This window comes from Streptomyces sp. NPDC090798 (assembly GCF_044768965.1).
Taxonomy (GTDB): Bacteria; Actinomycetota; Actinomycetes; order Streptomycetales; family Streptomycetaceae; genus Streptomyces.
The window spans coordinates 398419-455882 of record NZ_JBIVXA010000003.1 but is presented as its reverse complement, the minus strand read 5'-3'; the positions used below and the strand labels follow the sequence as shown (position 1 = coordinate 455882).

Below are 57464 nucleotides of genomic sequence, written 5' to 3'. Positions count from 1 at the left end.
CATCGCCGTTGATGCCCACGGCGGCCGCGATGCGCAGCTTGCCCCCGGCGTCGGTGGCCGGGGTGTAGAGCGTGGCGCGCAGGGCGCCCTTGCGGGTGAGGATGCCGGCGAGCTTGCCCTCGGCGTCCACGGCCGGGGCGTAGCGGCGGTTGGCACCGTCCAGCTTGTTGAACGCCTCGCGCGGCTCGATGTCGGCGTCGAGGAGCAGCAGGTCCCGGGACATGACCTCGGCCAGCTGCGTGAACCGGTCCACGCCGGTGAGGTCGGCGTCGGTGACCACGCCGACCGGGCGGCCGTCCTCGTCGACGACGACGCCCGCGTTGTGGGCGCGCTTGGGCAGTAGCGCCAGCGCGTCGGCGACGGTCTGGTGGGGCGCCAGGACGATGGGGGTGTCGAGCACCAGGTGGCGTCCCTTGACCCAGGTGACGACCTCGGTGACGACCTCGATCGGAATGTCCTGCGGGATGACCACGAGGCCACCGCGGCGGGCGACGGTCTCGGCCATCCGGCGGCCCGCGATCGCGGTCATGTTGGCGACGACCAGGGGGATCGTGGTGCCCGTGCCGTCCGGGGCGCTGAGGTCCACGCCCTGCCGGGAGCCGACCGCGGAGCGGCTGGGGACCATGAAGACGTCGTCGTACGTCAGGTCGTACGGAGGCTGGATGTCGTTGAGGAAACGCACGTGCTGCACATCCCAGTCGATCAGAGGTGGCCCCCGGACAGGTCAGCCAGGGGGAAGAGCACGTACTTCATTGTCCCACGGCGACCTGAATGTGATGCCCGGACAGATCATCCAGGCTGGTCAGGGGGCAGCTGGTCGGATCCTCCAAGGGAGAGGACGACCGACAGCGTGGCGTCGTGCTCCTGGTAGTGCCCGGTGGCCGATTCCAGCACCTCCTGGGCGATCTCCCACTCGTCGGGGCGGGTCTTGGCGTAGTGCCGCCAGCCGCTCACCAGGATGACGCGGCCCGGGCTGGCGGGTCCCCAGTCGGGGTCGCCCAGGCAGTCCGCGAGGGCGTCCCAGTTCCGGCCGAACCATTCGGGCAGGTCGAGGGCGCGGACGCAGCGTTCCATGAAGGCCGCCTTGTCGCAGACTCCGGTGAGGTCGAGCACGCTGACCTGCCATCCGACCGCACGCGCCGCGCGGAACACCTCCGCCAACGGGCCGTCCGTCATCTCAGCACCGCCCTGAACGACTTGTAGTGATCATCGGTGTAGTAGATCTCACCGCCCTGCCCGGTGACAATGCGACGGGCTCCCCGATCGTGTGCGCCGGGCGTTTTGACCGTGTACTCGTGGTAGTAGCCGCGCTGGTGCTTGGGCAGCAGGCTCTCGAAGTTCCCGAAGACGACGCCGTCCCTGGCGTACGGGAAGGGGCCGCCCTTGTCGATGAGGGCGAGCGTCGTGCGGGCCTCGGCGGGAAGCCCGGCCGCGTCGACCGTCGCCATCCCGTGGGCCCAGGACGGAAGCGCCGAACGGGCCGCCGACGGGGCTCCCGTTACCGCACCCGCCCCGGTACCGGCCGACTCCGTCGACGAGCAGCCCGTCAGGAGCACGCCGAAACACAGAAACAGCCCCACGAGCGCCCGGGGCACCCACCGCACCACGACCATGCCGCCGATGCTGCCACGCCCTCCTCCGCGCGGCGCGCCGATACCCCCGAGCGCCCCCTGACGGGTCACGGCCCGTCCGGGTCCGCCCGGTTCAGAGCGGGGCGGGGGGTCGGGCCGGCCGTCATCAGGTAGTCCGCGGCGGACGTGTCCGTCACCAGGCTGGTGACGAGCCCGGACCGCAGCACCGCGTCGATGGCGGCGGCCTTGCGCTGTCCGCCCGCGATCGCCACGACCTCGGGGATGCGCCGCAGCCGGTCGGCCTCCACGGTGATGCACCGCTCGCCCAGGTCACGGCCGACCCGCCGCCCCTCGGTGTCGAAGAGGTGCGCGGACATCTCGGCGGCGACACCGAGAGTCGCGTAGTGGTTGCGCTCCTCGTCGCTGAGCATGTCGTGCACCGTCGAGATGCCGGGCTCCCAGGAGCCGATCGACACGCAGGCGACCGTGACCTTGTCGAAGTACTCGAAGGCGCGGGCGATCCCGGTCTGGCTGCGCAGTGCGGCCGCGGTGGCCGCGTCGGGCAGCAGCATCGGCGCGTAGATGGGGTGGGCGTCGCCACCCGACACCTGCGCGGCACGCCGTACCGCCTCCACCGACCCGCGCTCCGCCGTCCCGGCGTCGTACACGCCCGTCAGCTGCACCACCGTGCACGGCGGCAGCCGGTCGAGCGCGGCCGCCATGTGGATGGTGGAGCGGCCCCAGGCCAGGCCCAGCACATCGCCCTCGTTGACCAGCTCACCGAGCAGGTCGGCGGCGACTTCGCCGAGGTTCTCGGGGTCGGGGGACTCCTCGGCATCCGCCGGGGACTCGACCACGACGGCGTGCCGCAGACCGTAGCGGGCGCGCAGCGCGTCGGAGCGCTCCGCGTCCAGCTCGGCGGGCACCCTGATCTCGATCCGCACGAGATCCCGTTCGAGGGCGGTCTCCAGGACCCGGGCCACCTTGAAGCGGCTGACGCCGAACTCCTCGGCGATCTGGATCTTGGATTTGCCCTCGAGGTAGAAGCGGCGGGCCATGGCCGCCGCCTGCACCAGCTCAGCGGGTCCCATCCGCATGGCTGACCGGCCCGCCGACATACCCGACACGGCGATCTCCTCACTGCTGTTCACACTCTGGATTCGCCGTTCATCCTTGCAGATCCGGCGTACTTGATCAGCCCTGATGGGCGGCGTTCACGTTCCCTTTGGTCAGTGGTCGCACGCCCACGCCGCATGGGCCGTCGCGCCCTGAGCCTGGGTGCGCAATGCACGTACCGCCTGGGCCGGATCAGCGGCCCCGTACACGGCTGAACCGGCGACGAAGACGTCCGCGCCCGCCTCCGCGCACCGCTCGATGGTGGACGCCGACACACCGCCGTCGACCTGAAGCCAGAGCTCGAGGCCGTGCTTGCCGATCAACTCACGGGTACGGCGGATCTTCGGCAGCATGATGTCCAGGAACGCCTGGCCACCGAAACCGGGCTCGACCGTCATGATCAGCAGCATGTCGAGCTCGGGAAGCAGGTCCTCGTACGGCTCGATGGGGGTCGCGGGCTTGAGCGCCATGGAGGCGCGGGCGCCCTTGGCCCGGATCTCGCGGGCGAGGCGCACCGGCGCGGCGGCCGCCTCGACGTGGAAGGTGACGGAACCGGCACCCGCCTCCACGTACTGGGGCGCCCACCGGTCGGGGTCCTCGATCATCAGATGGCAGTCCAGCGGCGTGCCCGTCGCACGGGCCAGGGACTCCACGACCGGCACACCGAGCGTGAGGTTCGGAACGAAATGGTTGTCCATGACGTCGACATGGAGCCAGTCCGCGCCCTCCACCGCCTGTGCCTCCTCGGCAAGACGGGCGAAGTCCGCGGACAGAATGCTGGGGTTGATCTGCACGGCCATGCCCCAAGCCTGCCATGCCCCGGGCCGGTTGCTCTCCTCGGTCCGGCTCCTGGACCAGACCTGAGACATACCGGCGCTGCGATGCCGATGCCCCGACCGGCTCCGGACGCGGCTACCGGGCGGCCCGCCGCACAGTCCGGGGCCGCCCGGTTCCTCAGCCGCGGGCGAAGGCCAGCAGGTCGGCGTCGAAGACGTCCTTGAACGGGGCGACCATCGACAGGCCGTGCGGGGCACCCGGGTACACCTTCAGCGTGGCGTCCTTGACGATTTTCGAGGACTTCTCCGCGGCCGCGACGATGGGCACGATCTGGTCGTCGTCGCCGTGCGCGATCAGGGTGGGGACGTCGAACCGCTTCAGGTCCTCGGTGAGGTCGGTCTCGGAGAACGCCTTGACGCAGTCGTACGAGCCCTTGATCCCCACCTGCAGGGACCACAGCCAGAACGCGTCCCGCGTGCCCTGGGACACCTGCGACCCGGGCCGGTTGGCACCGTAGAAGGGCACGCTGAGGTCCTCGTAGAACTGCGAGCGGTCGGTCGCGACGCCCTTGCGGATCTCGTCGAAGACCCCCAACGGCAGCCCTTCGGGGTTCGCCTCCGTCTTGAGCATCAGCGGGGGGATCGCGCCGAGGAGGACGGCCTTGGCGACCCGTCCGGTGCCGTGGCGGCCGATGTAGCGCGTCACCTCACCGCCACCGGTGGAGTGGCCGACCAGGATCACGTCGCGCAGATCGAGCGCCTCGATCAACTGCGCCAGGTCGTCCGCGTAGGTGTCCAGGTCGTTCCCGTTCCACGGCTGACCCGAGCGTCCGTGGCCGCGACGGTCGTGCGCGATCGCACGGAAGCCGTTTTCGGCCATCATGCGGACCTGGGGGTCCCAGGCGTCGGCATTCAGCGGCCAGCCATGGCTGAACACGACCGGCTGCCCCGTACCCCAGTCCTTGTAATAGATTTCCGTGTCGTCCTTCGTGGAAATGAAAGGCATGGCATATTTCTTTCGATCGAGTTACGCGCGAGATCCCTGATCGGCTGAAATGCATGACGGGAATTTCACGCTACCCGACACGCCGCTTGTCCGCGCGGTACGCCTCCAGCAGGCGGAGCCACACCTCACTCGCGGTGGGGTAGCTGGGCACGACATGCCACAGCACGGAAAGCGGCACTCTCGCGACAATGGCCGTCGTGGCGGAGTGGACGAGTTCCGCGACGCCCGAGCCGACGAACGTCGCGCCCACCACCGTGTCGGTACCCCGGTCGATGACCAGTTTGGCGCGCCCGAGGTAGTCCTCGCGCATCACATACGTGCCGGCGAGCGCTGCCATGTCGTACTCGACCGTGGCCACGTCGAGTCCCGCCGCGCGCGCCTCCCGCTCGGTCATGCCGGCCGATCCGACCTCCGGGTCGGTGAAGGTCACCTGCGGGTTGCCCCGATGTCCGTCGGCGGAGCCCGGCGCCCCGCTCCCCGCTCCGGCCGCCGGCCCTTCCGCGGCACGGGCGGCGATCGCCTCACCGGCGATCCGCGCCTGGTACTTGCCCATGTGGGTCAGCAGCGCACGTCCGCAGACGTCGCCGACCGCGTACAGCCAACGCCCGTCCACCGCCCGCACGGCCTGCTCGTCGTCGACCTCCAGAAAGCCGCCGTCGGGGCATCCCACCGACGACAGGCCGATGTCCTGGGTGCGGGGCGTACGGCCGGTGGCCAGCACCAGTTCGTCGGCGACGAGCGTGCTCCCGTCGTCCAGCCGGACGGTGACCTCGCCGCCGTGCGGCAGCCCGACTCCCGTGTCACGGGGATCGTCGCGCCGCACCTCGGTGACCGACCTGCCGGGAAGCAGCCGCACCCCCGCGGCCGTCAACTGGTCCCCCACCATGCGCCCGGCGAAGGGTTCCGCCCGGGCCAGCAGGCCGGTGCGCCGGTACACGACGCTCAACTCCTCGACGCCCAGCGCCCTCAGCCAGGTCGCCGCCTCGCACGCGACCACCCCACCGCCCAGCACGACGACCCGGCGTGGCACCTCGCGCAGATTGGTGACGTCGCGGGACGTCCACGGGCGTGCCTCGCTCATGCCGGGGATCGTCGGCACCGTGGTGCAGGAGCCCGTGTCGATCACCACCGCGTGCCGTGCGGTCAGCACACGGGTGCCGCCGGCCGCCGTCTCCACCGCCACCGAGCGCTCGCCGGCGAGCCGCCCGTACCCACGTACGACATCGATCCCGACGCCGAGCGCCCAGTCGATCTGCGAGGAGTCGTCCAGGCCGTTCACGACGGTGTCCCGGCGGGCCAGTACCGCCCGCACGTCAAGCTCGCGTCCGCTCAACAGCGAGGACACACCCGGCACATGCCGTCCACTGCCCAGCACCTCGGCCGGGCGCAACAGGGCCTTGCTGGGCATGCAGGCCCAGTACGAGCACTCGCCGCCCAGCAACTCCGCCTCGACCAGCACCGCGTCCAGACCGGAGAACTGCGTGGCGTACTGAGCCGCGTTCTCCCCGGCCGCGGCGCCGCCCAGGACGATGACGTCCCATTCGGAACGATCGGGATCCACACGCGCTGCCATCATTCACGCCCTCAAATACGAGAATGGTGAACTCGGAGGATTCGGCGATGGCTCTCGTATTGCGCTCGGACGAGGGTTACCACTCCTCGTCCTACTCCGCTTCGGCCATTTCTCCGAATACGAGAAAGGGTACGCCTACGGGCTGTTCTTGGCGCTGGGAGAGGTCACCCCGTCCGGCGGATCAGCGCCAGATACATGGCGTCCGTGCCGTGCAGATGCGGCCACAGCTGTACGTCGGGACCGTCGCCCAGCGCCGGTACGCCGGGCAGCAGCGGGCGGGCGTCGAGGAGTTCGGCGGAGCCGCTCTCGTAGTGCTTGAGGACGTCGTCCACGACCGCGCGGGTCTCGGCCAGGTGCGGCGAGCAGGTCGCGTACCCGACGACGCCGCCGACCCGTACGGAGTCCAGCGCCGTGCGCAACAGCCCGCGCTGGAGGGGCGCGAAGCCGTCCAGGTCCTCGGGACGGCGCCGCCAGCGGGCCTCGGGACGGCGGCGCAGGGCGCCAAGACCCGTGCAGGGCACGTCCATGAGCACCCGGTCGAAGGTGCCGGGCAGCCACGGCGGACGGGTGCCGTCGGCGGCGATGACCTGGTAGGGGCCGGGATTGCCGGCGAGCGCCTTCGCCACCAGGCCCGCCCGGTGCGGCTGCTTCTCCGAGGCGAGCAGCGCGGCGCCGCGCTCGGCGGCCAGTCCGGCGAGCAGGGCGGCCTTGCCGCCGGGGCCCGCGCAGCCGTCCAGCCACGCCTTGTCGGGACCGTCGAGCGGCGCGTTCGCGAGGGCGAGCGCCACCAGCTGGCTGCCCTCGTCCTGGACGCCCGCACGCCCCTCCCGTACGGCGTCGATGGCACCGGGCTCGCCGCCCTCGCTGAGCCGCACGGCGTACGGCGACCAGCGCCCCGGCAGCGCGGACTCCTCCCCGAGGACGCCGAGGAGTTCGTCGGCGGTGGAACGCCCGGGCCTGGCCACGAGCGTCACCTCGGGCCGCTCGTTGTCGGCCTCGAGCAGGTCCTCGATACCGGCACGGCCGCCGCCCAGCGAGTCCCACAGCGCCGAGACGACCCAGCGCGGGTGCGAGTGCACGACGGCGAGGTGGTCCTCGGGGTCCTCGTCGTAGGGCGGCGCGACCTGCTCCAGCCAGGCGTCGAGATCCTGCCGGGCGACCTTGCGCAGCACGGCGTTGACGAACTTGGCACGCCCGTCGCCGAGGACGACGCGGGCGAGTTCGACGGAGGCGGACACGGCGGCGTGCGTCGGGATGCGCGTCCCGAGCAGCTGGTGCACGCCGAGGCTGAGCACGTCGAGCACGGGCGGATCGACTTCTCGCAGCGGCCGGTCCACACAGGCCGCGATGACGGCGTCGTACGTCCCCTGCCGGCGCAGCGTCCCGTAGACCAGCTCGGTGGCCAGCGCCGCGTCCCGCCCGTCGAACTTCTCCGGTCCCTCCTTCTCGCGCGCCTTCCGCAGCAGCGGCGGCAGGACGAGGTTCGCGTACGCGTCGCGCTCGTCCACGGCCCGCAGCGCCTCGAAGGCGAGCATGCGGACCGGGTCCTTCTGGGGGCGGCGGTAGGGCTTGCCGGGCTTGCGCGGCCCACGGGACTGCTCAGTCACGAAAAAGGTGCTCCGGATCCTGGATGGTTCGACCCCTCCAGCCTACTTCCGGACGGACACGGTGGCCTCGCTGGTGCAGAGGCGGTGGGCCCTCTCCTGGTTGGACAGGCCCCGGGCGGTCAGCTTCAGCACCTCGACCTCACGGGAGGCCGGCACGCCCAGGTCGGGTGGCGCGGCGTCCCGCGCGGGCCCGTGCTGCCGGGCGAAGGCCTCTATCAGGCGGCGGGTGGTGCCGGGCCCGAAGAGGGCGTCGCCGGACCCCGCGTCTCCGGCATGATCCGCCGGACAGGTCCCGGCTCCGGATTCCAGACGGTGCGTCAATCTCCGTCGCTACCACTGGAGTTGTGCGAGCTGACGGCTACCGCGCACGGTGGGGCGGGAGGTGCGTCAGGCCCCGAGCCGCTCCCCGGAGGCGATGCGCACCCCGCGCGCCCAGTCGGCCGCGCGCATCGGCTTCTTGCCCTGGGCCTGGACCCAGAGCAGTTCCACGGCGTACGAGCCGGTCCCGACGTACACGTTGTTCTTGCCCACGGACAGTTCGCCCGGGGCGAGGTCGGTGCGCTCGGGCACGGGCGTGGCGTGGATGAGCTTGAGCCGCTCGCCGCGGAAAGCGGTCCAGGCGCCGGGCGCGGGCGTGCACCCGCGCACCATCCGGTCGACGCGCAGCGCCGGTGCGGACCAGTCGACGTGGGCGTTCTCGACGGTGATCTTCGGTGCCAGGGTGATGCCGTCGGCAGGCTGCGGTACGGCCTTCAGGGTGCCGTCCTCGATGCCGTCCATGGTCGCGACGAGCAGGCCCGCACCGGCGAAGGCGAGCCGGGTGAGCAGGTCCCCACTGGTGTCGGTGCGCCGGATCTCCTCGGTGACGGTCCCGTACACCGGCCCCGAGTCGAGCCCCTCCTCGATGAGGAAGGTGGAGGCACCGGTGATCTCGTCCCCCGCCATGATCGCGTGCTGCACAGGGGCGGCGCCGCGCCAGGCGGGCAGCAGGGAGAAGTGCAGATTGACCCAGCCGTGGGCGGGCACCTCGAGGGCGACCCGCGGCAGCAGCGCCCCGTACGCCACCACGGGACAGGCGTCGGGCCCGATCTCCCTCAGCCGGGCCAGAAAGTCCTCGTCCCGCGGCTTGACCGGCTTCAGCACCTCGATACCGGCCTCCTCCGCCCGTTCGGCGACCGGACTCGCGACAAGCCGCCGTCCGCGGCCGGCGGGCGCGTCGGGCCGCGTGACCACGGCGGCCACCTCGTGCCGCCCGGAGGCGATCAAGGCGTCCAGTGCGGGAACGGCGACCTCGGGGGTACCTGCGAAGACGAGCTTCATGGGTGGCGGTTGGCCTCTCGGGCGGGAACGCTTCAGGGCCCTGCACACCCGCCGGTGCGGACGGGGTACGGGGCAGCGCACCAGTCTATGCGGCTCGGCGGCTCGGCGACCCGGGGGTTCGACGGGCGACACCTCGAACACACGAATACGCGAACACGCGAACAGACGCCGAAGGCCGAGGTGTGACCCCGGCGCACCGGGGGCGTACGCCCCCGGACGCGCCCTGTGCATATGCCCTTACGCCCCCGCAGCGTGACCACTCACCCGCAAACGCGTTGGTCAAGAGAGAGTTGACCACAACGGGCCGCGATCGCGGCCCGATCCTTTTCAACGCCGGTTCGAGAGGCTTGTTCATGGCCGACCACGCAACCCACGACGCCCAGGCTCGGGCCAGCCTGCACTTGCTGGTGCGGGACATCGAGCGGGTCCGCCGGCAGGTGGACGCACTGCGCACGCTCACCGCCCAACTGGGCAACGTCTACCGCCCGCGCCGCTCCGGCCCCTCCGCGGGCTTCGTCGTCTACGGACGTGCCCCCGCCCCGACCGTCCGCCTCGCGCAGGAGCTGCGGGACAGCGTCGAGACCCTGGTCACGGCCGCCGTGGACTTCGACCGCTCCCTGGGCTTCTCCTGGGACGCGGTGGGCTCCGCCCTCGGGGTCACCAAGCAGGCGGTGCACCGCCGTTACGGCGCCCGCCGCGCCGCCGCGCAGGCCGCCGCCGAGGCCGAGCGCTCCACGGAGACCTCGGGCACCCGCACGGTCGCCGTCAACACGGGAATCCCCACGGTGCCGACGGTCCCCGCCGCCCGCTCCATGCCGACCCAGCCGACCGCGGGCAGCCCCACCCTCCGCGACGAGGTCAGGTCCACGGCGTTCCCGGGCCCCCGCAACGGCTGACCCCACCTCTCGCCTGCCTCCCGGCACCGTCGAAGCCGGGAGGCGGCCCAGGTCGGGGCGGCCCGGACCGAGGGCCCGGCCCGGCACCCCGGACCGAAGCACGACCCCGTCCCCCACCCCCACCCCCGCGCCGTCCGCCCTCCGCACCCTCACTGACGTTCGTCACCCGATGTCCGGCGGATCGATCCGAATCCGTACGGGCTCACTTCCGCCCCGCGCCATCCGCGCCGCCTGGGCGGCCTTGAGCGCGGCCGCCAGCGCCGCCCCGCTCCCCGGCGGCACCCGGACGAGCGCCCGCTCCCACTGCTCCCCCGGCGGCGGCGCCCCCACCCGCCGCGGTCCCCCGGCCTGCGTGACGGGCAGCGGCACCGGCCCCAGCACCTCCGCATCGCCCGGAAGCTCGACCACGGCGAGAAACCCGGCGAGCGCCTCCGCCGTACCGGACACGGCCGCCATCCGGGACACCGGCGGAAACCCCAGCTCGGCCCGCTCGGCGAGCTCCCGCACCGCGTGTCCGACGGGATCCCACCGTACGAGCGCCTGCACGGGCCGCAGGGTCGGCTCCGCGACGACCACGACCGTGCCCCCCGCCCCCTGCCCACGCACCAGCGCCGCCGCGCCGATCCACCGTCGCAGCGCGTCCTCGCCGGCCCGCAGATCGGGCCGCGACAGCATCGTCCAGCCGTCGAGCAGCAACGCGGCCGCGTACCCGCCCTCGGCGACGGGCTCGGCCCCCGGCGTGCTCACGACGAGCGCGGGCGCCCCCGGCACCGTGTCGAGCACCTGCTCGCGCCCCGACGTCCGCACGGGCACGGCCGGAAACGCCCGCCCCAGCTCCTCCGCGGTCCGCCGCGCACCCACGACCTGGGCCCGCAGCCGGAACCCGCCGCACTCGGGACAGTGCCAGGCCGCCTCGTCGCGCCCGCACCACGTGCACAGCAGCGCCCCGGCGTCCCGCGCCTCCAGCGGTCCCGCGCAGTGCCGGCAGCGAGCCGGAGCACGGCACTGCGCACAGGCCATCCGCGGTACGTACCCACGCCGCGGCACCTGCACCAGTACGGGCCCGTGCCGCAGGCCGTCCCTCACCACCTGCCAGGCGAGGGTCGGCAACCGGGCGGCCCGCGCAGCCTCGTCCCGCGCGAGATCCCCGTCCCCCACGGTCCGCACGAGCGGCGCGCTCGACCGCACCTGCTCCCGCTCGGCGACCAGCGGCAGCGCCCACCCGCTCTCGACCAGCTGCGCGGCCTCGACCGTGCAGCCCCAACTCCCCAACAGGAACGCGCACTTGTCTTGGGCGGCTCGCAACAGCAGCACTTCCCGGGCATGCGGCTGCGGCGCGTGCTGCTCGCTGTGGCTGTCGTCGCCGTCGTCCCAGATGACGACGAGTCCCAGATCCCGTACGGGCGCGAACATGGCGGCCCGGGTCCCCACGACGGCCCGTACGGACCCACGCCGCACGGCCAGCCACTCCCGGTAGCGCTTCTCGGGCCCGGCATCGGCCGTGAGCACCGCGTGCTGCCCCTCCCCCAGCACGCAGGACAGCGCGGCATCCACCCGCGTGACAGCCCGGCCGTCCGGCACGACGACGAGCGCACCCCGCCCCGAGGCGAGCGTCGCGCCCACGGCTCTGGCGATCTCCTCGGCCCAGCCGGGCCCCGGCAACGCGTTCCACACGGCCCGCGGTGTCCCGCCCGCGGCGAGCGACTCGAGAAAGGACGCCCCCCGCCCGTATCGCGTCCAGGAACCGGTCTCGGGCATGCCGGGCGGAGGGAGCGGCGCGGGCGAGGGCTTCTGCTCGGCCCGCGCGTTGCGCGGCGGGACCGCGAGTTGCAGCACGTCGGCGAGGCTCCCCGCGTACCGGTCGGCGACGGCCCGCGCGAGTCCCAGCAGCTCGGGCCCGAGCACCGGCTCGGGCGACACGACCTGTGCGAGCGCGGCGAGCGGCCCGGAGTAGTCGGACGCGGCGAGGCGCTCGACGAGGAACCCGTCGATCAGCCCCCCGCCCTCACGACGGCCCTCCCGCACCCGATGCCGCCCGGCCCCGAACCGCACCCGAACCCGCACGCCCGGCTGCGCCTCGGCGTCCAGCTCCTCGGGCACGGCGTAGTCGAAATACCGGTCGAGGTGCAGCACACCCTTGTCGACCAGGACACGCGCGACAGGCAGCTGCTCGGCGAGCTTCGCCCCCCGCCACGTGCGCGGCTTCGCCTTGGGCGCCCTGGCCTGCCGCACCCCTTCCCGAATCAACGCAAGCTGCTCGGGCGGCGCGCCCTCCGCGCCACCCTCACCCCACCCGTTCGCGCTGCTCACAGCAACATTCCTACCAGACCCCACTGACACCGCCGCGCGCCCGAGATCAGGCCGGTCACGGATCACGAACGCCCCGAGGGCGCTTCTGCCATGGACCACTCGGCCATACCGGTCCAAGGACCGGCAGCAGGATTCGAACCTGCGAGGGAATCACCCGGAAGTACCCGCGACCATCGCACCGGACGCCACGACGTCAGTTCTCCCGAGTTCCAAGCGGCAGCGGACCATGATCCAGATTCACCGCGCGCCCTGGGCGCACTCCACCGAAGTAACCGCGGCCATCGCACCGGGAGACCTCAACCCTACGAACCCCGACCCCACCCGGACCACCGATTTACCCACCGACGCGACCGGCCCTCCAGGGGACTCCCGCCGGGAAAACAGTGAGGCCCGGCGTCCCCGAAGGGGTACCGGGCCTCACCGTACGGGCGTTGCTTACAGACCGACGGCCTTGCGCAGGGCCTCCACGCGGTCCGTGCGCTCCCACGTGAAGTCGGGCAGCTCGCGGCCGAAGTGACCGTAGGCGGCCGTCTGGGAGTAGATCGGACGCAGCAGGTCGAGGTCGCGGATGATGGCCGCCGGGCGGAGGTCGAAGACCTCGGCGATGGCGGTCTCGATCTTCTCGGCGTCCACCTTGGCGGTGCCGAAGGTCTCGACGAAGAGGCCGACGGGCTCGGCCTTGCCGATGGCGTAGGCGACCTGGACCTCGCAGCGGGAGGCGAGGCCCGCGGCGACGACGTTCTTGGCGACCCAGCGCATGGCGTAGGCGGCGGAGCGGTCGACCTTGGACGGGTCCTTGCCGGAGAAGGCGCCGCCACCGTGGCGGGCCATGCCGCCGTACGTGTCGATGATGATCTTGCGGCCGGTGAGGCCGGCGTCGCCCATCGGGCCGCCGATCTCGAAGCGGCCGGTCGGGTTCACCAGGAGGCGGTAGCCCTCGGTCTCCAGCTTGATGCCGTCGTCGAGGAGGGCCTTGAGCTCCGGCTCGACCACGAATTCGCGGATGTCGGGGGCGAGGAGGGAGTCGAGGTCGATGTCCGAGGCGTGCTGCGAGGAGACGACGACCGTGTCCAGGCGGACCGCCTTGTCGCCGTCGTACTCGATGGTGACCTGGGTCTTGCCGTCGGGACGGAGGTAGGGGATCGTCCCGTTCTTGCGGACCTCGGAGAGGCGGCGCGACAGGCGGTGCGCGAGGTGGATCGGGAGCGGCATCAGCTCCGGGGTCTCGTCCGTCGCGTACCCGAACATCAGGCCCTGGTCGCCCGCGCCCTGCTTGTCGAGCTCGTCCTCGTCGCCCTCGACCCGGTTCTCGTACGCCGTGTCGACACCCTGCGCGATGTCGGGCGACTGCGAGCCGATCGACACGGAGACACCACAGGAAGCTCCGTCGAAGCCCTTCTTCGACGAGTCGTAACCGATCTCCAGGATCTTGTCGCGGACCAGCTGGGCGATCGGCGCGTACGCCTTGGTCGTGACCTCGCCGGCCACGTGCACCAGGCCGGTCGTGATCAGCGTCTCCACGGCGACCCGGGACGTCGGGTCCTCGCGCAGAAGCGCATCGAGAATGGTGTCGCTGATCTGGTCAGCGATCTTGTCGGGGTGGCCCTCGGTCACGGACTCCGAGGTGAACAGGCGACGGGACACAACGCTCCCTGTGGTTGCAGCGGCTGCTGGCTGATCATTGTTGGACGGGACGAGAGCTGCGCTCGACGTCGTCCGAGAACAGTTTATCGGTCGCACTCGCCCACAGGCCCCCCTGTCTCGCTTCTCGGAAGCGCTGTGACCTGCGGCACGGGCATTCTGCGCCATGACGATCGGTCTCCACCAGGGTCGTCACGGGCGATTTCGCGCTGATGGACGCGGCTGTTGGGGTTAACGGGACGTTCACACCAGGCGGCGTGTCACCAGGTCCCACACCATCTCGGCCAGAGCCTCCTTGGGCCCGTACGGCACCGGGGTCTCACTGCCGTCGGCCCCCAGCACCACGGCCTCGTTCTCCTCGGCACCGAAGGTCTTGCGCTCCCCCACCTCGTTCACGACGAGAAGGTCGCACCCCTTGCGCACCAGTTTCGTACGACCGTTGGCGAGGACGTCGTCCGTCTCGGCGGCGAAACCGACGACCACCTGGCCGGGGCGGGGACGGTCCGCCGAGATCTCCGCGAGGATGTCCGGATTGCGGACCAGAACGATCGGCTCCGGTTCCCGGTCGTCCTTCTTCTTGATCTTCCCGGCCGCGTAGGCGGCCGGGCGGAAGTCCGCCACCGCCGCCGCCATCACCACGGCGTCGGCGTCCGAGGCCGCCTTGAGAACCGCCTCGCGCAGTTGCACGGCCGTCCCGACCTGCACCACGTCCACGCCCGCCGGGTCCGGCAGTCCGGTGTTCGCGGCGATCAGCGTGACCCGGGCGCCCCGGGCGGCCGCCGTGCGCGCCAGGGCGTACCCCTGCTTGCCGGAGGAGCGGTTGCCGAGGAAGCGGACCGGGTCGAGGGGCTCTCGGGTGCCGCCGGCGCTGACGACGACGTGGCGGCCGGCGAGATCGGGCTCGGTCACGCCGCGGGCGAGCACCCGGCGGCAGACCTCGAAGATCTCCGCGGGATCGGGCAGCCGCCCCTTGCCGGTGTCGACACCGGTCAGGCGCCCCACCGCGGGCTCGATGACGACGGCGCCGCGGCGGCGCAGCGTCGCCACGTTCTCCTGGGTGGCCGGGTGCTCCCACATCTCGGTGTGCATGGCGGGCGCGAAGACGACCGGGCAGCGGGCGGTGAGCAGGGTGTTGGTGAGGAGGTCGTCGGCCAGGCCGTGGGCGGCCTTGGCGAGCATGTCGGCCGTCGCGGGCGCCACCACCACCAGGTCCGCGTGCTGCCCGATGCGGACGTGCGGGACCTCGTGGACGTCCGACCAGACCTCGGTGGAGACGGGGTGGCCGGAGAGCGCGGACCAGGTGGCGGCGCCGACGAAGTGCAGCGCGGAGTCGGTGGGGACGACACGAACGTCGTGGCCCGACTCCGTCAGCCTGCGCAGCAGCTCACAGGCCTTGTACGCGGCGATGCCACCGCTGACCCCCAGCACGACCTTGGGCTTGTCCACCGTCTCTCCCCGAGCTCGGAAACGTACGACTCCATGACACACCACAGGCCCGGCGGTCGCGCCGCCGGGCCTGGGATGAGCGATTGAACGACTACTGCGCGGGGCCCTCGACGGCCTCGGACGTCAGCAGACCCGCGTTGATCTCGCGCAGGGCGATCGACAGCGGCTTCTCGTGGACGTGGGTGTCGACGAGCGGACCGACGTACTCGAGGAGGCCCTCGCCGAGCTGCGAGTAGTACGCGTTGATCTGACGGGCGCGCTTGGCCGCGTAGATCACGAGGCTGTACTTCGAGTCGGTGGCCTCGAGGAGCTCGTCGATCGGAGGGTTGATGATGCCCTCGGGAGCAGTAATGGAAGAGGACACGCTCTGCCTTCCGAAAGGTGGAAATGACCTAAAAGTGACCTGAAAGATCAAACAACTTCTACCAAGGCTAGCAGCTCACGCGCCACGTCCTCGACGGAGGTGTTGACCAGGGTGACATCGAACTCCGGCTCGGCCGCGAGTTCGATCTTGGCCGCTTCCAGGCGGCGCTCGATCACCTCGGGCGGTTCGGTGCCCCGTCCGGTGAGCCTGCGCACCAGCTCGTCCCAGGAGGGCGGAGCCAGGAACACGAGCAGGGCCTCCGACATGGACTCGCGGACCTGCCGTGCGCCCTGGAGGTCGATCTCCAGGAGAACGGGCACACCCGACTCCAGGTGCTCCAGGACGGCGGCACGCGGCGTCCCGTAGCGGTTGCCGGCGAATTCGGCCCACTCCAGCAGCTCGCCGTTGGCGATCAGCTTGTCCATCTCCTCGTCGGAGACGAAGAAGTAGTGGACTCCGTGCTTCTCACCGGGGCGCGGCTTACGGGTCGTCGCCGACACCGAGAGCCAGACCTCGGGGTGTTCCTTGCGCATATGGGCGACGACCGTGCTCTTGCCGACCCCAGAGGGGCCGGAGAGCACGGTCAGCCGCGGACGTTCACTCATGCAGCGATTATTCCAGCAATCCCGGTGTGCCCAGGACTCAGGCGCCGGAACCGCCGAACTCACGCTCCAGGGAAGCGATCTGGTTCGAGCCGAGGCCGCGTACGCGGCGGCTCTCGGAGATACCGAGTCGCTCCATGATCTGCTTGGCGCGGACCTTGCCCACGCCCGGCAGGGACTCCAGGAGAGCGGAGACCTTCATCTTGCCGATGACATCGTTCTCCTGACCCTGCTTGATGACCTCGTGAAGGGAGGCGCCGGAGTGCTTGAGTCGATTCTTGACCTCGGCCCGCTCCCGGCGAGCCGCGGCGGCCTTTTCGAGCGCGGCTGCGCGCTGTTCAGGGGTAAGGGGCGGAAGAGCCACGCCTACGTCACCTCGGATGTCGAACTGTCGGATACGGACCGGTGAGGAACCTAGTCGCCCCACACCTGGGGAGCTACGAGCAACACGCTTGCCCATTCGCTCTCGACGGAGACTAGCGGGCAAGTGCGCCGGAGTCAGCGAGAACAGCGGAAAAGTCCTGGTCAGCCTCCCTGGAGACGGACATTTGCGACATAGTGCCCCGGATTTGAGGATGTATTCAGACTCGAACCGCTCCGGAGCCACTCATCGAAGAACCGCCGACCGCCCCTCGAAGAGCTCAGGCAGCGCCCACAGCAGCCCTGATCTCCTCCGCGAAGCGCTCCGCGGACGCACGCAGCGCGACCACGTCGGGACCGTGACGAAGAACACCCCGGCTCACGTTCGGCACGACATTGCGCACCGCCGTCCCGAAGACGCCCGCCAGATCGGCCGCCGTGGCTCCCTGGGCGCCGATGCCGGGCGCCAGGAGCGGTCCGTTGATGTCCAGGTCGTAGGAGGAGAGATCGCCCAGCGTGGCGCCGACGACCGCGCCGAAGGACCCCAGGGGCGTCTCTCCCGCGTTCTCGGCGGCGAGGTGGGCCAGCATGGTCGCTCCGACGTCACGGCCGTCCCCGCGGACGGCGTGCTGCACCTCGCCGCCCTCCGGGTTGGAGGTGAGCGCGAGGACGAAGAGCCCGGCGCCGCTCTCGCGCGCCAGCTCCACCGCCGGCTTCAGCGAGCCGTAGCCCAGGTACGGCGACACGGTCAGCGCGTCCGAGAAGAGCGGCGCGTCCTTGCGCAGGAAGGTCTCCGCGTACGCGGCCATGGTCGAGCCGATGTCGCCGCGCTTGGCGTCCATCACGACCAGCGCCCCGGCCGCCCGCGCCTGCTCGACCGACTTCTCCAGGACGGCGATGCCGCGCGACCCGAACCGCTCGAAGAACGCGCTCTGCGGCTTGAGGACCGCGACCCGCTCGGCCAGCGCCTCGACGACGGTGCGGCTGAACCGCTCCAGGCCCGCGATGTCGTCGTTCAGGCCCCAGTCGGTGAGCAGGGCGGCGTGCGGGTCGATGCCGACGCACAGCGGGCCGCGCTCGTCCATGGCACGGCGAAGACGCGCGCCAAAGGGTTCCAGGCTCATGCGGACTTCCTCACATCGGCGCCGACCGCGTCGGCGAGGGTGGCGTACGGGCTGGTACGGAGGCGGGCGGCGAGCCCCTTGTGGATCGCCCGGCCCCAGAAGGGGCCCTCGTAGATGAACGCGCTGTAGCCCTGGACCAGGGTCGCGCCGGCCAGGATGCGCTGCCAGGCGTCCTCGGCGTTCTCGATGCCGCCGACGCCCACCAGGGTGATCCGGTCGCCCACGCGCGCGTAGAGGCGGCGCAGCACTTCCAGGGAGCGTGCCTTCAGCGGCGCGCCCGAGAGTCCGCCGGTCTCCTTGACGAGCGAGGGTGCGGACTTCAGACCGAGTCCCTCGCGCGCGATGGTGGTGTTCGTGGCGATGATCCCGTCCAGGCCGAGTTCGACGGCGAGGTCGGCGACGGCGTCGACGTCCTCGTCGGCGAGGTCGGGCGCGATCTTGACGAGCAGCGGCACGCGGCGGCCGGTGACCGCGCGGCCGGCGGCCTCGCGGACGGCGCTCAGCAGCGGCCGCAGTGCCTCGGTGGCCTGCAGGTTGCGCAGGCCGGGCGTGTTCGGCGAGCTCACGTTCACCACGAGGTAGTCCGCGTGCCGGGCGAGCCGTTCGGTCGACTTCACGTAGTCGCCGACGGCCTCCTCCTCGGGGACGACCTTGGTCTTGCCGATGTTGACGCCCACGACGGTCCTGAAGACGGGCGTACGGGCCTCCAGGCGCTCGCTGACGGCCGCGGAGCCCTCGTTGTTGAATCCCATGCGGTTGATCAGCGCCCGGTCCGGCACGAGGCGGAACAGCCGCTTCTTGGGGTTGCCCGGCTGCGGCTCCCCCGTGACCGTGCCGATCTCGATGTGGTCGAAGCCGAGCATCGACATCCCGTCGATCGCGACGGCGTTCTTGTCGAAGCCCGCCGCGAGCCCGAACGGACCGTGCATCCGCAGGCCGAACGCCTCGGTCCGCAGTTCCTTGTGACGGGGCGCGAGCGCGGCGGCGACGAACGTGCGCAGCACGGGGATACGGGCGGCGAGCCGGATCCAGCGGAAGGCGAGGTGGTGGGCCTGCTCGGGGTCCATCCGCTTGAAGACCAGCCGGAAGAAAAGCTTGTACATGTCTCAGTGTCCTCTGAAGCCTCATGAAGAGGGGGACACCGTTTCCGGTGTCCCCCTCAGAGCTGCTAGTCGCGGGCCGCTGTCAGATGTTCGGCGTGTTCCTGGAGTGAGCGGACGCCCACGTCGCCGTGGTTGAGCGCGTCGATGCCCTGGACGGCGGCGGCGAGTGCCTGGACGGTCGTCAGGCACGGCACCGAGCGTGCCACCGCGGCCGTACGGATCTCGTAGCCGTCGAGGCGGCCACCGGTGCCGTACGGCGTGTTGACGATGAGGTCGACCTCGCCGTCGTGGATCAGCTGGACGATGGTCCGCTCGCCGTTCGGTCCTGCGCCCTCGGACTGCTTGCGCACGACCGTCGCGTTGATGCCGTTGCGCTTGAGCACCTCGGCCGTGCCGGAGGTGGCCAGCAGCTCGAAGCCGTGCGCGACCAGTTCGCGCGCCGGGAAGATCATCGAGCGCTTGTCGCGGTTGGCGACCGAGATGAAGGCGCGGCCCTTGGTCGGCAGCGGACCGTAGGCGCCCGCCTGGGACTTGGCGTACGCCGTGCCGAAGACGGAGTCGATGCCCATGACCTCACCGGTGGAGCGCATCTCCGGGCCGAGGACGGTGTCGACGCCGCGCCCGTGGATGTCGCGGAAGCGCGACCACGGCATGACGGCCTCCTTCACGGAGATCGGCGCGTCGAGCGGCAGCTCGCCGCCGTCACCGTGCGCGGGGAGCAGCCCCTCCGCCCGCAGCTCGGCGACGGTCGCGCCCAGCGAGATCCGGGCGGCGGCCTTCGCCAGCGGCACCGCGGTCGCCTTCGAGGTGAAGGGGACCGTGCGCGAGGCGCGCGGGTTGGCTTCGAGGACGTACAGGATGTCGCCCGCCATCGCGAACTGGATGTTGATCAGGCCGCGCACCCCGACGCCCTTGGCGATGGCCTCCGTCGAGGCCCGCAGGCGCTTGATGTCGAAGCCGCCCAGCGTGATCGGCGGCAGCGCGCACGCCGAGTCGCCGGAGTGGATGCCGGCCTCCTCGATGTGCTCCATGACGCCGCCGAGGTACAGCTCCTCGCCGTCGTACAGCGCGTCCACGTCGATCTCGATCGCGTCGTCGAGGAAGCGGTCGACGAGGACCGGCCGGGAGGGGCTGATCTCGGTCGACTCGGCGATGTAGGACGACAGCCGGGTCTCGTCGTACACGATCTCCATGCCGCGCCCGCCGAGGACGTAGGAGGGCCGTACGAGGACCGGGTAGCCGATCTCGTCCGCGATGGCCTTGGCCTCGGCGAAGGTGGTGGCGGTGCCGTGCTTGGGGGCCGGGAGACCGGCCTCCGCGAGGACGCGTCCGAAGGCGCCGCGGTCCTCGGCGGCGTGGATCGCCTCGGGGGGCGTACCGACGACCGGCACGCCGTTGTCCTTGAGCGCCTGGGCCAGGCCCAGCGGGGTCTGGCCGCCGAGCTGGACGATGACACCGGCGATCGGGCCGGCCAGCGACTCCGCGTGGACGATCTCCAGCACGTCCTCGAGCGTCAGCGGCTCGAAGTACAGGCGGTCGGAGGTGTCGTAGTCCGTGGAGACGGTCTCGGGGTTGCAGTTGACCATCACGGTCTCGTAGCCCGCGTCGCCGAGCGCGAAGGAGGCGTGGACACAGGAGTAGTCGAACTCGATGCCCTGGCCGATGCGGTTCGGGCCGGAACCCAGGATGATCACCGCGGGCTTCTCACGCGGCGCGACCTCGCTCTCCTCGTCGTACGAGGAGTAGAAGTACGGCGTCTTCGCCGCGAACTCGGCGGCGCAGGTGTCGACCGTCTTGTACACCGGGCGCACGCCCAGCGCGTGCCGCACCTCGCGCACGACGTCCTCGCGCAGCCCGCGGATCTCGGCGATCTGGGCGTCGGAGAAGCCGTGCCGCTTGGCCTCGGCGAGCAGCTCGGGGTCGAGCTTGTCGGCGGCGGCCAGCTCGTCCGCGATCTCCTTGATCAGGAAGAGCTGGTCGACGAACCACGGGTCGATCTTCGTCGACTCGAAGACCTCCTCGGGCGTGGCGCCCGCGCGGATGGCCTGCATGACGGAGTTGATGCGGCCGTCGGTGGGCCGCACGGCCTCTTCCAGGAGAAGAGCCTTGTCACCGGGCTCGCCGACGAACGTGAACTGGCTGCCCTTCTTCTCCAGCGACCGCAGCGCCTTCTGCAGCGCCTCGGTGAAGTTGCGGCCGATCGCCATGGCCTCGCCGACCGACTTCATGGTGGTCGTCAGGGTGGAGTCGGCGGACGGGAACTTCTCGAAGGCGAAGCGCGGGGCCTTCACGACCACGTAGTCGAGCGTCGGCTCGAAGGAGGCCGGGGTCTTCTCCGTGATGTCGTTCGGGATCTCGTCGAGCGTGTAGCCGACGGCGAGCTTGGCCGCGATCTTGGCGATCGGGAAGCCGGTCGCCTTCGACGCGAGCGCCGAGGAGCGGGAGACACGCGGGTTCATCTCGATGACGATGATGCGGCCGTCGACGGGGTTGACCGCGAACTGGATGTTGCAGCCGCCGGTGTCGACGCCGACCTCGCGGATGATCGCGATGCCGATGTCGCGCAGTCGCTGGTACTCGCGGTCGGTCAGCGTCATCGCCGGGGCGACGGTGATCGAGTCACCGGTGTGCACGCCCATGGGGTCGAAGTTCTCGATGGAGCAGACGACCACGACGTTGTCGTTCTTGTCGCGCATCAGCTCCAGCTCGTACTCCTTCCAGCCGAGGATGGACTCCTCCAGGAGCACCTCGGTGGTCGGGGAGAGCGTGAGGCCCTGACCGGCGATCCGGCGCAGCTCCTCCTCGTCGTGGGCGAAGCCGGAGCCGGCGCCCCCCATGGTGAAGGAGGGCCGGACGACGACGGGGTAGCCGCCGAGCGTCTCGACGCCCGCGAGCACGTCGTCCATGGAGTGGCAGATCACGGACCGGGCGGACTCGCCGTGCCCGATCTTCGCGCGGACGGCCTCGACGACGCCCTTGAAGAGGTCGCGGTCCTCGCCCTTGTTGATCGCCTCGACGTTGGCGCCGATCAGCTCGACGCCGTACTTCTCCAGCACACCCTGCTCGTGCATGGAGATCGCGGTGTTGAGGGCCGTCTGGCCGCCGAGCGTCGGCAGCAGGACGTCCGGACGCTCCTTGGCGATGATCTTCTCGACGAACTCGGGGGTGATCGGCTCGACGTAGGTGGCGTCGGCGATCTCCGGGTCGGTCATGATCGTCGCCGGGTTGGAGTTGACCAGGATGACCCTCAGGCCCTCGGCGCGCAGGATGCGGCACGCCTGGGTGCCGGAGTAGTCGAACTCGGCGGCCTGGCCGATGACGATCGGGCCGGAGCCGATGACCAGGACGGACTGGATATCGGTGCGCTTAGGCACGCTGGCCCTCCATCAGGGATACGAAGCGGTCGAACAGGTAGGCGGCGTCGTGCGGGCCGGCTGCCGCTTCGGGGTGGTACTGGACGCTGAAGGCCGGCTGGTCGAGGAGGTGCAGCCCCTCGACGACCTGGTCGTTCAGGCAGACGTGGGAGACCTCGGCGCGGCCGTAGGGGGTCTCGGAGACCTTGTCCAGCGGCGCGTCGACGGCGAAGCCGTGGTTGTGCGCGGTGACCTCGACCTTGCCGGTCGTACGGTCCTGCACCGGCTGGTTGATGCCGCGGTGGCCGTACTTCAGCTTGTAGGTGCCGAAGCCGAGGGCGCGGCCCAGGATCTGGTTGCCGAAGCAGATGCCGAAGAGCGGGGTCCTGCGGGCGAGTACCTCCCGCATGACGGCGACGGGACCGTCGGCGGTGGCCGGGTCACCGGGGCCGTTGGAGAAGAAGACCCCGTCGGGGTTCACGGCGTACACGTCCTCGGCCGTGGCCGTGGCGGGCAGCACGTGCACCTCGATGCCGCGCTCGGCCATACGGTGCGGGGTCATGCCCTTGATGCCCAGGTCGACGGCGGCGACGGTGAACTTCTTCTCGCCGATGGCGGGGACGACGTACGTCTCCTTGGTGGCGACCTCGGCGGCGAGGTTCGCGCCCTTCATCTCGGGCGCCTGTCGCACCTCGGCGAGCATGGTGCCCTCGTCGGGCAGGGCGTTGCCGGAGAAGATGCCGACGCGCATGGCCCCGCGCTCACGCAGGTGGCGGGTGAGGGCGCGGGTGTCGATACCGCTGATGCCGACGACACCCTGGCTGCGCAGTTCCTCGTCCAGCGAACGCCGGGCGCGCCAGTTGGAGGGCACGCGCGCGGGGTCGCGTACGACGTATCCGGAGACCCAGATCCGCTTCGACTCGGGGTCCTCGTCGTTGACGCCGGTGTTGCCGACGTGCGGGGCGGTCATGACGACGACCTGGCGGTGGTACGACGGGTCGGTGAGGGTCTCCTGGTAGCCGGTCATCCCGGTGGAGAACACGGCCTCGCCGAAGGTCACCCCCACGGCCCCGTAGGCGCGGCCACGGAAGGTCCGGCCGTCCTCCAGGACGAGTACGGCGGGAGCTGCCTTGTGCCGCTGCGAGGCGGCTCCCTGGATGGAGGTCGTCATCGTGCGCCTTCCGTCTTGGTGCTCTTGTTGATCATGTGGTTCAGGGTGTCGACCCACTCGGTGTGCTCGGCCGCCCGGTCCGAGCGGAACCCGGAGTCGATCAGCTTGTCGCCGTGCGCCCAGGTGACGACGAGCAGACCGCCCTCACTGAGGACCTTCCCGGCGATGCCCTTGCCGAGCAGGGCCTCGCGCAGTGCCTCGGCCGGGATGAAGAAGTCGGTGGCCCCGGGGCGTACGACGTCCAGTCCCGCCTCCGTCAGCGTGAGCTCGACCCGGCTGCGGGTGCCCAGGCCGTGCGCCACGATGCGGTCCAGCCACTGCCCGGCGGTCGTGGACCCGTGGTAGCGGCCACTCATGCTCAGTTTCGCCGGGCCGGGGTCTTCCGGCGCGGTGGGCAGCTCCGGCAGGTCGCCCTGAAGGGTGCCGCGCCACTTCCAGCCCTCGCGCATCAGCCAGTAGACGAGGGCGACGAACAGGACGAGGCCGACGAGCCAGCCGATCCGGGCGGCCCAGTCGGTCACTTCGGCCGACTTCTGTTCGGCAGCCACGGAGGCGGCCATCGGGATGAGAGATGTCACGCGAGCTTCCCGTCGACGAGGGTGGCCTTGCCCCGCAGCCAGGTGTGCGTGACCCGGCCCGGCAGCTCACGGCCCTCGTAGGGGGTGTTGCGGCTGCGCGAGGCGAAGCCCGCGGGGTCCACGGCCCCACGGTATGCCGTGTCGACGAGCGTGAGGTTGGCGGGCTCACCTGCCGAGACGGGACGGCCGTGGCCCGCGGCCTGCCCGATCCGGGCGGGCTTGAAGGACATGCGGTCGGCGACGCCGGCCCAGTCCAGCAGTCCGGTCTCCACCATCGTCTGCTGGACGACGGAGAGCGCGGTCTCGAGCCCCACCATGCCCATGGCGGCGGCGGCCCACTCGCAGTCCTTGTCCTCGTGCGGGTGCGGCGCGTGGTCGGTGGCGACGATGTCGATCGTGCCGTCGGCGAGCGCCTCGCGCAGCGCCGTCACGTCGCGCTCGGTGCGCAGCGGCGGGTTGACCTTGTAGACCGGGTTGTACGAGCGGACCAGCTCGTCGGTGAGGAGGAGGTGGTGCGGGGTGACCTCGGCGGTGACGTCGATGCCGCGGGACTTGGCCCAGCGCACGATCTCGACGCTGCCGGCGGTCGACAGGTGGCAGATGTGGACGCGCGAGCCGACGTGCTCGGCGAGCAGGACATCCCGGGCGATGATCGATTCTTCGGCCACCGCGGGCCAGCCTCCGAGCCCCAGCTCGGCGGAGACGACGCCCTCGTTCATCTGGGCGCCCTCGGTGAGGCGGGGCTCCTGCGCGTGCTGCGCGACCACACCGCCGAAGGCCTTCACGTACTCCAGGGCCCGGCGCATGATCACCGCGTCGTCCACGCACTTGCCGTCGTCCGAGAAGACCGTGACGCCGGCCGCGGACTCGTGCATCGCGCCCAGCTCGGCGAGCTTCTTGCCCTCCAGGCCGACCGTGACGGCGCCGATGGGCTGCACGTCGCAGTAGCCGTGCTCCTGGCCGAGCCGGTAGACCTGCTCGACGACACCGGCGGTGTCGGCGACCGGGAAGGTGTTGGCCATGGCGAACACGGCGGTGTAGCCGCCGCTCGCTGCCGCGCGCGTACCGGTCAGGACGGTCTCGGAGTCCTCACGACCGGGCTCCCGCAGATGGGTGTGCAGGTCGACGAGGCCCGGCAGGAGGACCTTGCCGTCGGCCTCGACGACCTCGGCGCCTTCGTCCGAGAGGCCGGTACCGACCGCCTCGATGACGGCGCCGTCGATCAGCACGTCCTGCGGCTCGCCCCCGAGCACCTTCGCACCACGGATCAGGATCTTGCTCATGCTTCTTACTTCTCCTCGGTACGGGTGTGGGTGACGGCGGGCTCGTTGCCGCCCAGCAGCAGGTAGAGCACAGCCATGCGGATCGATACCCCGTTCGCGACCTGCTCGACGACGGTGCAGCGGTCGGAGTCGGCGACCTCGGCGGTGATCTCCATGCCGCGGACCATCGGGCCGGGGTGCATCACGATGGCGTGCTCGGGCATCTTCGCCATGCGGTCGCCGTCGAGGCCGTAGCGCCGCGAGTACTCGCGCTCGGTCGGGAAGAACGCCGCGTTCATCCGCTCGCGCTGGACGCGCAGCATCATCACCGCGTCGGACTTGGAGAGGGTGCTGTCGAGGTCGTAGGAGATCTCGCAGGGCCAGGACTCCACGCCGACCGGTACCAGGGTCGGCGGGGCGACGAGGGTGACCTCGGCGCCGAGGGTGTGCAGCAGGTCGACGTTGGAGCGGGCGACCCGGCTGTGCAGGATGTCGCCGACGATCGTGATCCGCTTGCCGGACAGGTCCTGGCCGATCCCGGCGTCACGGCCGACCAGGCGCCGGCGCATGGTGAAGGCGTCGAGCAGGGCCTGTGTGGGGTGCTGGTGGGTGCCGTCACCCGCGTTGATGACGGCGGCGTCGATCCAGCCGGAGGTGGCGAGCCGGTACGGGGCTCCGGAGGCGCCGTGCCGGATGACGACGGCGTCGACGCCCATGGCTTCGAGGGTCTGGGCGGTGTCCTTCAGGGACTCTCCCTTGGACACCGAGGAACCCTTCGCGGTGAAGTTGATGACGTCCGCGGAGAGACGCTTCTCGGCGGCCTCGAAGGAGATCCGGGTACGGGTCGAGTCCTCGAAGAAGAGATTGACGACGGTGCGGCCGCGCAGGGTCGGCAGCTTCTTGATCGGCCGGTCGGCGACCCGGGCCATCTCCTCGGCGGTGTCGAGGATCAGGACGGCGTCGTCGCGGGTGAGGTCGGCGGCCGAGATGAGATGACGCTGCATCTGTCAGGCTCCGTAAGGCAGTTCAGGAGAATTCGGGCAGGCGGGCGCGCGCGGAGCGCACTCGGGGGCGTACGGCGGTGACGTACTCCGGAGTGCTACTGCTGTGCGTCCGGGGAGGTCCGCTTCGCACCGAGCAGCACGGTGTCGCGACCGTCCTCCTCGGCGAGCTGGACCTTGACCGTCTCCCGCAACGACGTGGGGAGGTTCTTGCCGACGTAGTCGGCGCGGATGGGCAGTTCACGGTGGCCGCGGTCGACGAGGACCGCGAGCTGCACGGCGCGCGGGCGGCCGATGTCGTTCAGCGCGTCGAGCGCGGCGCGGATGGTGCGGCCGGAGAAGAGCACGTCGTCGACGAGGACGACCAGGCGGCCGTCGATGCCGTCGCCGGGGATCTCGGTGCGGGCCAGCGCACGCGGCGGGTGCATGCGCAGGTCGTCGCGGTACATGGTGATGTCGAGCGAACCGACCGGGATCTTGCGATCGGTGATCTCTTCGAGCTTGTCGGCCAGTCTGCGGGCCAGGAAGACGCCCCGGGTCGGAATGCCGAGGAGCACCACGTCGTCGGCGCCCTTGGCGCGTTCGACGATCTCGTGGGCGATGCGGGTCAGCACCCGCGCGATGTCGGGGGCTTCCAGAACGGGCCGTGCGTCGGCTTCGTACTGCTGCTTGTCCTGCTCGGTGTCCATACGAAACGGACCTCCTTCTCCGCCTCACGGGACGGATCATTAAAGGACGTCGGATTTGCGCCATCCACGGTACCAGCCCGCCAACGCGCCTGATCACCACCCTGCGGGCCACCGCCGGTGACTCCCGCGTGAAGGTCGGTCCGGACCATTCGGCTTGACGGGGGAGAGTAACGCTGCGTAACCTCACAGTGAGTCACCAGCCGCGCGGCGGAGCCGCACGTTGATACAGCGTCCGGGGAGCTATATGTCCAGCGAATACGCCAAACAGCTCGGGGCCAAGCTCCGGGCCATCCGCACCCAGCAGGGCCTTTCCCTCCACGGAGTCGAGGAGAAGTCACAGGGACGCTGGAAGGCGGTCGTGGTCGGGTCGTACGAGCGCGGTGACCGCGCCGTCACCGTGCAGCGCCTCGCCGAACTGGCGGATTTCTACGGGGTTCCCGTGCAGGAGCTGCTGCCCGGCACCACTCCTGGCGGGGCCGCCGAGCCGCCGCCGAAGCTCGTCCTCGACCTGGAGCGGCTGGCCCACGTGCCGGCCGAGAAGGCGGGTCCTCTGCAGCGTTACGCCGCGACGATCCAGTCCCAGCGCGGTGACTACAACGGCAAGGTGCTGTCGATCCGCCAGGACGACCTGCGCACCCTCGCCGTCATCTACGACCAGTCGCCCTCGGTCCTCACCGAGCAGCTGATCAGCTGGGGCGTGCTGGACGCGGACGCGCGCCGCGCCGTCTCCCACGACGAGGGCTGATCCCTTCTGGGAGTTCAGCAGAAACGTGCCGCCGGGGTGGCCGGAACCATGTGTTCCGGCCACCCCGGCGGCTTTCTGCGGGCCTCGGGAGCCTCATGGGTACGGGAACGCCGGAGGGCCCGCAGCGGACGTGCTGCGGGCCCTCCGGCGTTTTCGTACCTCGTCTACGGGCGCGTACGGACCACGGGCGCCGTACGCGCCAGGTCCTGTCGTCTGATTCCCCTCGTCCGCCCGGAGGGCGGACGGGAATGTGACGGCGGGACCTATGCCTCGTCGCGGCGCAGCGACGGCTTCAGGTCCTTCAGCCGGCCCAGCAGGCCGTTCACGAACGAGGGCGACTCGTCCGTGGAGAACTCCTTCGCCAGCTGAACCGCCTCGTCGATGACCACGGCGTCGGGGGTCCCGTCGACCCAGATCAGCTCGTAGGCGCCGAGGCGCAGGATGTTGCGGTCGACGACCGGCATCCTGTCCAGCGTCCAGTCGACGGCGTACGTCGCGATGAGCTCGTCGATCCGCTTCGCCTTGGTGGCGTAGCCCTCGACCAGCTCCATCGTGTACTCGCTGACCGGCGGCTGCCGGGTGTCGGTCCGGGAGTGCCGGATCCAGTCCGCGAGGACCGTCAGGACGTCCACGCCGCGCTGGTCGCCCTCGAAGAGGATCTGGAAGGCGCGCTTGCGGGCCGTGTTGCGGGCAGCCACGGTTAGCTGTTCACCCGGCCGAGGTAGTCGCTCGTGCGGGTGTCGACCTTGATCTTCTCACCGGTGGTGATGAAGAGCGGGACCTGGATCTGGTGACCGGTCTCCAGGGTGGCGGGCTTGGTGCCACCGGTGGAGCGGTCGCCCTGGACACCCGGCTCGGTCTCCTGGATGACGAGCTCGACGGCGGCCGGCAGCTCGACGAAGAGCACCTCGCCCTCGTGCTGCGCGACGGTGGCGGTGAAGCCCTCGATCAGGAAGTTGGCGGCGTCGCCGACGGACTTGCGGTCGACCATGAGCTGGTCGTACGTGTCCATGTCCATGAAGACGAAGTACTCGCCGTCCATGTACGAGAACTGCATGTCGCGCTTGTCGATCGTGGCCGTCTCGACCTTGACGCCGGCGTTGAACGTCTTGTCGACGACCTTGCCGGAGAGCACGTTCTTCAGCTTGGTGCGCACGAAGGCCGGGCCCTTGCCGGGCTTGACGTGCTGGAACTCGACGACGGACCAGAGCTGGCCTCCGTCGAGCTTGAGCACCAGGCCGTTCTTGAGGTCGTTCGTGGAAGCCACGGTTGCGGAATCTCCTGGACTGACGTGGACGACCCCGGGACACGCGCGTAGCCATGGGCTAGAGCGCGAGCAGTTCCTTGGTCGTGATGGTGAGTAGCTCGGGTCCGCCGTCCGCCTCGGGGCGTACGACGAGCGTGTCATCGATCCTGACACCGCCCCGGCCCGGGAGGTGGACCCCCGGTTCGACGGTGACCGGCACGCAAGTGTCCAGTTTACCCATGGCCGCGGGGGCGAGCTGCGGGTCCTCGTCGATTTCGAGCCCCACACCGTGCCCGGTCAGCGGAGAGAGGCCTTCCGTGTGGCCCGCGGAGTCGAGCACCTGGCGTGCGGCCCGGTCCACGTCGCGGTAGGCGGCGCCGGGTACCAGCGCCTCGCGTCCGGCCCGCTGGGCGGCGAAGACGAGGTCGTACAGGTCGATCTGCCAGTCGGCGGGCGAGGTGCCGATCACGAAGGTACGGCCGATTTCGCAGCGGTAGCCGCGGTAGGTCGCGCCGAGGCAGACGGAAAGGAAATCTCCCTCCTCGACCCGCCGGTCGGTGGGCCGGTGCCCGCGCCGCCCGGAGTTCGGGCCGGTGCCGACGGAGGTCGCGAAGGCGGGGCCGTCGGCGCCGTGGTCGACGAGCCGGCGCTCCAGCTCCAGCGCGAGATGCCGCTCGGTGCGGCCGACGAGGATCGATTCGAGGAGTTCCCCGAGCGCCTGGTCGGCGATCTCGGCGCCGATCCGCAGGCAGGAGATCTCCTCCTCGTCCTTGATCACCCGCAGCTGTTCCACCGCACCGCCGAGGTCGGCGAGGCGCAGCCCGGGTGCCACCAAGCCGATGGCCCGGTGCCGGGTCACGGTGAGGTGGTGCTCCTCGACCGCCAGGGAGTCGGCGCCCTGGGCGATGGCGGCGTCGGCGGCGGCCACGGCCGCGTCGCTCCCGGCGCGCGGCATCACCCGCACACGCAGCGCCTCGTCGGGACGCCCCTCGCCGGCCTCGCCGCTCGGCGGAGCGCCGCACAGCAGCAGGTCCTCACTCCTGCCCAGCAGGAGGACGGCACCGCGCGGGGCCGCGCCCGCGAGGTACCTCACGTTGGCCGGGCGGGTGACGAGCGCCGTCGCGCTGCCGCCCGCCGCACAGCGCTCCCGAAGCCGCTCGCGTCGCGCCGCGTACACCTCTGACATAAATCGAGCCTACGAGCGTCGACGCGATGTCGCCGTTCCAGCGGGGCCGGATGGGCGGCAGGCGACCGGCGGTGAGACGGAGGCACTGCGGGCGAGGGCCAGGGGGCTGGTTCCGCGACTGCGATCGGCGGGGCCCGGCAGACGGCGCGAGCTGACTCGCGGGGCGCCGCCCTGGGTGGCCGGCACGTCGGGAGCAAGTACCCCGGCGGTAATTCCGGGGCCGTCGGCCGCGCCGCGCTGCCGCCGGAGGCCGGCGCGCGCCGCGCCATGGCCGTCCGGACATCGACGGGGGGACCGAGGATGCGGCACCCCCGGCGGGGTCGCCGACGGCGCCGTGCCGTCGGCCGCACGGCGCTCCTCCATCGATGCCGTGTGGCCGACGCGCTACCGCCGGTGCCGCGGGGCTACCACTGCGGTGGGCTCGCGATGGAGCGGGCCAGGACCTCGTCCAGGACGCGGGCCGTGGACGGGACGTCGAGCTGGGAGTTGTCGATGATGGGGAGCCCGGAGCCGTACCAGCCGGCCATCCGGCCGTGGATACGGGCGACTTCCTCGTCGGTCAGGCGGCGGTTTCCGGAGCGCTCGGCGTTGCGCTCCAGGACTATCTCCAGGCCCGGCAGCAACACCACGGGCAGCAGCCCCGGTCCGACGTGTCGCTTCCAGCCGCCGAGGCCGACGACCGGACGGTCCGGGAAGACCGCGTCGTCGAGGACGCAGGAGATGCCGTTCGCCAGGAAGTTCCGCGCGGCGAAGCCGCAGGTGCGGCGGGCCAGGCGGTACTGCGCCTCCGAATGGTCGTTCCATCCCGACTGCGGATCGGCGAAGCCCGAGCGCACCCATTCGCGTACGTCGTCGAGGCTGATGTGGGCGGTCGGCACCCGGCGGTGCTCCGCCCAGTACTTGGCGACGCTGGTTTTGCCCGCACCCGCTGGCCCGATGAGCAGCACGGCGAGGGTGGTCTCCGCGGGGTCGGGGGCGCCCGGGGCGCTGGGCATGGCGACCGGGCCGCCCGGGGGCAGCCGCACATGGCCCGTCGTGTCGGGGATCGGCGCCGCGGGGGCGTGCTGCGGGGGCGCGGGATGCGGCAGGTGCGAGGGCGGCGCCGGCTGTCCCGGCGGCGGACCGGTGAAGCCGGGCGCGGGTGGACTCGTGGGTGCCGGACCGGGGGGTCCGCCCGGGTGTCCCGGGTGCTGTGCGGCCGGCGGCCAGCCGGCGGCCGGTCCGTGCCCCGGCTGGTGGGGCGGCGGCAGCGGAGCCTCCACTGCGTGCTGCATCCGGTGCCACTCCGTCTCGTGATCTTTTCGCCCGTTCGCTCGCGGCAGGCGATTGATGCCGGCGAGCGGAGCCTCCCGCTCTCCCCCACAGCCTAAAGGGCGTGGGAGGTACCCCCATCGAACGGTACCTTCCCCGGCCGTCGTTGTGTGAACGGCCGGGGAGGCCGGGGAGTGCCCGTGAACGGAGCGCAAACAGGGCCAAGTAGGGGCCCGTTGGGAGCTACTCCCCCACTTCGCCGTACGCGGCGAGGAGCACCGCCGGGTCGGGGCCCTCCAGGACGGTCGGCTTGGCCAGCCCGTCGAGGACGATGAAGCGCAGCAGGTTGCCGCGGGACTTCTTGTCGACCTTCATGTTCTCCAGCAGCTTGGGCCACTGGTCGTAGCGGTAGCTGAGCGGGAGGCCGACGGACTCCAGGATCGTGCGGTGCCGGTCGGCGGTCGCGTCGTCCAGCCGGCCCGCCAGTCGGCCGAGTTCGGCGGCGAAGTGCATGCCGACGGCGACGGCCGCGCCGTGCCGCCACTTGTAGCGCTCGTTCTTCTCGATGGCGTGCGCGAGGGTGTGGCCGTAGTTGAGGATCTCGCGGAGCCCCGACTCCTTGAGGTCGCCGGAGACGACCTCGGCCTTGACCTTGATGGAGCGCTCGATGAGCTCGGCGGTGTGCGGGCCCGCGGGCGTCCGTGCCGCCTCGGGGTCGGACTCGATGAGCTCCAGGATCACCGGGTCGGCGATGAAGCCGGCCTTGATGATCTCCGCGAGCCCGGAGACGAAGTCGTTGACCGGCAGTGAGTCGAGCGCGGCCAGGTCGCAGAGCACGCCCGCGGGCGGGTGGAAGGAACCGACGAGGTTCTTGCCCTCGGCGGTGTTGATGCCGGTCTTGCCGCCGACCGCCGCGTCCACCATGCCCAGCACGGTGGTGGGAACGGCGATCCACCGCACCCCGCGCAGCCAGGTCGCCGCGACGAACCCGGCGAGGTCGGTGGTGGCGCCGCCGCCCACGCCGACGATGACGTCGGTGCGGGTGAATCCGGACTGGCCGAGCGCCTTCCAGCAGTAGGCGGCGACCTCCGCGGTCTTGGCCTCCTCCGCGTTGGGCACCTGGATGGCGACGGCCTCGAAGCCCTGTCCGGCCAGGTCGGCGCGGAGCGCGTCCCCGGTCTCGGCGAGCGCCTCGGGGTGGATGATCGCGACGCGCTGGGCCCTGTCGCCGATCAACGCGCCCAGTTCACCGAGGAGTTGACGGCCGACCAGGACCTCGTACGGGTCGGTGCCCGCGGTGCCGCCGACCTGGATACGCGTCACTGCCTCGCTCATGCTTTCTTCAACTCCAGTGCGTCGAGGACGGCTTGGGCGACCTCTTCGGGGGTGCGGCCGTCGGTGGGCACGACCGCGCGGGCGACTTCGGTGTACAGATGGCGGCGGGCCTCCATCAGCTCGCGCCACTGCCGGCGCGGGTTGACGGCGAGCAGCGGACGGGCCGCGTTCAGGCCGGTGCGCTGGACCGCCTCCTCGACGTCCATCGAGAGGTAGACGACCCGGTGCCCGGCGAGCAGCGCGCGGGTGTCGGCGTCGAGGATCGAGCCGCCGCCCAGCGCCAGTACCCCGTCGTGCTCGGCCAGCGCCCTGTGTACGGCGCTCTTCTCGATGGCGCGGAAGACCGGCTCGCCCTCGTCGACGAAGATGTCGGCGATGGTGCGGCCCTGCTCGGCCACGATGTCGTCGTCCGTGTCGCGGTAGGCGCAGCCGAGCCGGTCGGCGACCAGCGCGCCGACGGTGGACTTGCCGACACCCATCGGCCCGATGAGGACGACCAGCGGTCCAGCGGTCACCGCACGACCAGGTTCTCGAGGTAGGACTCGACGTTGCGCCGTGTCTCGGGCACGCTGTCGCCGCCGAACTTCTCGGCCACCGCGTCCGCGAGGACGAGGGCGACCATGGCCTCGGCGACGATTCCGGCGGCCGGGACCGCGCAGACGTCGGAGCGCTGGTGGTGGGCCTTCGCGGCCTCGCCGGTCGCCACGTCGATCGTGGCCAGCGCGCGCGGCACGGTCGCGATCGGCTTCATCGCGGCGCGCACACGCAGCAGCTCGCCGGTGGTCAGACCGCCCTCGGTGCCGCCGGAGCGGCCGGAGGCGCGGCGGATGCCGTCCTCGGTGTGGACGATCTCGTCGTGGGCCTTGGAGCCGGGCACACGGGCCAGCTCGAAGCCGTCGCCGACCTCGACGCCCTTGATCGCCTGGATGCCCATGAGCGCGGCCGCGAGCCGGGCGTCGAGACGCCGGTCCCAGTGCACGTGCGAGCCGAGGCCCACCGGCACGCCGTACGCGAGCACCTCGACGACGCCACCGAGCGTGTCGCCGTCCTTGTGGGCCTGGTCGATCTCCGCGACCATCGCCTTCGACGCGTCGGCGTCGAGGCAGCGCACGGGGTCGGCATCGAGCTTCTCGACGTCCGAGGGCTTGGGGTAGACGCCGTACGGGGCCTTCGCCGCGGCCAGCTCGACGACGTGCGAGACGATCTCGATCCCGGCCGTCTCCTTCAGGTACGAACGGGCCACGGCGCCCAGCGCGACGCGGGCCGCGGTCTCCCGGGCGGAGGCGCGCTCCAGGATCGGCCGGGCCTCGTCGAAGCCGTACTTCTGCATGCCCGCGAGGTCGGCGTGGCCGGGCCGGGGGCGGGTCAGCGGGGCGTTGCGCGCCACGTCGGCGAGGATCTCCGGGGCGACCGGGTCGGCCGCCATGACCTGCTCCCACTTGGGCCACTCGGTGTTGCCGACCATGACGGCCACCGGCGAGCCGAGGGTGAGACCGTGCCGGACACCGCCCAGGAAGGTGACCTCGTCGCGCTCGAACTTCATCCGGGCACCGCGTCCATAGCCCAGGCGCCGCCGGGCGAGGTGGTCCGCCACCATCTCCGTGGTGATCGGCACGCCGGCGGGAAGACCCTCCAGCGTCGCGACAAGTGCGGGACCGTGGGACTCCCCCGCGGTCAGCCAGCGCAACCTGCTCAACGGTGCTCCTCATGCTCGCGCCCTGGTACTGCTGCTGCGTACACGCGTCCTCGTGCACGGCGACGGCGCGACCGGGTGCGCGGCCCGGGCCCGCCACCTCCGATCCTCCCACGTCCGGGCGCGGTGCCCCGCCGCAGGTCCATCAGGCGGGACGGCGCCCGGCCCCCCGCGGCGGTGCTCAGCGGCTCGCGAGGGCCTGTTCGCCCGCCTTCCGCATGGCGTCGAGCGGCGCCGGAACGCGTCCGGTCATCTGCTCGACCTGGAGCACCGCCTGGTGCACGAGCAGGTCGAGTCCGCTGACGACGGCGCCGCCGTAGCCGGACCAGCGGGCGGCGAGGTCGGTGGGCCACGGGTCGTACAGCACGTCGAAGAGTGTCGCGGGCCGTTCGGGGACCGCGGCGGACAGGGCGTCCGTCGTACCCGCCGGGGTGGTGGCGATCACGAGCGGGGCGCGCAGGGCCTGCGCGGCGAGCGCCCAGTCCTCCGTACGGACCTCCACGTCGAGCCGCTCGCCCCACTGCCGCATCTCGGCGGCCCGCTCCGCGCTGCGGACGTAGGCGACGACCTCGCCCGTGCAGATCCGGGCGAGCGCGGCCAGCGCGGAGGAGGCGGTGGCGCCCGCGCCGAGGATCGCGGCGGAGTCCACCTGCTCGATCCCGCGCTCACGCAGCGCGGCGACCATCCCGGGGATGTCGGTGTTGTCGCCGACGCGACGGCCGTCCTCGGTGAACACGACCGTGTTGACGGCCTCGACCGCGGCCGCCGTCTCGCTGACCTCGTCGAGCAGCGGGATGACGGCCCGCTTGAGCGGCATGGTCAGCGACAGGCCCGCCCACTCGGGACCGAGGTCGCCGAAGAAGCCCGGCAGCGCCTCCTCGTCGATCTCGAAACGGTCGTAGGACCAGTCGGCGAGTCCCAGCTCCCGGTACGCGGTGCGGTGCAGCACCGGGGAGAGGGAATGGGCGATCGGGGAGCCGAGTACCGCGGCCCTTCGGGCGTCAGTTGCCCGAGGTCTCATTGAACTTGTCCTTGAGCTTCTGGAATTCCGCATAGGTCTTGGCGAATTCGGTATTGCTCTGACCGTCGGTCGCCACGAAATAGATCCAGCCGTCGCTGGTCGGGTTCAGCGTCGCCTTGAGCGCGTCGTCGCCGGGGTTGCCGATCGGTCCGGGCGGCAGACCCTTGCGCGTATAGGTGTTGTACGGGTCCTTGTTGCTGTTGATCTCGGACTCGCTGATGTGGATGTTGCTCTGGCCCTTCAGGTAATTGAAGGTCGAGTCGAACTGGAGCAGCCTGTTGGTCTCCGTGTTCGTGGACTTGAGACGGTTGTAGACCACCTCGGCCATCTTGCGGAAGTCGTCGTGCGTCTTGCCCTCGGCCTGAACGAGGCTCGCGACCGTGACGACCTGGAGCGGGTTGGCCAGGTTCAGTTCCCTGGCCTTGGCCACGAGGTTGTAGGCCGCGTACTTCTCCTTGGCCTGCGTCACCATCTGCTTCAGGATCGCCTCGGGCTTCATGCCCTTGGCGGCGGGATAGGTCGCCGGGTAGAGGAATCCCTCCAGCGGATCCTTTATGTCCCTGCTGTTGTTCGCCCAGCTGGGAAGTCCGAAGGTCTTGTATTCCTTCTTGGCGATCTTCCCGGTGGTTCCGTCCGCGAGATCGAGCTTCTTGTCGATGGCCTGGTAGACAACGACATTGCGCTGCCCAGGGGCGACGATCACATTGTTCTGGCTCTTGGGATCGAGCATCAGCTTGACCGCACTGGCAGCCGACATGCCCTTCCTCAGCACATACGCGCCCGCCTGGATGCTGTTCCCGTTGGGGTTGTTCTGCTGGGCGGACACGAAGGCGTCGATGCTCTTGACGACGCCGTTCTCCTTCAGCACCCGCGCGATCGCGAGGCCACCCGCGCCCTTGGGGATCTCGACCGTCACCTGGCCGCTGCCTTCGCCCGCGAAGTCCGGAGCCGGGCCGAAACGATTTTGGTAGAACTGATACCCGAAATATCCGACACCGGCGATACCGCCGCCGAAGACCATCACCACGACCAGGCAGGCGCAGCCGCTGCGGCGCTTCTTGCCCTTGTCGCCCTTGCCGCCGCGGCCCTTCCGGTCGCCGCGGCCGGCCTTCGGATCGTCGTCGTCGAGGTCGTCATCGTCGTCGCCGCCCGCGAAGAAGGCGTGTTCGCCCTGGTCGGGTCCCGGATCCCAGTCGGTCTCGGGTTCGGGCTCGGCACGGCGACGGGCGGGCGGCTCCGGTGGCGGATAAGCGTCGGGAGTGCCGTAGAAGTCGGGCTGCTCACCGGTGTACCCGGCGGCCTGGTTCCCGTACGGGTCGTTCGGGTCGGCGGCGTAGGTGGCCTGCTGCCGCGTCCCGTTGTCCCAGCCGCCGTCGTGGTACTGCTGCTGGTTCTGTCCGTTGTACTGCTGCTGACCCTGATCGACGTACTGCTGCTGCTCCTGGCCGGGGTACTGCTGCGGGTACTGCTGCTGCCCCTGGCCGGGGAAGTGCTGCCGGCCCTGGTCGTGATACTGCTGCCGGCCCTGGCCCTCGTAGTGCTGCTGGTTCTGGGCGCCGTACTGCTGCTCCTGGCCGTAGCCGCCCTGCGGGTCGGGGCTCCACTCGCCGTACTGGGACTGCTGGTGCTGCTGTTGCGGCTGCTGCGGGTAGTGCTGCGGCTGGCCGCCGTAGGGGGACTGGCCGTCGGCGGCCTGCCCTCCCCATCCGCCGTCCCCGTACAACGGGTCCTCCGGATTCCACGGTTCGGAGCCTGCGCCCCGGCCATACTCAGTCATCGATCCCCTAGAGCCGCGAGGCGGTGGCTGCTGTCGCTGGTGGCTCGGCTCCCGTTCGCCTCTTCGCTGTGCGGTGGCTGTTCGAACACCACCACATCGCGCGGAACGTTACCGTATCGCGATCAGATGACCACTTCGACGCCCTCGCCCGGTGCGTTCCCTGACGCCCGTTCGGACTCCAGAGCCTGCTGCAGGATGATGACGGCGGCCGCCTGATCGATGACGGACCTGCCCTTTTTGGACTTCACGCCCGACGCGCGTAGACCCTGACTGGCCGTCACTGTGGTCATCCTCTCGTCGAGGAGCCGGACGCCGACGGGCGCGATCGCCCGGGCCAGCTCCTGGGCGAAGGCGCGCACCTTCACGGCGGCGGGGCCCTCGCCCCCCTTGAGGGAGCGAGGGAGCCCGACGACGACCTCGATCGGCTCGTACTCCTCGACGAGTTGCTTCAACCGGCGCTGAGCGGCGGGGACATCGCGCCCCGGTACGGTCTCGACCGGAGTCGCGAGGATCCCGTCGGGGTCGCACGAGGCGACCCCGATCCGGGCGTCCCCGACGTCGATCGCGAGCCGACGGCCGCGGCGCATGCCCCGGCCGTCTCCGCTCTGCTGCGAGCCGTCCGTGCTCACTTGGCCGTCTCGGCGACGAGCCGCTCGACCGCGTCGGCGGCCTCGCCGATGGCGGCCGGGTTCTGGCCGCCGCCCTGGGCGACGTCCGGCTTGCCGCCACCGCCGCCGCCGAGGGTCTTGGCGGCCGTACGGACCAGGTCACCGGCCTTGAGGCCACGCTCGCGGGCGGCCTCGTTGGTGGCGATGACCGTGAGCGGCTTACCGCCGACGGTGGTGAACAGGGCCACCACGGCGGGCCGTCCGCCCTGGATGCGGCCGCGCACGTCGAGGACCAGCTTGCGCAGGTCGTCGGCGCTCGTGCCGTCCGGGACCTGGCCAGTGACCAACGCCACACCGCGAACGTCCTTGGCGGACTCGACGAGACCGGCGGCGGCCTGCAGGACCTTCTCCGCGCGGAACTTCTCGATCTCCTTCTCGGCGTCCTTCAGCTTGCCGAGCATGGCGGAGACCTTCTCCGGGAGTTCCTCGGGACGGCCCTTGATCAGCTCCTGGAGCTGGGCGACGACCGTGTGCTCGCGGGCGAGGAAGTTGTAGGCGTCGACGCCCACCAGGGCCTCGATGCGCCGTACGCCGGAGCCGATCGAGGACTCGCCGAGCAGCTTGACCAGGCCGAGCTGGGAGGTGTTGTGCACATGCGTGCCGCCGCACAGCTCCTTGGAGAAGTCTCCGATGGTCACGACGCGGACGCGCTCGCCGTACTTCTCGCCGAACTCGGCGATGGCGCCCTGCTTCTTGGCCTCGTCGAGGCTCAGGATCTCGGCGTGCACGTCCAGGTCACGGGCGAGCACCTCGTTGATCTTCTGCTCGACGTCGGTCATGACGGTCGTCGGAACGGCCGAGGGGGAACCGAAGTCGAAGCGGAAGCGGCCGGGCTGGTTCTCGGAACCGGCCTGGGCGGCCGTCGGGCCGAGGGCGTCGCGCAGGGCCTGGTGGGTGAGGTGCGTGGCCGAGTGGGCGCGGGCGATGGCCGTCCGGCGACGGGAGTCGATGGTGGCCTGGGCCTGGGCACCGACGGTGACCTCGCCGACCTGGACGACGCCCTTGTGGACGTACACACCCGGGACGGGCTTCTGGCAGTCGCGGATCTCGATGACGGCACCGGTGTCGACCTTGATGCGGCCGGTGTCGCCGATCTGGCCGCCGCCCTCGGCGTAGAACGGGGTGCGGTCGAGGACGATCTCGACCTCGTCGCCCTCGGTGGCGGCGGGCGAGGAGACACCGTCGACCAGAATGCCGACGATGCGCGACTCGCCGTCGGTCCGGTCGTAGCCGATGAACTCGGTCTCACCGGCGGCGTCGGCGATCTGACGGTAGGCGCCGAGGTCGGCGTGGCCCGTCTTCTTGGCCTGGGCGTCGGCCTTGGCCTTGTCCCGCTGCTCCTTCATCAGACGCCGGAAGCCGTCCTCGTCCACCGAAAGGCCCTGCTCGGCGGCCATTTCGAGGGTGAGGTCGATCGGGAAGCCCCAGGTGTCGTGGAGCAGGAAGGCCTTGTCGCCGGCGAGCACCGTGCCGCCGGACTCCTTGGTGTCCGTGATGGCCGTGTCGAGGATGTTCGTGCCGGCCTTCAGCGTCTTGAGGAAGGCGGCCTCCTCGGCGAGGGCCACGGTCTCGATGCGCTGCCGGTCGGTGACGAGCTCCGGGTACTGCTGGCCCATCATCGCGATCACCACGTCGATGAGGTCCTTGACGACCGGACCGGTGGCGCCGAGCAGCCGCATGTTGCGGATGGCGCGGCGCATGATGCGGCGCAGGACGTAGCCGCGGCCCTCGTTGCCGGGGCTCACGCCGTCGCCGATGAGCATCACGGAGGTGCGCATGTGGTCGGTGACCACGCGCAGCGAGACGTCGGAGTCGTGGGCGGCGCCGTACTCGACACCCGTCAGCTCGGTGGCCTTCTTGATGACGGCCATGGAGGTGTCGATCTCGTACATGTTCTGCACGTCCTGCAGAATCATGGCGAGGCGTTCCATGCCGAGGCCGGTGTCGATGTTCTTGCTGGGCAGCTCGCCGAGGATCTCGAAGTCCTCCTTCGAGGTGCCCTCACCGCGCTCGTACTGCATGAAGACCAGGTTCCAGATCTCCACGTACCGCTCGTCGTTGACGGCCGGGCCGCCCTCGACTCCGAACTCCGGACCGCGGTCGTAGTTGATCTCGGAACACGGGCCGCAGGGGCCGGGGACGCCCATGGACCAGTAGTTGTCCTTCTTGCCCAGGCGCTGGATGCGCTCGGCCGGGACACCGATCTTGTCGCGCCAGATGGACTCGGCCTCGTCGTCGTCGAGATAGACCGTGATCCACAGGCGCTCGGGGTCGAGCCCGTAACCACCCTTGTCCTGGGGCGAGGTGAGCAGCTCCCAGGCGTAGGTGATCGCGCCTTCCTTGAAGTAGTCACCGAAGGAGAAGTTGCCACACATCTGGAAGAACGTGCCGTGCCGGGTGGTCTTGCCGACCTCTTCGATGTCGGGTGTACGCACGCACTTCTGCACGCTGGTGGCGCGCGACCACGGCGGCTTGACCTCACCGAGGAAGTACGGCTTGAAGGGCACCATGCCCGCGGGGACCAGGAGCAGAGTCGGGTCGTCCGCGATGAGCGACGCCGAGGGAACGACAGTGTGACCGCGCTCCTCGTAGAAGCTCAACCAGCGGCGGCGAATCTCGGCCGACTCCATCAGTGGTCCTCATTCCGGTTGTACGAGTACGTCGACCTCTCGACGTACGTCGGGTTCTTGCTGTGATCGGAACTGTTCTCGATCGCGGCGATACGCCGGGGCGCGGGCAGCTCGGGGTGGTCATTGAGCCCGAGCGCCTCGTCGAGTTCGGCCTCCCGCTCGGCCATGCCGTCGCGGACGTCGAGCGCGAAGTCCTTGATCCGGTGCCCGGCCTCGATCGCCTTGTTGGCGGCCTGGGCCGCGAGGCTCTCGGGGGTCAGCTGCTTGAGCTTGCGGTTGACCTTGGTGGTGGCCCACACACCCGCGGCTGCGCCGGCGGTGAACCAGAACGTACGGCGGAACATCGCTGCGTCAGTCCTTCTTCCGCTTTCCCCGTCGCGCGGACGGGACGGTGCGGCCCACGATCACGGTGCGACGGGAGGCCTTGGGGGGCACATTGTCCTTGCGGCCGCCGATGGCCCGGCGGACGCCGTAGCCGAACGCCGCGACCTTCACCAGCGGGCCGCCGAAGGTGGACGCGACGGTCGTGGAGAGCGCCGACGCGTTCGACGTGACCTCCTGGACGTCCGACGCGATGGCGTCGACCCGGTCGATCTGGGTCTGCGCGGAGCGCACCGCCGCGGAGGCGTCGGCCAGCAGCGGGACAGCTTGGTCGGTCACGTCCGCCACGAGCTTGGTGGTCGCCCTGAGCGTCTGGGCCAGCCTCGCCAGTGCGACGGCGAGGAAGGAGACCAGGATCGCCCAGAAGACGGCCACCAGGATCCCGGCCACCTCTCCACCGGACACTGTCGCACCCGCTCCCTAGTACGTGCCTGCCAGTACGTGCCTGGACATCGTGTCTGAAACATCGTGTCTGAACATCAAAAAGTCGCCCCCCGAGCCTATCGCGCCGGGGCCGCCGCTCCGTACCGCATTACCGGCTGCCGGGTCCGGAGTTGCGCGAAGCGGTTGTACGGACCGCTTACGGGTCAGTACGCTCCGTGTCCCATGCGAGCTTCTGAGTGCTCCGACCGGTCCGCACCCGGCAATCTGCCCCTGGAACTCAACGCGTTCGTGGGGCGCACGGCCGAACTCGCACGGCTGGCGGAGGCGCTGGGGCAGGCCCGGCTGGTGACGGTGACGGGCATGGGCGGCATAGGCAAGTCACGCCTGGCGGCACGGGCCGCGGCACGCGCCCGGCCGCGCGACGGATCATGGCGGGTGGAGCTGGCCTCCGTGCGCGATCCGGATCTCGTCGCGTTCGCGCTCGTGGAGGCGCTCGCTCTGACGGACCAGACGTCGAGGCCGCCCCGTAGGCTGCTCCTCGACCATCTCGCCGAGCGTCAACTCCTGCTGGTCGTGGACGGGTTCGAGCATCTGGTGGACGCGTGCGCCGCGCTGGTGGGCGAGCTGCTGCGGCATGCGCCGGGGCTGCGGGTGCTCGCCGCGGGCCGCAGACCGCTGGAGGTCGAGGGCGAGCTGCTGTTCCCGCTGGCCCCGCTGCCCGAGCGGGAGGCCGCGGAGCTGTTCACGGACCGGGCGGCGGCCCGGGTGCCCGGGTTCACGCTGGACGACGGCAACCGGGCGGACGTCCTGGAGCTGTGCCGATGCCTGGACGGGATCCCGCTCGCCGTCGAGCTGGCCGCGGGCCGGCTGAGCGCCCTCTCCCCCGGGCAGCTGCTGTCCCGGCTCGACGACCGCTTCCGGCTGCTGACCGGCGGCGGGCGTGACGCCCTGCCACGCCATCAGACGCTGCGGACGGCGATCGGCTGGAGCCATGAGCTGTGCACGCCCGAGGAGCGGCTGCTGTGGTCGCGACTCTCGGTGTTCGCCGGACCGTTCGACCTGGAGGCTGTCGACTACGTGTGCAGCGGTGACGGACTGCACGCCGACGACGTCCTCGACGTGCTGGGCGAGCTGCTCGCGCAGTCCGTGCTGGCACGCGAGGAGACGGCGGCCGGCCTGCGCTACCGGATGCTGGACTCGGTGCGGGCGTACGGCGCGGACTGGCTGGTGGCGGCGGGCGACGCGAGCCGGCTGCGCCGCCGCCACCGCGACTGGTACATGGGCCTGGCCACCTGGTGCGAGCTGGACTGGTTCTCGCCACGCCAGGGTGAGGTGGCCGCGCGCATCGAGACGGAGCTGCCGAATCTGCGCTCCGCCCTGGAGTACTGCCTGACCGAGCCGGGCGAGACGTATCTGGGCCAGTACCTCGCGGGCAGCCTGTGGTTCTACTGGGTGGGCTGCGGCCGGCTGGCGGAGGGGCGCCACTGGCTGGAGCGCGGGGTGGAGCTCGACAGCGACCGCGACCAGTCGCGGCTGAAGGCCCTGTGGGTGCTCGGCTATGTGGCGATCCTCCAGGGCGACACGGTGCCCGCGCTCACCGCGCTCCAGGAGTGCCGCGAGGAGGCCGAACGCACCGACAACCCCACCGCGATCGCCTACGCCGAGCACCGCACCGGCTGTCTGGCGCTGGTCGGCGACGACATGGCACGCGCGGAAACCCTGCTGCGCTCGGCGCTCGACCGCTACCACGAGATCGGCGAGCTCAACAGCAACGTGCTGATGGCCCAGGTCGAGCTGGCGATGGCGCTCGCGTTCCGCGGCGACCTGCCGGGCGCGGTGACGCTGTGTGAGGACGTCCGCCGGGTCTGCGAGGACCACGGGGAGCGCTGGGCGCTCGCGTACGCGCTGTATGTGCTGGCCTACGAGGCCCAGACCGCGGGCGATCCGGGCCGCGCCCGGGGTCTCCTGGAACAGAGCCTGGACACCGGGCACGCCTTCCACGACCTGCTAGGAACGGTCCTCGCGATCGAGCTGCTGGCGCTGGTCACGGAGGCGGAGGGCGATCCGGCCGAGGCCGCGGTACTGCAGGGGGCGGCGGCCCGGCTGTGGCCCTCGGTGGGCCTGCCGCTGTTCGGCTCGGCGTACTACAGCGTGCCGCACGAGCGGTGCGAGGCCGGCGCCCGGCGGCGGCTGGGCGACGAGCGGTACGAGGAGTGCGTACGGGTGGGTGCTCGGCTCGGCCGGGAGGCGGCGGTGGCGCGGGCGCTGCGGCGGCCCGGTCCCCGGCCGCTGGGTGTGGTGCCCTCCCCGCGCAGGCTTCCCCCGGACACGCGCAAGCCCGCCGTCTCGCCCACCTCGAAGGGCGGGGAGACGACGGGCTGACGCGCAGGTGGTGCCACGTCCGCTGGAAGACGATCAGCGGGCGTAGTACTCGACGACGAGCTGCTCGTCGCAGATCACCGGGATCTCCTTGCGGTTCGGCTCGCGGTCCAGGCGGAACGCCAGGGCCGGGAGGTTCACCTGGAGGTAGCGCGGGGTCTCGCCGTCGGGGGCGAAGCCACCGGCGCGGGAGACCTCGAACAGCGTCTTGCTGCGGCTGCGCTCGCGGACCATCACGACGTCGTCGGGACGGACGCGGAAGGACGGCTTGTCGACCTTCTGGCCGTTGACCTCGATGTGGCCGTGGACGACCATCTGGCGGGCCTGGTAGATCGTGCGGGCGATGCCCGAACGCAGGACCAGCGCGTCGAGACGACGCTCGAGCTCGATGATCAGGGCCTCACCGGTCTTGCCCTGGACCTTGGAGGCACGCTCGTAGGCGCGGACGAGCTGGCGCTCGGACACGTCGTACTGCGCGCGCAGACGCTGCTTCTCGAGCAGACGGACCTTGTAGTCCGAGTTCTGCTTGCGGCCACGGCCGTGCTCGCCCGGCGGGTAGGGGCGGGCCTCGAAGTACTTGACGGCCTTCGGGGTCAGCGCGATGCCGAGGGCACGCGACTTCTTGACCTTGGGGCGGGACTGATTCGCCACTTTTTCTCTTTCCTTGACTTCGGCTCACCAGAGTTAAGGGAGGTCGCAATCCGCAGCCCGGGAAACCCCGCGGGTCCTCGGGGGACCTGCTGGGCAGCCGCTCCTGGGTCTGGGCACATACGTGCAGCACGCGAGTGGCCCACCGACCGTTCCCGGAGACCGGGTGGTGGTGGGCTGCCCGCGACACCTTCGACGGTGCGCGACGCTCCTGGAATCCCTCCGTGGTGGCAGGGGCTCCGGCTGGATGTCCCGTTCTGGTGGTGCCGACCGGAGCCGGACACGGGACGCAGCGCTTCGCGTCATGTTACAGGGTGGTCAGGACCGCCCTCTACCGAGGTGCTTCCTGGTCCACTCCACCGCGTCCGCGTAGCGCGCCTCGGCGCCGTGCCGGGTCGGTGTGTAGTACTCGCGGTCCTTGAGCTCTTCCGGGGCGTACTGCTGGGCGGCGATGCCCTCGGGCAGGTCGTGCGGATACACATACCCCTGGGCGTGCCCGAGCTTGGCCGCGCCCTTGTAGTGCCCGTCGCGCAGGTGCATCGGCACCGGGCCCGCGTGCCCCTTGCGTACGTCCTCCATCGCGGCGCCGATGGCCATGGTCGCGGCGTTGGACTTCGGGGCCAGGGCGAGGGCGATGGTGGCGTGGCTGAGGGTCAGCGCGGCCTCGGGGAAGCCGATCATGGCTACGGCCTGGGCCGCGGCCACGGCTATCGGCAGCGCGTTCGGGTCGGCGAGGCCGATGTCCTCGCTGGCGGAGATCATCAGGCGGCGGGCGATGAAGCGGGGGTCCTCGCCGGCCTCGATCATCCGGGCCAGGTAGTGCAGCGCGGCGTCCACGTCGGAGCCGCGGATGGACTTGATGAGGGCGCTCGCCACGTCGTAGTGCTGGTCGCCGTCGCGGTCGTAGGTCACGGCCGCGCGGTCGACGGTCTCCTCCAGCGTCTGGAGGGTGACCTCCGGCTCGCCCTTGTCGAGCGCCGCGCCGGCGGCGGCCTCCAGGGCGGTCAGGGCGCGGCGGGCGTCTCCCCCGGCGATGCGCAGCAGGTGCCGCTCGGTGTCCTCGGGGAGGGTGACGGCCTCCTTGAGGCCGCGCTCGTCGGCGAGTGCCCGGCGCAGCAGGCCGCGCAGGTCGTCGTCGGTGAGCGGTTCGAGGGTGAGGAGGAGGGAGCGGGACAGGAGCGGGGAGATCACCGAGAAGTACGGGTTCTCGGTCGTGGCGGCGATCAACGTCACCCAGCGGTTCTCGACGGCCGGGAGCAGGGAGTCCTGCTGGGCCTTGCTGAAGCGGTGGATCTCGTCCAGGAAGAGGACGGTCTCCTTGCCGAAGCCGCCGGTGGCGCGGCGGGCGCCGTCGATGACCGCGCGGACCTCCTTGACGCCGGCGGTGATCGCGGAGAGCTCCACGAAGCGCTTGTTGGTGGCCTTGGAGACGACGTACGCGAGGGTCGTCTTGCCGGTGCCGGGCGGGCCCCAGAGGATCACCGAGGACGGTCCGGCCGGCCCGCCGTTCCCCTCGCCGACGAGTCTGCGCAGGGGTGAGCCGGGCTTCAGCAGATGCTGCTGGCCCACGACCTCGTCGAGGGTACGCGGGCGCATCCGTACGGCCAGGGGGCTGCTGGACGGGTCCTTCTCCTGGCGTTCTTCTGCTGCGGCGGTGAACAGGTCGGGCTCCACGTCCAAAACCCTATGTCACGCCACTGACAATCCCCGCAGGGCCGTCAGCTGGTCCAGAAGTCCCACCAGCGGGTCAGGATCAGCATCCCGATGATCCCGATGTGCACGACGGGCAGGACCCAGGTGAACTCGCCGAAGAAGCTCTTCAGCCAGCGCGGGGCGGGCAGGAAGTCGTTGCGGACGTTCGACGAGGTCACGTACCAGAACATGATGATCGTGGCGACCCAGGCCAGTGAGCACCACAGGCACAGCGAGTTGATCCGGTACAGCGACTGGAACTGGAGCCAGGTGCAGAATCCGACGCCGAAGAGCGTGCCGGCGTTGAAGGTCAGCCAGTACCAGCGCGGGTAGGTGGCGCGCGCGAGCAGGCTCATGCCGACGCAGATCACGATGCCGTACGCGACGAGACCGAGCATCGGGTTGGGGAACCCGAAGGCCGCGGCCTGCTTGCTCTTCATGATGTTGCCGCAGGAGACGACCGGGTTCAGGCTGCATCCCGGCACGAAGTTCGGGTTCTCCAGCAGTTTGAACTTGTCGATCGTGATGACCCACGCGGCGAGCAGACCGGCCGCACCGGTGATCACGAGCAGCAGGGCGAGCGCACGGCTGCCGCCGACCGTCCGGGGACCGTCGGCGCGTTCCTGGTCGATGGAGATGACTGTCGTCTTGCTCATCACGCCGTTTCCGTAGTCTCGAAGGGCCTGCGGGCAACCGACATTGTGCCGCACCCACATGTGTGTCCACCGTTCGATGGACACAAGGAGGTACGCACGGTCGTCCCGGAGCGTTCGCTTCGGCGGCAGGCTCGACGGCATGACAACACACGCGAACCAACTCGCGGTGGACGTACGGGGGCTGCGCAAGCAGTACGGGGACGTGACCGCCGTCGACGGCATCGATCTCGGCATCCGCCGCGGCGAGGTGTTCGGCCTGCTCGGACCCAATGGCGCGGGCAAGAGCACCACGGTGGAGATCCTCCAGGGCAACCGCGGGCGGGACGCGGGCGAGGTGTCCGTGCTCGGCGCGGACCCGGCGACGGGCACACGCGCGTGGCGCTCGCGGATCGGCATCGTCTGGCAGGACGAATCGGCGCCCGCGGAGTTGACGGTCGACGAGACCGTACGGCACTTCGCCCGCTACTACCCGCGGCCCCGGGACCCGGAGGAGGTCATCGGGCTCGTCGGTCTGGAGGCGAAGGCGGGCAGCCGCATCAAGGCGCTCTCGGGCGGCCAGCGCAGGCGTCTGGACGTGGCGCTCGGGGTGATCGGCGGCCCCGAGCTGCTGCTCCTGGACGAACCGACGACCGGCTTCGACCCGGCCGCCCGCCGCCAGTTCTGGGACCTGATCCGGAAACTGGCCGACGAGGGCACGACCATCCTGCTCACCACGCACTACCTGGAGGAGGCCGAAGCACTGGCGCACCGGCTCGCGGTCGTCGCGCGGGGCCGCGTCGTCGCGGAAGGCGAACCCGCCGCACTCCGCGAGCGCTTCGGCACCGAGGCGACCGTCGAGTGGACGGAGGCCGACGGCACCCCGCGCAGCGAGCGCACGGACACCCCCACGCGCACGGTCGCGGAGCTCACCCGCCGCTTCGACGGCGAGATACCCGGGCTGAGTGTGACCCGCCCGACCCTGGAGGACGTCTATCTCCGCCTGACCGGACAGGAGAACGCGCGATGACCCTGACGACCGTACGCGTACGCGGTGAGGCCTCCTCCGTGCGGCTGCCCGGAGCCTGGGGCCTCGGCCTGCGGCGGGGCGCCCTGGAGATCAAGCAGTTCTTCCGTCAGCGCGACCAGGTGGTGTTCACCTTCGCCTTCCCCGTCGTCTTCCTCTTCCTCTTCGCGTCGATCTTCAGCGACGACGTGCGGGGCGCGGGCATCACCGCCTCCCAGCTGTACGTCCCCGCGATGATGGCCGCGGGCATCATGTCCACCAGCTTCCAGTCCCTCGGCATCTCCATCGCGATCGAGCGTGACGAGAAGGTGCTGCGGCGGCTGCGCGGCACTCCGATGCCACCGGCCGCGTACTTCCTGGGCAAGATCTGGCTGGTCCTGGTCACCGGCCTCATGGAGACGGCGATCCTGCTCGTCGTCGGCACGTCGCTGTACGACGTGAAGCTGCCCTCGGATCCCGCCAAGTGGGCCGACTTCGCCTGGATCTTCGTCCTGGGCCTGACGGCCTGCGCCCTGCTCGGCATCGCGATCAGCTCGGTCCCGAAGAGCGGCAAGAGCGCCACGTCCGTCGTCGTACTCCCCTTCCTCGTGCTGCAGTTCATCTCCGGGGTCTACATCGCCATCGACACGATCCCCGACTGGATGCTGAACATCGGCGCCCTGTTCCCGCTGAAGTGGATGTGCCAGGGGCTGCGCGGGGTGTTCCTGCCCGAGTCGGCGAAGGTCCTGGAGCAGGCGGGCGGCTGGGAGTTCGGGCGGATCGCCCTGGTGCTGGGGGCCTGGTGCGTCGGAGGATTGCTGCTGTGTCTGCTGACCTTCCGCTGGAAGAACCGCCGCGACGGATGACCGGCCGGATCGCCGGACCCGGCGGCGCGAAGAGCTCGTACACCTGGGAGCGCTCCTTCCGGCTCTGGGACTCGTACTTCGCGATCGTGTGCGTGGCCACCCTGCTGTTCGTGCTCGGCACGGGGCATCCGGGGTGGCCCCTGCGCGTCATCTCGGCGGCGCTGCTGGTGGCGCTGATTCCCTGGTACGTGGCGGTGGGGCGGCCCGTCCTCAGCGGCGACCCGCCCGACGAACGCCGGGCCCTGGGCTATCTCGCGGGGGCGATCGTGCTGTTCCTGCCGTCGGGGATCCTCGTCGGTGAGACCCGGCTGATGGCCTTCGCGCTCGTCCCCCAGTGCTTCATGGCGCTGCGGCTGCGGTGGGCGCTGGCGGCCGTGACGGTCATCAACATCGCGCCGGTGGCGGGTTGGGCGCTGCTGTGGTGGCCGAGCGACCAGGACGTCTTCTTCAACTCGCTCTTCGGCGTGGTCACCCTCGTCTTCTCGGCGGCCTTCGGCAGCTGGACCATCCGCATCATCGAGCAGAGCCAGGAACGGGCCGAGCTGATCGCCGAACTGGACGCCAGCCGCCACGAGCTCTCCCGGCTCTCGTCGGCGCACGGCGCGCTGGCCGAGCGTGAACGGCTCTCCCGGGAGATCCACGACACGCTCGCGCAGGGCTTCACGAGCCTGCTGATGCTGGTGCAGGCGGTCGAGGCCGAACTCGACCACGACGTCCCGCAGGCCCGCCGCCACCTGTCCCTGATGGCGGAGACGGCCCGGCAGAACCTCGCCGAGGCGCGGGCCCTGGTCGCCGGCGGCGCGCCCGCCGACCTCGACGGGGCCTCGCTGCCCGACGCGCTGCGCCGGCTGGCCGCACGTCACGAAGCGACGGTCGACGTCACCGGCCCCGTGCGCGCGCTGCCCGCCGGGCCGGAGGTCGTGGTCCTGCGTTCCTGCCAGGAGGCGCTCGCCAACGCCCGCAAGCACGCGGGGAGTTCGTCGACGATCGCGGTCGCCCTGGCGTACGCCCACGATTCGCTGACGCTCTCCGTACGCGACGACGGCCCCGGCTTCGACCCCGCCGCGCCGGTCGGCGGCTACGGTCTGACGGGGTTGCGCGCCCGGGCCGCGGAAGTGGGCGGCAGGGCTCGTGTGCGCAGCGCGCCCGGCGAGGGCACGACCATCACCGTCTGTCTGCCCGTTCCAAGGAGTGACTCGTGATCCGCATCGTCCTGGCCGACGACCATCCCGTCGTACGGGAAGGGCTGCGCGCGATGCTCAGTGCCGAGCCCGATCTCGATGTGATCGCCGACGCGTCGAGCGGTCCGCAGGCGGAGGCGCTGGCGGCCGAACTCCGGCCGGACATCGTCCTGATGGACCTGCGGATGCCGGGGGGCGGGGGCGTCGACTCGATCGTGCGGATGACCGAGGCGGGGTTGGGCTGCCGGGTCATCGTGCTGACGACGTACGAGACGGACCGGGACATTCTGCGGGCGGTCGAGGCCGGGGCCGCGGGCTATCTCCTGAAGGACCTCCCCCGCGGCGAACTCGCCGACGCCGTCCGCTCCGCCGCGCGCGGGGAGACCGTGCTGGCCCCGTCCGTCGCCGCCCGACTCGTCGACCAGCTCCGTACGAAGCCGGAGCGGCCACGGTTGTCGGAACGGGAGACGGCGGTGCTGCGGCTCGTGGCGGAGGGGTGCACGAACGCCGAGATCGGGCGCCGGCTGTTCATCGGCGAGTCCACCGTGAAGACCCACCTGCTGCGGGTCTTCGCCAAACTGGGGGTGGACGACAGAACCGCGGCGGTGACGAGCGCGATGCGCTTCGGCCTACTGGACTGACCTGCTCCCGCCCCCGCCGCCCCTACCCGTCCCCTCCCGAACCTGGGGGCTCCGCCCCCAGACCCCCGGGTTTGTTCCTTGTCTGCGGGTGGGGGCTGATCGCGCAGTTCCCCGCGCCCCTCAAGGGCGCCGGCGCGCGTCTTTCAGCCCGTCCGGCGTTTGCGGACGAGGCCGTGGTAGGGGCGGCGGGGGCGAGAGACCCGGCTCCTCAGCCCAGGCGTGTCTCGAGCTCCGCCACGATCTCGTTCACCCCGACCGCCGCCTGCTCACCGGACTCCATGTCCTTGAGCTGCACCACGCCCTCGGCGAGATCCCGCTCACCGGCGACGATCGCGTACCGCGCCCCCGACCGGTTCGCGTTCTTCATCGCCCCCTTGAGTCCCTTGGACCCGTAGGAGAAGTCGGCGGCGATACCGAGCTTGCGCAGCTCGGTCACCTTGGCGAAGAGCACCCGACGGGCCTCCTCACCGAGCGGAACGGCGAACACGCTCGTGGCCGCGGGGAGTTCGAGCGAGACACCCTCCGCCTCCAGGGCGAGCACCGTGCGGTCGACACCGAGCGCCCAGCCCACCGAGGGCAGCGCGGGCCCGCCGAGCATCTCGGACAGCCCGTCGTAGCGCCCGCCGCCGCCCACCGCGGACTGGGAGCCCAGACCGTCGTGGACGAACTCGAAGGTGGTCCGCGTGTAGTAGTCCAGGCCGCGCACCAGCTTGGGGTCGTCCTCGAAGGCAACCCCCGCCTCCGTGATCAGCTCGCGGACCTCCTCGTGGTACGCCTTGCACGCGTCGCAGAGGTAGTCACGGAGCAACGGAGCGCCCACCAGCTGCTCCTGCACGTCGTCGCGCTTGTCGTCGAGGACCCGGAGGGGGTTGATCTCGGCGCGGCGCAGCGTGTCCTCGTCCAGGTCCAGGCCGCGCAGGAAGTCCTGCAGGGCGGCCCGGTACACCGGACGGCACTCCTGGTCGCCCAGCGAGTTCAGCAGGATGCGGAAGTCCCGCAGACCCAGCGACCGGTACGCCTGGTCGGCCAGGATGATCAGCTCGGCGTCGAGCGCCGGATCCTCCGCACCGATCGCTTCCGCGCCGACCTGCGAGAAGTGGCGGTAACGGCCCTTCTGGGGACGCTCGTAGCGGTAGTAGGAGCCCGAGTACCAGAGCTTGACGGGGAGGTTGCCGGCCTTGTGCAGGTTGGCCTCCAGCGCGGCGCGCAGTACGGAGGCCGTGCCCTCGGGGCGCAGGGCGAGCTGGTCGCCGCCCTTGGTCTCGAAGGCGTACATCTCCTTGGTCACGATGTCGGTGGACTCACCGACACCGCGCGCGAAGAGCTCGACGTTCTCGAAGCCGGGCGTCTCGATGTAGCCGTAGCCGGAGTTGCGCAGCGGCGCGGCGATCGCCTCGCGCACGGCGAGGTACTTGGCGCTCTCCGGCGGGATCAGGTCGTAGGTGCCCTTGGGGGCCTTGAAGGTGCTCACGAAAGTCTCTCGTCACATTCCTCGTCGGGGAGCCGACGGGGCTCCCTGGCCGGCCGCCACCTGCCGCAGATACGGGTTGGTGGCGCGCTCCTGGCCGATGGTCGTCTGGGGGCCGTGGCCGGACAGCACCACGGTCGAGTCGTCGAGCGGCAGGCACACACGGGCCAGCGAGCCGAGCATCTCGTCCATGTCACCGCCGGGCAGGTCGGTGCGTCCGATGGAGCCGGCGAAGAGCAGATCGCCCGAGAAGAAGACCGACGGAATGTCTGATCCGTCGCGGGCTTCGGGCATCTGGAAGGTCACCGACCCCTTCGTATGGCCGGGCGCGTGCGCGACGGACAGCTCCAGACCGGCCAGCTCCAGCCGCGTGCCGTCGGCGAGCGTCCGCACGTCGTCCGGCTCCCCCACGGTCAGCTCGCCCATCAGCGGCATGCCGATGGACCGGCCCAGCGCCCGCTCCGGGTCGCTCATCATGTACCGGTCGTCGGGGTGGATCCAGGCCGGTACGTCGTGGGCGCCGCAGACGGGCACGACCGAGGCCACGTGGTCGATGTGGCCGTGGGTGAGGACGACGGCGACGGGCTTGAGCCGATGCTTCTTGAGTGCGTCCTCGACTCCCTGGGCGGCCTGGTGGCCCGGGTCGATGATCACGCACTCCTCACCGGCGGCGGGGGCGACCAGGTAACAGTTGGTGCCCCAGGCCCCGGCGGGGAACCCGGCAATGAGCACGATCGTCCTTCGTGGTGGCGTACGCGTGATGCCGTACGGGGTGGGTGGCTGTGGATCAGAGCCTACCGGCGCTGCCGTTTCCTCAGCTAACCCATATACGGTACGGGGCACACGCAGGCGGTCGGCTCACAAGACGCACGCGTCCCACTTGACGTACGAGACGCATGAGGAGATAACCCGGTGGTCACCCAGGAACAGCGGCGGCGTCAGCTCGCCCGGGAGAAGTTCTTGCGGCAGCAGCAGCGGCGTACGGCCGCGCGGCGCAAGTCACACATGCGCAACACGGTGGTCGCGTCGGTCCTCGGCGTGATCGTCGTCGGCAGTGTGGTGTCGTACGCGACCGGGGTCTTCAAGAACGACGGCAAGAAGGCCAACGCGGGCGCGCAGGTCACGCCGAGCGCCTCCCCGACCAGCAAGGCGCCGGACCCGTGCGCCAAGCCTGCCGAAGGCGCGGTGAAGTCGCTGAGCTGGAAGACGGAGCCGGCGATGACCATCGATAAGTCGGCGAACTACACGATGAAGCTGGCGACGACCTGCGGCGACATAGACGTCGCACTGAAGACGGCCGCGGCCCCGCACACGGTGAACTCGTTCGACTTCCTCGCGGGCAAGGGCTTCTTCGACCACACCAAGTGCCACCGGCTCACCACGAACGGCATCTACGTGCTGCAGTGCGGTGACCCGAAGGGCACCGGCAGCGGCGGCCCCGGGTACACGATCCCGGACGAGAACCTGAAGGACACCAGCCTCAAGGGCGGCGTCTACCCGGCGGGCACCCTTGCGATGGCGAACCAGTACAACGCCCAGACGAAGCAGGGACGCAACACGGGTGGCAGCCAGTTCTTCCTCGTCTACCAGGACAGTCAGCTACCGGCCGACTACACACCGTTCGGAACTATTTCCAAGTCCGGCCTCACGGTTCTCAAGAAGATCGCCGCGGCCGGAGAGAGCACAGGCCAGGGCGACGGGGCGCCCAACGCGACGGTCGTGGTCAACAAACTGACCGTGACGAAATCCTGACCGTCAACTGCGAAATTTCGGTCGCGCTGGATGCGGACAGCCGCCGGGCTGGTCGCCTATGTTGGCCGTGACGAAACTGTGGACGATGCCCAGGGGCGCTGAAGCCCCTCGCAGGCATCATGTGGAGGAGGCGCTGTGAGCAGCGACCCGTGGGGCCGCGTCGACGAGACGGGGACCGTGTACGTGCGTACGGCCGACGGCGAGCAGGTCGTCGGTTCCTGGCAGGCCGGCTCCCCTGATGAGGCGCTGGCCTACTTCGAGCGCAAGTACGAAGGCCTGGTTGTCGAGATCGGCCTCCTCGAGAAGCGAGTGAAAACCACCGACCTGTCGGCGAAGGACGCCCAGACCGCGATCGACCATATTCGCGAACAGGTGGACGCCCACCACGCGGTCGGCGATCTGGAGTCGCTGAAGAAGCGGCTGGACAAGCTCGTCGAGACGGTCGACGCGCGCCGTGAGGAGCGCAAGGTCCAGCGCGCGAAGCAGTCCGACGAGGCACGGCACTCCAAGGAGGCGCTGGTCGTCGAGGCGGAGGAGCTGGCGCAGAGCGACCAGTGGCGGGCGGCCGGTGAGCGGCTGCGCTCCCTGGTGGACACTTGGAAGGGGCTGCCGCGACTCGACCGCAAGTCGGACGACGAGCTGTGGCACCGCTTCTCGCACGCGCGATCGGCGTTCTCCAAGCGCCGCAAGGCGCACTTCGCCTCGCTGGACGCGCAGCGCGAGGACGCCCGCAAGACCAAGGAGAAGCTGGTCGCGGAGGCCGAGTCGCTGTCCGCCTCCACGGACTGGGGTCCGACGGCGGCCCGTTACCGCGAGCTGATGGCGGACTGGAAGGCCGCGGGCCGCGCCCAGCGTGAGCACGAGGACGACCTGTGGAACCGCTTCCGCGGCGCCCAGGACGTGTTCTTCGCGGCGCGCAGCTCGGTCTTCGCCGAGCGGGACGCCGAGCAGTCGGAGAACCTGAAGCTCAAGGAGGAGCTGGCCGAGGAGGCCGAGAAGCTCGTTCCGGTGCAGGACCTCAAGGCCGCCCGCGCCGCCTTCCGTTCCATCAACGAGCGCTGGGAGGCCATCGGCCATGTGCCGCGCGACGCCCGCCCGAAGGTCGAGGGACGGATGCACGCGGTGGAGCGGGCTCTGCAGGAGTCCGAGGAGGCCGAGTGGCGCCGGACCAACCCGGAGGCACGCGCGCGTGCCGAGGGTCTGACCGGTCAGCTGCAGGCCGCCGTGGACAAGCTCCAGGGCCAGATCGAGACGGCGCGCGCCGCGGGCAACACGTCGAGGGCCGACAAGCTCCAGAAGGAGCTCGATGGCCGTCAGGCGCTGCTGGACCAGGCGTTGAAGGGTCTTCAGGAGTTCGGCGGCTGAGGCGGCCGAGGCGGCTGGGTTTTCCCGCCACTACGTAGAGGGGCTCCCGTACGGTGCGTACGGGAGCCCCTCTGCGTAGTGGCCCGTCGACGGCGGCCTGGCCGCGGACGTCAGGACCCGTCGGAGGGCCTGCGCGCCGAGGTCACCCGGTACACGTCGTACACGCCCTCCACGCCCCTGACCGCCTTCAGGACGTGCCCCAGGTGCTTGGGGTCGCCCATCTCGAAGGTGAAGCGGGAGGTGGCGACGCGGTCGCGGGAGGTCTGGACGGCCGCGGACAGGATGTTGACGTGCTGGTCGGACAGGACGCGGGTGACGTCCGACAGGAGCCGGGAGCGGTCCAGGGCCTCGACCTGGATGGCGACCAGGAAGACCGAGGACTGGGTGGGTGCCCACTCGACCTCGAGGATGCGCTCGGGCTCGCGGGAGAGCGAGTCGACGTTGACGCAGTCGCTGCGGTGCACCGATACGCCGCTGCCGCGGGTGACGAAGCCGATGATGGGGTCGCCGGGGACGGGCGTACAACAGCGGGCGAGCTTGACCCACACGTCCTCGACGCCCTTGACGACGACACCGGGGTCGGCGTTGGAGCGGCGCTTGCGGCCACGCCCGCGCGCGGGCGGGACGCTCTCGTCGATCTCCTCGGTGGCCGCCTCCTCGCCGCCGAGGGCCTGCACCAGCTTCTGCACGACGCTCTGCGCGGTGACATGGCCCTCGCCGATCGCCGCGTACAGCGAGGAGATGTCGGGGTAGCGCATCTCGTGCGCGAGGGTGACCAGGGAGTCGCCGGTGAGGATGCGCTGGATCGGCAGGTTCTGCTTGCGCATCGCGCGGGCGATGGCGTCCTTGCCCTGCTCGATCGCCTCGTCGCGGCGCTCCTTGGAGAACCAGGCGCGGATCTTGTTGCGGGCGCGCGGGGACTTCACGAAGCCCAGCCAGTCGCGGGAGGGGCCCGCGCCGGCCGCCTTGGAGGTGAAGACCTCCACCAAGTCGCCGTTGTCCAGGGTGGATTCGAGCGGGACGAGGCGTCCGTTGACCCGTGCGCCTATCGTCCGGTGGCCGACCTCCGTGTGGACCGCGTAGGCGAAGTCCACCGGTGTCGCGCCGGCCGGGAGCGCTATGACGTCACCCTTGGGCGTGAAGACGAAGACCTCGTTGCGGGACAGGTCGAAGCGCAGGGACTCCAGGAACTCGCTCGGGTCCTCGGTCTCCTTCTGCCAGTCGAGCAACTGGCGCAGCCACGCCATGTCGTTGACGGTGTCCTGACCCGCGCTGCCCTTGGCCGCCCGGGGCACGTCCGTACGGATCTTGGAGGAACCGGCGACGGTCTCCTGCTTGTACTTCCAGTGCGCGGCGATGCCGTACTCGGCACGGCGGTGCATGTCGAACGTGCGGATCTGGAGTTCGACCGGCTTGCCGTTGGGCCCGATGACCGTCGTGTGCAGCGACTGGTACATGTTGAACTTGGGCATCGCGATGTAGTCCTTGAACCGGCCGGGGACCGGGTTCCATCGCGCGTGCACGGTGCCGAGGGCCGCGTAGCAGTCGCGGACGGTGTCCACGAGGACGCGGATGCCCACCAGGTCGTAGATCTCCGCGAAGTCACGGCCGCGGACGATCATCTTCTGGTAGACGGAGTAGTAGTGCTTCGGGCGGCCGGTGACGGTCGCCTTGATGCGGGCGGCGCGCAGGTCGGCCTGGACCTCGTCGGTCACTATGGCGAGGTATTCGTCGCGCTTGGGGGCGCGCTCGGCGACCAGGCGCACGATCTCGTCGTACATCTTGGGGTAGAGGATCGCGAAGGCGAGGTCCTCCAGTTCCCACTTGATGGTGTTCATGCCCAGGCGGTGGGCGAGCGGCGCGTAGATCTCGAGGGTCTCGCGCGCCTTCTTCTCCTGCTTCTCGCGCTTGAGGTAGCGCATGGTGCGCATGTTGTGCAGGCGGTCGGCGAGCTTGATGACCAGGACACGGGGGTCCTTGGCCATGGCGACGACCATCTTGCGGACGGTCTCGGCCTGCGCGGCCTCGCCGAACTTGACCTTGTCGAGCTTGGTGACGCCGTCGACGAGCAGGGCGACCTGGTCGCCGAAGTCGCGCTTGAGCGTGTCCAGGCCGTACTCGGTGTCCTCGACGGTGTCGTGCAGCAGACCGGCCATCAGCGTGGCGGGGTCCATGCCCAGCTCCGCCAGGATCGTCGTGACGGCGAGCGGATGCGTGATGTACGGGTCGCCGCTCTTGCGCTTCTGGCCACGGTGCCAGCGCTCGGCGACCTGGTAGGCCTTCTCGATCTGCCGCAGCGTCGACGTCTCGATCTTCGGGTCGTTGCTGCGCACTATCCGCAGCAGCGGCTCCAGGACCGGGTTGTACGGGTTCGAGCGCTGCACGCCGAGCCGGGCCAGGCGGGCGCGGACGCGGTTGGAGGAGGAGCTGGGGCGGCCGGACGGAGCGGCCGTGGAACGGACCGCCGGAGTCTTCGCGGAGCGCTCGGAAGGGGCCGGCTTGGGGCGTGGCTGCTCGGCCGCCTTGTCGTCGGGCGCGGACTGGGCGTGCTCGACCGGCCCGCTCGTGGCGTTCTTGGCGGGCGTCGCCGCGGGGGCCGAGGCGGGCTCGGGCTTGGCGGCGGTGAGTGGCTGGGCCTCGTCTGGCAA

52 protein-coding genes (1 of these 52 running past the window's edge) are annotated in these 57464 nt (G+C 70.7%); 9 read left to right on the top strand and 43 right to left on the bottom strand.

The genetic code is table 11. The features are described 5' to 3' along the window. The 10 genes from ACIQTP_RS09625 to fmt form a co-directional block, all read right to left on the bottom strand. Positions 1–682, bottom strand: partial view of a GuaB1 family IMP dehydrogenase-related protein gene (locus ACIQTP_RS09625; RefSeq protein WP_403398159.1) — the start only. Its footprint begins 761 nt before the window's first position; 682 of the gene's 1443 nt are visible here — the first part of the coding sequence; it begins with the start codon at positions 680–682; the stop codon falls past the left edge of the window. A gap of 107 nt (positions 683–789) precedes the next feature. Beyond that, entirely contained in the window at positions 790–1176 is a 387-nt protein-coding gene (locus tag ACIQTP_RS09620) for a barstar family protein (RefSeq protein ID WP_403397921.1), read from the bottom strand. Next, complete coding sequence (locus ACIQTP_RS09615; protein WP_403398156.1) at positions 1173–1613, bottom strand: ribonuclease domain-containing protein; 441 nt, start codon at positions 1611–1613, stop codon at positions 1173–1175. The genes ACIQTP_RS09620 and ACIQTP_RS09615 overlap by 4 nt, the downstream gene beginning before the upstream one ends. A gap of 65 nt (positions 1614–1678) precedes the next feature. Continuing rightward, complete coding sequence (locus ACIQTP_RS09610) at positions 1679–2722, bottom strand: sugar-binding transcriptional regulator (RefSeq protein WP_402047969.1); 1044 nt, start codon at positions 2720–2722, stop codon at positions 1679–1681. Positions 2723–2800: 78 nt separating this feature from the next. Beyond that, the gene (rpe, locus tag ACIQTP_RS09605) at positions 2801–3487 is read right to left on the bottom strand and encodes a ribulose-phosphate 3-epimerase (RefSeq protein WP_403397919.1); all 687 of its coding nucleotides are present in this window, start codon (positions 3485–3487) and stop codon (positions 2801–2803) included. Positions 3488–3641: 154 nt separating this feature from the next. After that, positions 3642–4469 carry an alpha/beta fold hydrolase gene (locus ACIQTP_RS09600; RefSeq protein ID WP_403397917.1) on the bottom strand — a complete coding sequence of 276 codons (828 nt, stop codon included), beginning with the start codon at positions 4467–4469 and terminating at the stop codon, positions 3642–3644. Positions 4470–4539: 70 nt separating this feature from the next. Then, the gene (locus tag ACIQTP_RS09595) at positions 4540–6045 is read right to left on the bottom strand and encodes a dihydrolipoyl dehydrogenase family protein (protein ID WP_403397914.1); all 1506 of its coding nucleotides are present in this window, start codon (positions 6043–6045) and stop codon (positions 4540–4542) included. 161 nt (positions 6046–6206) lie between these two features. Beyond that, positions 6207–7649, bottom strand: a complete 1443-nt coding sequence (locus ACIQTP_RS09590) for an RsmB/NOP family class I SAM-dependent RNA methyltransferase (RefSeq protein WP_403397912.1) — start codon at positions 7647–7649, stop codon at positions 6207–6209. Positions 7650–7691: 42 nt separating this feature from the next. Beyond that, on the bottom strand, positions 7692–7970 hold the full coding sequence (locus ACIQTP_RS09585; RefSeq protein WP_403397909.1) for a LuxR C-terminal-related transcriptional regulator: 279 nt from the start codon (positions 7968–7970) through the stop codon (positions 7692–7694). A 66-nt stretch (positions 7971–8036) separates the two neighbouring features. Beyond that, a complete protein-coding gene (gene fmt, locus ACIQTP_RS09580) occupies positions 8037–8969 on the bottom strand; it encodes a methionyl-tRNA formyltransferase (protein ID WP_403397906.1) in 933 nt (310 codons plus the stop codon). A gap of 353 nt (positions 8970–9322) precedes the next feature. Between fmt and ACIQTP_RS09575 the strand changes: the two genes are divergently transcribed. Then, positions 9323–9865: a hypothetical protein gene (locus tag ACIQTP_RS09575; protein WP_352049278.1), complete on the top strand. Its 543-nt coding sequence runs from the start codon at positions 9323–9325 to the stop codon at positions 9863–9865. 162 nt (positions 9866–10027) lie between these two features. Here the strand turns inward: ACIQTP_RS09575 and ACIQTP_RS09570 are convergent, their stop codons facing one another. The 14 genes from ACIQTP_RS09570 to pyrR all read right to left on the bottom strand — a co-directional run bounded on the left by ACIQTP_RS09570 (position 10028) and on the right by pyrR (position 26869). Next, complete coding sequence (locus tag ACIQTP_RS09570) at positions 10028–12175, bottom strand: primosomal protein N' (RefSeq protein WP_403397903.1); 2148 nt, start codon at positions 12173–12175, stop codon at positions 10028–10030. 435 nt (positions 12176–12610) lie between these two features. Further along, complete coding sequence (metK, locus tag ACIQTP_RS09565; protein ID WP_054233985.1) at positions 12611–13819, bottom strand: methionine adenosyltransferase; 1209 nt, start codon at positions 13817–13819, stop codon at positions 12611–12613. 240 nt (positions 13820–14059) lie between these two features. Beyond that, positions 14060–15262: a bifunctional phosphopantothenoylcysteine decarboxylase/phosphopantothenate--cysteine ligase CoaBC gene (gene coaBC, locus ACIQTP_RS09560; protein ID WP_403397900.1), complete on the bottom strand. Its 1203-nt coding sequence runs from the start codon at positions 15260–15262 to the stop codon at positions 14060–14062. A gap of 91 nt (positions 15263–15353) precedes the next feature. Continuing rightward, positions 15354–15626 carry a DNA-directed RNA polymerase subunit omega gene (gene rpoZ, locus ACIQTP_RS09555; RefSeq protein WP_003982715.1) on the bottom strand — a complete coding sequence of 91 codons (273 nt, stop codon included), beginning with the start codon at positions 15624–15626 and terminating at the stop codon, positions 15354–15356. A gap of 47 nt (positions 15627–15673) precedes the next feature. After that, positions 15674–16231 (bottom strand): guanylate kinase, encoded by a 558-nt coding sequence (gene gmk, locus ACIQTP_RS09550; protein WP_054233983.1) that lies wholly within the window; start codon positions 16229–16231, stop codon positions 15674–15676. 37 nt (positions 16232–16268) lie between these two features. After that, positions 16269–16592 (bottom strand): integration host factor, encoded by a 324-nt coding sequence (locus ACIQTP_RS09545; RefSeq protein WP_016638838.1) that lies wholly within the window; start codon positions 16590–16592, stop codon positions 16269–16271. 277 nt (positions 16593–16869) lie between these two features. Continuing rightward, positions 16870–17712 carry an orotidine-5'-phosphate decarboxylase gene (gene pyrF / locus ACIQTP_RS09540; RefSeq protein ID WP_403397896.1) on the bottom strand — a complete coding sequence of 281 codons (843 nt, stop codon included), beginning with the start codon at positions 17710–17712 and terminating at the stop codon, positions 16870–16872. Then, entirely contained in the window at positions 17709–18815 is a 1107-nt protein-coding gene (locus ACIQTP_RS09535; protein WP_403397894.1) for a quinone-dependent dihydroorotate dehydrogenase, read from the bottom strand. Before ACIQTP_RS09535 ends, pyrF begins: the two co-directional genes overlap by 4 nt. Positions 18816–18880: 65 nt before the next feature. Further along, positions 18881–22189, bottom strand: a complete 3309-nt coding sequence (carB, locus tag ACIQTP_RS09530; RefSeq protein WP_403397891.1) for a carbamoyl-phosphate synthase large subunit — start codon at positions 22187–22189, stop codon at positions 18881–18883. After that, positions 22182–23339, bottom strand: coding sequence for a glutamine-hydrolyzing carbamoyl-phosphate synthase small subunit (gene carA / locus ACIQTP_RS09525; RefSeq protein ID WP_402047933.1), 1158 nt, complete (start codon positions 23337–23339; stop codon positions 22182–22184). The genes carB and carA overlap by 8 nt, the downstream gene beginning before the upstream one ends. Continuing rightward, positions 23336–23899: a hypothetical protein gene (locus tag ACIQTP_RS09520; RefSeq protein ID WP_403398153.1), complete on the bottom strand. Its 564-nt coding sequence runs from the start codon at positions 23897–23899 to the stop codon at positions 23336–23338. The genes carA and ACIQTP_RS09520 overlap by 4 nt, the downstream gene beginning before the upstream one ends. Before the next feature lie 14 nt (positions 23900–23913). Next, a complete protein-coding gene (locus ACIQTP_RS09515; RefSeq protein WP_266416369.1) occupies positions 23914–25200 on the bottom strand; it encodes a dihydroorotase in 1287 nt (428 codons plus the stop codon). A gap of 5 nt (positions 25201–25205) precedes the next feature. Continuing rightward, a complete protein-coding gene (locus tag ACIQTP_RS09510) occupies positions 25206–26183 on the bottom strand; it encodes an aspartate carbamoyltransferase catalytic subunit (RefSeq protein WP_382122554.1) in 978 nt (325 codons plus the stop codon). A gap of 95 nt (positions 26184–26278) precedes the next feature. Continuing rightward, positions 26279–26869 carry a bifunctional pyr operon transcriptional regulator/uracil phosphoribosyltransferase PyrR gene (gene pyrR, locus ACIQTP_RS09505; protein WP_054233975.1) on the bottom strand — a complete coding sequence of 197 codons (591 nt, stop codon included), beginning with the start codon at positions 26867–26869 and terminating at the stop codon, positions 26279–26281. Between the two features lie 244 nt (positions 26870–27113). Here pyrR and bldD point away from each other — a divergent pair, with 244 nt between their 5' ends. Then, positions 27114–27614 (top strand): transcriptional regulator BldD, encoded by a 501-nt coding sequence (bldD, locus tag ACIQTP_RS09500; protein ID WP_067366005.1) that lies wholly within the window; start codon positions 27114–27116, stop codon positions 27612–27614. 263 nt (positions 27615–27877) lie between these two features. Here bldD and nusB read toward each other — a convergent pair whose 3' ends face one another. The 13 genes from nusB to ACIQTP_RS09435 all read right to left on the bottom strand — a co-directional run bounded on the left by nusB (position 27878) and on the right by ACIQTP_RS09435 (position 41207). Continuing rightward, positions 27878–28312, bottom strand: coding sequence for a transcription antitermination factor NusB (gene nusB / locus ACIQTP_RS09495; protein ID WP_382119198.1), 435 nt, complete (start codon positions 28310–28312; stop codon positions 27878–27880). Between the two features lie 2 nt (positions 28313–28314). Beyond that, positions 28315–28881 carry an elongation factor P gene (efp, locus tag ACIQTP_RS09490; RefSeq protein ID WP_010988257.1) on the bottom strand — a complete coding sequence of 189 codons (567 nt, stop codon included), beginning with the start codon at positions 28879–28881 and terminating at the stop codon, positions 28315–28317. A 58-nt stretch (positions 28882–28939) separates the two neighbouring features. Further along, on the bottom strand, positions 28940–30046 hold the full coding sequence (locus ACIQTP_RS09485; protein WP_403397887.1) for a M24 family metallopeptidase: 1107 nt from the start codon (positions 30044–30046) through the stop codon (positions 28940–28942). A 404-nt stretch (positions 30047–30450) separates the two neighbouring features. Next, on the bottom strand, positions 30451–31320 hold the full coding sequence (locus tag ACIQTP_RS09480; protein WP_403397885.1) for a Pro-rich N-terminal domain-containing protein: 870 nt from the start codon (positions 31318–31320) through the stop codon (positions 30451–30453). Positions 31321–31540: 220 nt separating this feature from the next. Beyond that, positions 31541–32632: a 3-dehydroquinate synthase gene (gene aroB, locus ACIQTP_RS09475; protein WP_099923777.1), complete on the bottom strand. Its 1092-nt coding sequence runs from the start codon at positions 32630–32632 to the stop codon at positions 31541–31543. Continuing rightward, positions 32629–33147, bottom strand: coding sequence for a shikimate kinase (locus ACIQTP_RS09470; protein ID WP_403397883.1), 519 nt, complete (start codon positions 33145–33147; stop codon positions 32629–32631). The genes aroB and ACIQTP_RS09470 overlap by 4 nt, the downstream gene beginning before the upstream one ends. After that, entirely contained in the window at positions 33144–34328 is a 1185-nt protein-coding gene (aroC, locus tag ACIQTP_RS09465) for a chorismate synthase (RefSeq protein WP_403397881.1), read from the bottom strand. Before aroC ends, ACIQTP_RS09470 begins: the two co-directional genes overlap by 4 nt. A 178-nt stretch (positions 34329–34506) precedes the next feature. Next, complete coding sequence (locus ACIQTP_RS09460; protein ID WP_403397879.1) at positions 34507–35346, bottom strand: shikimate dehydrogenase; 840 nt, start codon at positions 35344–35346, stop codon at positions 34507–34509. After that, positions 35327–37123, bottom strand: a complete 1797-nt coding sequence (gene mltG, locus ACIQTP_RS09455) for an endolytic transglycosylase MltG (RefSeq protein ID WP_403397877.1) — start codon at positions 37121–37123, stop codon at positions 35327–35329. Before mltG ends, ACIQTP_RS09460 begins: the two co-directional genes overlap by 20 nt. A 122-nt stretch (positions 37124–37245) precedes the next feature. After that, a complete protein-coding gene (gene ruvX / locus ACIQTP_RS09450; RefSeq protein ID WP_054233989.1) occupies positions 37246–37710 on the bottom strand; it encodes a Holliday junction resolvase RuvX in 465 nt (154 codons plus the stop codon). A 38-nt stretch (positions 37711–37748) separates the two neighbouring features. Then, on the bottom strand, positions 37749–40421 hold the full coding sequence (alaS, locus tag ACIQTP_RS09445; protein ID WP_403397874.1) for an alanine--tRNA ligase: 2673 nt from the start codon (positions 40419–40421) through the stop codon (positions 37749–37751). Beyond that, positions 40421–40765: a DUF6167 family protein gene (locus ACIQTP_RS09440; protein WP_403397873.1), complete on the bottom strand. Its 345-nt coding sequence runs from the start codon at positions 40763–40765 to the stop codon at positions 40421–40423. The genes alaS and ACIQTP_RS09440 overlap by 1 nt, the downstream gene beginning before the upstream one ends. Positions 40766–40772: 7 nt before the next feature. After that, entirely contained in the window at positions 40773–41207 is a 435-nt protein-coding gene (locus ACIQTP_RS09435) for a DUF948 domain-containing protein (protein ID WP_101406251.1), read from the bottom strand. Between the two features lie 201 nt (positions 41208–41408). Between ACIQTP_RS09435 and ACIQTP_RS09430 the strand changes: the two genes are divergently transcribed. Further along, on the top strand, positions 41409–43568 hold the full coding sequence (locus ACIQTP_RS09430; RefSeq protein ID WP_403397870.1) for an ATP-binding protein: 2160 nt from the start codon (positions 41409–41411) through the stop codon (positions 43566–43568). 33 nt (positions 43569–43601) lie between these two features. On the opposite strand, the gene rpsD is transcribed toward ACIQTP_RS09430, so the two are convergent. From rpsD to ACIQTP_RS09415, 3 genes are all read right to left on the bottom strand, one after another. Continuing rightward, positions 43602–44216 carry a 30S ribosomal protein S4 gene (rpsD, locus tag ACIQTP_RS09425; RefSeq protein ID WP_054233962.1) on the bottom strand — a complete coding sequence of 205 codons (615 nt, stop codon included), beginning with the start codon at positions 44214–44216 and terminating at the stop codon, positions 43602–43604. A 315-nt stretch (positions 44217–44531) separates the two neighbouring features. Continuing rightward, complete coding sequence (locus ACIQTP_RS09420; RefSeq protein WP_403397868.1) at positions 44532–45887, bottom strand: replication-associated recombination protein A; 1356 nt, start codon at positions 45885–45887, stop codon at positions 44532–44534. Positions 45888–45931: 44 nt separating this feature from the next. Beyond that, positions 45932–46561 (bottom strand): vitamin K epoxide reductase family protein, encoded by a 630-nt coding sequence (locus tag ACIQTP_RS09415; protein WP_402047895.1) that lies wholly within the window; start codon positions 46559–46561, stop codon positions 45932–45934. A gap of 139 nt (positions 46562–46700) precedes the next feature. Here ACIQTP_RS09415 and ACIQTP_RS09410 point away from each other — a divergent pair, with 139 nt between their 5' ends. The 4 genes from ACIQTP_RS09410 to ACIQTP_RS09395 are packed head-to-tail and all read left to right on the top strand — an operon-like array spanning position 46701 to position 50231. After that, the gene (locus ACIQTP_RS09410; RefSeq protein ID WP_403397866.1) at positions 46701–47567 is read left to right on the top strand and encodes an ABC transporter ATP-binding protein; all 867 of its coding nucleotides are present in this window, start codon (positions 46701–46703) and stop codon (positions 47565–47567) included. Further along, the gene (locus tag ACIQTP_RS09405) at positions 47564–48409 is read left to right on the top strand and encodes an ABC transporter permease (RefSeq protein ID WP_351541222.1); all 846 of its coding nucleotides are present in this window, start codon (positions 47564–47566) and stop codon (positions 48407–48409) included. Before ACIQTP_RS09410 ends, ACIQTP_RS09405 begins: the two co-directional genes overlap by 4 nt. Then, positions 48406–49611 (top strand): sensor histidine kinase, encoded by a 1206-nt coding sequence (locus tag ACIQTP_RS09400; RefSeq protein WP_403398151.1) that lies wholly within the window; start codon positions 48406–48408, stop codon positions 49609–49611. Before ACIQTP_RS09405 ends, ACIQTP_RS09400 begins: the two co-directional genes overlap by 4 nt. Further along, a complete protein-coding gene (locus ACIQTP_RS09395) occupies positions 49608–50231 on the top strand; it encodes a response regulator (RefSeq protein ID WP_402047889.1) in 624 nt (207 codons plus the stop codon). The genes ACIQTP_RS09400 and ACIQTP_RS09395 overlap by 4 nt, the downstream gene beginning before the upstream one ends. A 208-nt stretch (positions 50232–50439) precedes the next feature. Here the strand turns inward: ACIQTP_RS09395 and hisS are convergent, their stop codons facing one another. Then, complete coding sequence (gene hisS / locus ACIQTP_RS09390; protein WP_403397864.1) at positions 50440–51702, bottom strand: histidine--tRNA ligase; 1263 nt, start codon at positions 51700–51702, stop codon at positions 50440–50442. A gap of 12 nt (positions 51703–51714) precedes the next feature. Then, on the bottom strand, positions 51715–52431 hold the full coding sequence (locus ACIQTP_RS09385; protein ID WP_403397862.1) for an MBL fold metallo-hydrolase: 717 nt from the start codon (positions 52429–52431) through the stop codon (positions 51715–51717). A 180-nt stretch (positions 52432–52611) separates the two neighbouring features. On the opposite strand from ACIQTP_RS09385, the gene ACIQTP_RS09380 reads away from it, so the two are divergent. Together ACIQTP_RS09380 and ACIQTP_RS09375 are read left to right on the top strand one after the other, a co-directional pair. Next, a complete protein-coding gene (locus ACIQTP_RS09380) occupies positions 52612–53451 on the top strand; it encodes a peptidylprolyl isomerase (RefSeq protein WP_403397860.1) in 840 nt (279 codons plus the stop codon). 135 nt (positions 53452–53586) lie between these two features. Then, entirely contained in the window at positions 53587–54816 is a 1230-nt protein-coding gene (locus tag ACIQTP_RS09375) for a DUF349 domain-containing protein (RefSeq protein ID WP_403397858.1), read from the top strand. A 110-nt stretch (positions 54817–54926) separates the two neighbouring features. On the opposite strand, the gene ACIQTP_RS09370 is transcribed toward ACIQTP_RS09375, so the two are convergent. Further along, positions 54927–57464 (bottom strand): RelA/SpoT family protein, encoded by a 2538-nt coding sequence (locus ACIQTP_RS09370; RefSeq protein ID WP_403397855.1) that lies wholly within the window; start codon positions 57462–57464, stop codon positions 54927–54929.

What these genes read in the sequence shown, in the direction of transcription:
- ACIQTP_RS09600 (WP_403397917.1), bottom strand. Translation starts at nt 4,469, where the DNA reads ATGCCTTTCATTTCCACGAAGGACGACACGGAAATCTATTACAAGGAC.
- ACIQTP_RS09440 (WP_403397873.1), bottom strand. Translation starts at nt 40,765, where the DNA reads ATGTTCCGCCGTACGTTCTGGTTCACCGCCGGCGCAGCCGCGGGTGTG.
- bldD (WP_067366005.1), top strand. Translation starts at nt 27,114, where the DNA reads ATGTCCAGCGAATACGCCAAACAGCTCGGGGCCAAGCTCCGGGCCATC.
- ACIQTP_RS09485 (WP_403397887.1), bottom strand. Translation starts at nt 30,046, where the DNA reads ATGTCAGAGGTGTACGCGGCGCGACGCGAGCGGCTTCGGGAGCGCTGT.
- fmt (WP_403397906.1), bottom strand. Translation starts at nt 8,969, where the DNA reads ATGAAGCTCGTCTTCGCAGGTACCCCCGAGGTCGCCGTTCCCGCACTG.
- gmk (WP_054233983.1), bottom strand. Translation starts at nt 16,231, where the DNA reads ATGAGTGAACGTCCGCGGCTGACCGTGCTCTCCGGCCCCTCTGGGGTC.
- carA (WP_402047933.1), bottom strand. Translation starts at nt 23,339, where the DNA reads ATGACGACCTCCATCCAGGGAGCCGCCTCGCAGCGGCACAAGGCAGCT.
- ACIQTP_RS09535 (WP_403397894.1), bottom strand. Translation starts at nt 18,815, where the DNA reads ATGTACAAGCTTTTCTTCCGGCTGGTCTTCAAGCGGATGGACCCCGAG.
- ACIQTP_RS09415 (WP_402047895.1), bottom strand. Translation starts at nt 46,561, where the DNA reads ATGAGCAAGACGACAGTCATCTCCATCGACCAGGAACGCGCCGACGGT.
- ACIQTP_RS09615 (WP_403398156.1), bottom strand. Translation starts at nt 1,613, where the DNA reads ATGGTCGTGGTGCGGTGGGTGCCCCGGGCGCTCGTGGGGCTGTTTCTG.
- ACIQTP_RS09400 (WP_403398151.1), top strand. Translation starts at nt 48,406, where the DNA reads ATGACCGGCCGGATCGCCGGACCCGGCGGCGCGAAGAGCTCGTACACC.
- ACIQTP_RS09520 (WP_403398153.1), bottom strand. Translation starts at nt 23,899, where the DNA reads ATGGCCGCCTCCGTGGCTGCCGAACAGAAGTCGGCCGAAGTGACCGAC.
- pyrF (WP_403397896.1), bottom strand. Translation starts at nt 17,712, where the DNA reads ATGAGCCTGGAACCCTTTGGCGCGCGTCTTCGCCGTGCCATGGACGAG.
- ACIQTP_RS09430 (WP_403397870.1), top strand. Translation starts at nt 41,409, where the DNA reads ATGCGAGCTTCTGAGTGCTCCGACCGGTCCGCACCCGGCAATCTGCCC.
- aroB (WP_099923777.1), bottom strand. Translation starts at nt 32,632, where the DNA reads ATGAGCGAGGCAGTGACGCGTATCCAGGTCGGCGGCACCGCGGGCACC.
- pyrR (WP_054233975.1), bottom strand. Translation starts at nt 26,869, where the DNA reads ATGGACACCGAGCAGGACAAGCAGCAGTACGAAGCCGACGCACGGCCC.
- ACIQTP_RS09510 (WP_382122554.1), bottom strand. Translation starts at nt 26,183, where the DNA reads ATGCAGCGTCATCTCATCTCGGCCGCCGACCTCACCCGCGACGACGCC.
- ACIQTP_RS09480 (WP_403397885.1), bottom strand. Translation starts at nt 31,320, where the DNA reads ATGCAGCACGCAGTGGAGGCTCCGCTGCCGCCGCCCCACCAGCCGGGG.
- alaS (WP_403397874.1), bottom strand. Translation starts at nt 40,421, where the DNA reads ATGGAGTCGGCCGAGATTCGCCGCCGCTGGTTGAGCTTCTACGAGGAG.
- ACIQTP_RS09460 (WP_403397879.1), bottom strand. Translation starts at nt 35,346, where the DNA reads ATGAGACCTCGGGCAACTGACGCCCGAAGGGCCGCGGTACTCGGCTCC.
- ACIQTP_RS09515 (WP_266416369.1), bottom strand. Translation starts at nt 25,200, where the DNA reads ATGAGCAAGATCCTGATCCGTGGTGCGAAGGTGCTCGGGGGCGAGCCG.
- ACIQTP_RS09410 (WP_403397866.1), top strand. Translation starts at nt 46,701, where the DNA reads ATGACAACACACGCGAACCAACTCGCGGTGGACGTACGGGGGCTGCGC.
- ruvX (WP_054233989.1), bottom strand. Translation starts at nt 37,710, where the DNA reads ATGCGCCGCGGCCGTCGGCTCGCGATCGACGTCGGGGACGCCCGGATC.
- ACIQTP_RS09620 (WP_403397921.1), bottom strand. Translation starts at nt 1,176, where the DNA reads ATGACGGACGGCCCGTTGGCGGAGGTGTTCCGCGCGGCGCGTGCGGTC.
- mltG (WP_403397877.1), bottom strand. Translation starts at nt 37,123, where the DNA reads ATGACTGAGTATGGCCGGGGCGCAGGCTCCGAACCGTGGAATCCGGAG.
- rpe (WP_403397919.1), bottom strand. Translation starts at nt 3,487, where the DNA reads ATGGCCGTGCAGATCAACCCCAGCATTCTGTCCGCGGACTTCGCCCGT.
- ACIQTP_RS09575 (WP_352049278.1), top strand. Translation starts at nt 9,323, where the DNA reads ATGGCCGACCACGCAACCCACGACGCCCAGGCTCGGGCCAGCCTGCAC.
- ACIQTP_RS09405 (WP_351541222.1), top strand. Translation starts at nt 47,564, where the DNA reads ATGACCCTGACGACCGTACGCGTACGCGGTGAGGCCTCCTCCGTGCGG.
- ACIQTP_RS09595 (WP_403397914.1), bottom strand. Translation starts at nt 6,045, where the DNA reads ATGATGGCAGCGCGTGTGGATCCCGATCGTTCCGAATGGGACGTCATC.